The organism is Catalinimonas alkaloidigena (genome assembly GCF_900100765.1).
In the GTDB taxonomy this organism is placed as follows: Bacteria; Bacteroidota; Bacteroidia; order Cytophagales; family Flexibacteraceae; genus Mooreia; species Mooreia alkaloidigena.
In genome coordinates this window covers 575,488-633,158 of the sequence record NZ_FNFO01000004.1, presented here as the reverse complement: position 1 = coordinate 633,158, position 57,671 = coordinate 575,488, and the positions used below count along the sequence as shown (strand labels likewise).

The 57,671-nt window shown below is 59.4% G+C and carries 30 protein-coding genes (1 of these 30 running past the window's edge); 22 read left to right on the top strand and 8 right to left on the bottom strand.

Translation table 11 applies throughout. The features are described 5' to 3' along the window. Positions 1-380: 380 nt before the first annotated feature. Entirely contained in the window at positions 381-3,128 is a 2,748-nt protein-coding gene (locus tag BLR44_RS13360; protein WP_089682621.1) for a PAS domain S-box protein, read from the bottom strand. A 454-nt stretch (positions 3,129-3,582) separates the two neighbouring features. On the opposite strand from BLR44_RS13360, the gene BLR44_RS13355 reads away from it, so the two are divergent. From BLR44_RS13355 to BLR44_RS13340, 4 genes are all read left to right on the top strand, one after another. Then, the gene (locus BLR44_RS13355) at positions 3,583-4,002 is read left to right on the top strand and encodes an SPW repeat domain-containing protein (protein WP_218127067.1); all 420 of its coding nucleotides are present in this window, start codon (positions 3,583-3,585) and stop codon (positions 4,000-4,002) included. A gap of 284 nt (positions 4,003-4,286) precedes the next feature. Further along, on the top strand, positions 4,287-5,366 hold the full coding sequence (locus tag BLR44_RS13350; RefSeq protein WP_089682619.1) for a glycoside hydrolase family 43 protein: 1,080 nt from the start codon (positions 4,287-4,289) through the stop codon (positions 5,364-5,366). Between the two features lie 653 nt (positions 5,367-6,019). Continuing rightward, complete coding sequence (locus BLR44_RS13345) at positions 6,020-9,043, top strand: SusC/RagA family TonB-linked outer membrane protein (protein ID WP_089682617.1); 3,024 nt, start codon at positions 6,020-6,022, stop codon at positions 9,041-9,043. 12 nt (positions 9,044-9,055) lie between these two features. Then, positions 9,056-10,708 carry a RagB/SusD family nutrient uptake outer membrane protein gene (locus BLR44_RS13340; RefSeq protein WP_089682615.1) on the top strand — a complete coding sequence of 551 codons (1,653 nt, stop codon included), beginning with the start codon at positions 9,056-9,058 and terminating at the stop codon, positions 10,706-10,708. A gap of 333 nt (positions 10,709-11,041) precedes the next feature. On the opposite strand, the gene katG is transcribed toward BLR44_RS13340, so the two are convergent. The 5 genes from katG to BLR44_RS28885 all read right to left on the bottom strand — a co-directional run bounded on the left by katG (position 11,042) and on the right by BLR44_RS28885 (position 16,643). Then, entirely contained in the window at positions 11,042-13,294 is a 2,253-nt protein-coding gene (gene katG, locus BLR44_RS13335) for a catalase/peroxidase HPI (RefSeq protein ID WP_089682613.1), read from the bottom strand. A gap of 300 nt (positions 13,295-13,594) precedes the next feature. Then, complete coding sequence (locus tag BLR44_RS13330) at positions 13,595-14,596, bottom strand: aldo/keto reductase (protein ID WP_089682863.1); 1,002 nt, start codon at positions 14,594-14,596, stop codon at positions 13,595-13,597. A 71-nt stretch (positions 14,597-14,667) separates the two neighbouring features. Then, the gene (locus tag BLR44_RS13325) at positions 14,668-15,567 is read right to left on the bottom strand and encodes a helix-turn-helix domain-containing protein (protein WP_089682611.1); all 900 of its coding nucleotides are present in this window, start codon (positions 15,565-15,567) and stop codon (positions 14,668-14,670) included. Positions 15,568-15,606: 39 nt separating this feature from the next. Beyond that, positions 15,607-16,404, bottom strand: a complete 798-nt coding sequence (locus tag BLR44_RS13320) for a hypothetical protein (RefSeq protein ID WP_089682608.1) — start codon at positions 16,402-16,404, stop codon at positions 15,607-15,609. Positions 16,405-16,502: 98 nt separating this feature from the next. After that, entirely contained in the window at positions 16,503-16,643 is a 141-nt protein-coding gene (locus BLR44_RS28885; RefSeq protein ID WP_176956029.1) for a hypothetical protein, read from the bottom strand. A gap of 72 nt (positions 16,644-16,715) precedes the next feature. On the opposite strand from BLR44_RS28885, the gene BLR44_RS13315 reads away from it, so the two are divergent. From BLR44_RS13315 to BLR44_RS13255, 13 genes are all read left to right on the top strand, one after another. Further along, entirely contained in the window at positions 16,716-20,810 is a 4,095-nt protein-coding gene (locus BLR44_RS13315; RefSeq protein WP_218127066.1) for a hybrid sensor histidine kinase/response regulator transcription factor, read from the top strand. Between the two features lie 867 nt (positions 20,811-21,677). Continuing rightward, on the top strand, positions 21,678-23,402 hold the full coding sequence (locus tag BLR44_RS13310; protein ID WP_089682606.1) for a glycoside hydrolase family 43 protein: 1,725 nt from the start codon (positions 21,678-21,680) through the stop codon (positions 23,400-23,402). A gap of 292 nt (positions 23,403-23,694) precedes the next feature. After that, complete coding sequence (locus tag BLR44_RS13305) at positions 23,695-26,961, top strand: SusC/RagA family TonB-linked outer membrane protein (RefSeq protein ID WP_245706051.1); 3,267 nt, start codon at positions 23,695-23,697, stop codon at positions 26,959-26,961. An 11-nt stretch (positions 26,962-26,972) separates the two neighbouring features. Next, positions 26,973-28,880: a RagB/SusD family nutrient uptake outer membrane protein gene (locus BLR44_RS13300; protein WP_089682604.1), complete on the top strand. Its 1,908-nt coding sequence runs from the start codon at positions 26,973-26,975 to the stop codon at positions 28,878-28,880. A 35-nt stretch (positions 28,881-28,915) separates the two neighbouring features. Further along, positions 28,916-31,936, top strand: coding sequence for a SusC/RagA family TonB-linked outer membrane protein (locus BLR44_RS13295; RefSeq protein WP_089682602.1), 3,021 nt, complete (start codon positions 28,916-28,918; stop codon positions 31,934-31,936). A gap of 24 nt (positions 31,937-31,960) precedes the next feature. Then, positions 31,961-33,697, top strand: coding sequence for a RagB/SusD family nutrient uptake outer membrane protein (locus BLR44_RS13290; RefSeq protein ID WP_176956028.1), 1,737 nt, complete (start codon positions 31,961-31,963; stop codon positions 33,695-33,697). 48 nt (positions 33,698-33,745) lie between these two features. Then, positions 33,746-34,771 (top strand): DUF5627 domain-containing protein, encoded by a 1,026-nt coding sequence (locus BLR44_RS13285; protein WP_089682599.1) that lies wholly within the window; start codon positions 33,746-33,748, stop codon positions 34,769-34,771. A 26-nt stretch (positions 34,772-34,797) separates the two neighbouring features. Further along, a complete protein-coding gene (locus tag BLR44_RS13280) occupies positions 34,798-36,942 on the top strand; it encodes an endo-1,4-beta-xylanase (protein ID WP_089682597.1) in 2,145 nt (714 codons plus the stop codon). 218 nt (positions 36,943-37,160) lie between these two features. Continuing rightward, positions 37,161-38,456: a non-reducing end alpha-L-arabinofuranosidase family hydrolase gene (locus BLR44_RS13275; protein ID WP_176956027.1), complete on the top strand. Its 1,296-nt coding sequence runs from the start codon at positions 37,161-37,163 to the stop codon at positions 38,454-38,456. Positions 38,457-38,612: 156 nt separating this feature from the next. Then, entirely contained in the window at positions 38,613-39,749 is a 1,137-nt protein-coding gene (locus BLR44_RS13270; RefSeq protein WP_089682594.1) for an endo-1,4-beta-xylanase, read from the top strand. A gap of 485 nt (positions 39,750-40,234) precedes the next feature. Beyond that, a complete protein-coding gene (locus tag BLR44_RS13265) occupies positions 40,235-42,739 on the top strand; it encodes a glycoside hydrolase family 95 protein (protein WP_089682858.1) in 2,505 nt (834 codons plus the stop codon). 143 nt (positions 42,740-42,882) lie between these two features. Continuing rightward, positions 42,883-44,877 (top strand): sialate O-acetylesterase, encoded by a 1,995-nt coding sequence (locus tag BLR44_RS13260; RefSeq protein WP_245706050.1) that lies wholly within the window; start codon positions 42,883-42,885, stop codon positions 44,875-44,877. Positions 44,878-45,023: 146 nt separating this feature from the next. Continuing rightward, positions 45,024-46,559: a glycoside hydrolase family 43 protein gene (locus tag BLR44_RS13255; RefSeq protein WP_245706059.1), complete on the top strand. Its 1,536-nt coding sequence runs from the start codon at positions 45,024-45,026 to the stop codon at positions 46,557-46,559. Positions 46,560-46,574: 15 nt separating this feature from the next. On the opposite strand, the gene BLR44_RS13250 is transcribed toward BLR44_RS13255, so the two are convergent. Next, positions 46,575-47,912: an MATE family efflux transporter gene (locus BLR44_RS13250; RefSeq protein ID WP_218127065.1), complete on the bottom strand. Its 1,338-nt coding sequence runs from the start codon at positions 47,910-47,912 to the stop codon at positions 46,575-46,577. 248 nt (positions 47,913-48,160) lie between these two features. Here BLR44_RS13250 and BLR44_RS13245 point away from each other — a divergent pair, with 248 nt between their 5' ends. From BLR44_RS13245 to BLR44_RS13225, 5 genes are all read left to right on the top strand, one after another. Continuing rightward, positions 48,161-48,781, top strand: coding sequence for an RNA polymerase sigma factor (locus BLR44_RS13245; protein WP_089682590.1), 621 nt, complete (start codon positions 48,161-48,163; stop codon positions 48,779-48,781). 71 nt (positions 48,782-48,852) lie between these two features. Further along, positions 48,853-49,872 carry a FecR family protein gene (locus tag BLR44_RS13240; RefSeq protein WP_089682588.1) on the top strand — a complete coding sequence of 340 codons (1,020 nt, stop codon included), beginning with the start codon at positions 48,853-48,855 and terminating at the stop codon, positions 49,870-49,872. A 27-nt stretch (positions 49,873-49,899) separates the two neighbouring features. Next, positions 49,900-53,235 carry a SusC/RagA family TonB-linked outer membrane protein gene (locus BLR44_RS13235; protein ID WP_218127064.1) on the top strand — a complete coding sequence of 1,112 codons (3,336 nt, stop codon included), beginning with the start codon at positions 49,900-49,902 and terminating at the stop codon, positions 53,233-53,235. Between the two features lie 18 nt (positions 53,236-53,253). Beyond that, positions 53,254-54,876, top strand: a complete 1,623-nt coding sequence (locus tag BLR44_RS13230) for a RagB/SusD family nutrient uptake outer membrane protein (RefSeq protein ID WP_089682585.1) — start codon at positions 53,254-53,256, stop codon at positions 54,874-54,876. 164 nt (positions 54,877-55,040) lie between these two features. Next, positions 55,041-57,437, top strand: a complete 2,397-nt coding sequence (locus tag BLR44_RS13225; RefSeq protein WP_245706049.1) for a glycoside hydrolase family 127 protein — start codon at positions 55,041-55,043, stop codon at positions 57,435-57,437. An 84-nt stretch (positions 57,438-57,521) separates the two neighbouring features. Here the strand turns inward: BLR44_RS13225 and BLR44_RS13220 are convergent, their stop codons facing one another. Beyond that, positions 57,522-57,671 carry the final stretch of a calcineurin-like phosphoesterase C-terminal domain-containing protein gene (locus BLR44_RS13220; protein ID WP_089682581.1) on the bottom strand. Its footprint extends 1,374 nt past the window's final position, so 150 of the gene's 1,524 nt are visible here — the last part of the coding sequence; the start codon falls outside the window, past its right edge — the gene reads right to left on this strand; the stop codon is at positions 57,522-57,524.

The window sequence follows — 57,671 nt, the reverse complement described above, 5'->3', positions numbered from 1 at the left end:
CTGGCCGGCCGGAGATGCCATCGGCGCACCAATCACAGCGTTGGGCGCGGGCAGTCGGAACACAAGTTCGAAAGATGGAGTCGTGAAGGGTAAGGTGAAAAAGAACGCTTCTGCGTAGGCAACCCGGCGTCTGCTTCAGCGAAATGCAACCTGGTTGGAACGACCAGGACCGAGGCGCCGGTCTCCGGGGAGGGAGCCTGCGCGGTAGCGCTACGAGGACCAGGCCGGTACCCGTCAACGTGCGTAAGTGGTACCGGCAATTAACCTGTACCGAAGGTAAAATTTCGGCCGATCCGCTGCAAGAAGAATGAAAAATAAATTCTCTTAACATGCAGATAATTAGGGGATTAACGCACCTTTCACCACAATCGGACAGACGCTTACGCCGGAAGATAGACGCGGAACGTAGTGCCCTGATCCACCTGGCTTTCTACCGTAATTTTACCCCGGGCATTGTCGACCATCTTCTTCACCATGTACAGCCCCACGCCCTGGCCTTCTACGTGGTCGTGAAAACGCTTGAACATCCGGAAAAGCTGCCCCAGTTTCTCGGGCTTCATCCCCAAACCGTTGTCGGCTACCGTCAATACCTGATAACCGGCTTCCGTACGACATTGGATGGAAATGAGGGGCGTTCGGTGCGGGGAGCGGTACTTCAGGGCATTGGACAGGAGGTTGTAGAGGAGGGAGCGCAGGTTTTTCTCCGAGAAACGTATCCGCGGACAAGCCTCCACGTCCACCGTCACGTTGGCCTGCGAGGACTGAATCATCAATTCCAGATCCAGCAATACCTCACGGATCATGTCGGGCATGCTCACCAGGGCTTCTTCCTGATCGTATTCTTTCTGGAGCTTGACTACGTCGGTCAGGTGGGTAATGGTCTTTTTGAACCGTTCCACCGAATCCTGAATCAACCCCACAATCTGTTGCACCCGCGGGGGCGCCAGGCTGTCGGCAGGCAGGTGGCGCAACAGGGCCTGCATGAGGCCTTCAATGTTGCTGATGGGGGCTTTTAAGTCGTGCGACGCCGTGTAGATGAAATTGTCCAGATCCTGATTGATGCGGATGAGCTGCTCGTTCGAGAGACCTAACTCTTCGTTGGCGACCCGAAGTTCTTCATTGGCCGACGCCAGCTCTTCGGTCGTGGCGGCCAGCTCTTCGTTGAGGGCTTGCAGTCGCTGGCGGGACGCTTCTTGCTCGGAAATGTCGGTGTTGGAGCCAAACCACCGGACAATCCGTCCTTCTTCATCCCGAACGGGTGCGATCAAGGTCAGGAACGGCCGATAGACACCATCGGCGCCTTTGAGCGGAAACACCATCTGAAACGGTTGGCCCTTGGCCAGCGACGCGCTCCACTGGTGAATTACGTCCGGCAGCACGGCCGGGTCGTGTACCGATTGCCATCCCCAGCCCTCCATCTGCGCCGGGGTAGTCCCGGTGTAGTCGTACCAGCGTCGGTTGTACCAGAAGATCCACCCGTCGGCGCGGGCCATCCAGGCCAGGTTGGGAATGTTGTCGGCCATGACGCGAAAGCGTTCTTCACTCTCTTTCAGCGCGGCCTCGGCTTGTTTCTGCGGGGTAATGTCTTGCGTAATCCCCGTAAACCACAGCGGCCTGCCGTCCGGGTCAAAATGTACTTTTCCTTTGGAGCGTATCCACCGAAGCTGCCCATCCCCAAGGCCCACCGTGCGGTATTCGTGCTCGTACAAGCCACCGCTTTCCGGGCGCAGAGCTTGCTGCACCGCGGCGTCGGTGTCGGGCCGGTCTTCCGGATGCACGCCTTCCATAAAGCGCGCATAGTCTATTTCCGCTTCCGGCGGAAGGCCAAAAAGGGCTTTGGTGCGTTCCGACCAGCGCAACCGGCCGGTGGTGGGGTAGTAGGTGTAGGTGCCTAGCTGGCCTCCTTCCAGGGCACTTCGCAGCTGCTGCTCACGCTCGGCGAGCGCCTGTTGGGCCAGCCTTTCCTGGGTGATGTCCTGCAAGGTGCCGTTAAAACGGTAGGCCACATGGTCGGCATTGAACCACGCTTTGCCTTTGGCCCGCACGATTCGTTCGCGCCGGGTATGGGGGTGGACAATCGTATAGATCATCTCGTACAAGCCTCCCGAATCGTATTGTAACGCGCGGGCGATGGCTTCCGTGACGCGCGGCTGATCGGAAGGGCTGATGACGGCAATGGCCGTCGGAAGGGCAATGTCGTCGTGGGCCGATAAGCCAAACCACGCTTTGAGGCGGGTATTGCCCCGAAAGTGGTCGGTCAGGGGATTGTAGTCCCAGGTGGCCAGTTCGGTGGCTTCGATGGCGAATTTGAGCTGATCTTCGCTCTCCTTCAGGGCTTGTTCGGCTTGCTTGCGTCGGGTAATGTCGGTGAACAGAATGGCTACCTGGCGGTTTTCAGGAGCCCCCAGGCGAAACGCGTACACATCGAACCAGCGGCCCATGGCCTCCGAGCCGTTGGTGAAGTGGAGGGGATCGCCGGTAAGGGCAACGCGACCGTACAGGTCAAACCAGTGTTGTTCTAAATTCGGGACCAGCTGCCGGGCGGTTTTGCCCGTGGCCTGTTCCAGACCCGTCTGCTGTTCGAAAACGGGATTGACTTCGAGAAAACGGTAGTCGAGGGGGCGGTCCTCCTGATCGAAGATCATTTCCACCAGGCAAAATCCCTGGTCTATGGCTTCGAACAACCCCCGGTAGCGTGCTTCATTCTGGGCCAGTTGTTGCCGGGTGTGTACCTGTGCGGTCACTTCGAAGGCATGAATCAGAATGCCGTACACGTCGCCGCCGGCCTCCTGCAGGGGCTGCGCCACGAAGTTGAAGTAGCCCAACGCTGACATGCCGGTGCCGTGGCGAACAAACTGAGCCGGAAACTCGGCCGCCGTAAAGGGTTGCCCGGACTGGTAGACCTGATCGAAAAGCTCGTAGATGCCCTGTCCCTCCACTTCCGGAAAAACCTCCCGCAGAGTGTGGCCGATCAGTTGTTCCTCCGTCCGGTTGAACAGTTGCTGATACAGCGCATTGGCCATGGTGAAACGGTGGTGGGGACCTTCTACGACCGCAATGGCCGCCGGCATCTGGGCAAACAAGGGGTGGATACGGAGGGGGGAGTCTTCCTTCGGTTGTTGGCTCATAACAGGGACATCGTGAATAAACGAAGCATCGTGCTGGGCAATTAAAAAATAGCCCCTGCCTAACGCGATTGCTTACAAAGATAACGTGACCCTGGCGGAAAAGGATCTGAGATAGGAAATAGGCGTTGGGGTTGTGTAAGTCGCGTAGCGGCGCAACCGCACGAACGGATCGATTTCCCTTTCGGAATGCGTACACAGCCTTTCGTGAGGCAGCGGGCTGGCCTGTCTAATGACCTGCCGTTCGACAAGCGGTGATGGAACAGACGTTGCGGGGCAATTCCGCTACCGGGCGCCACTCCGTAAGGTAGTCCAGGGAAGTGTAACGTACCCTCGCAGAAGTGCCTGGACCCGTGTAACGAAAGCAGGCGGAACTCGTTAGTGCTAAACAAGAGAGTAATTATCTGATTTTCTGATAGTTGAGTTCTTAATTTTTTAAACTTAAACTTTTTGGACCATGCGATTTATTCCCACAACCTGGCACGGCGTGCTCGATTACATGACCGGTGCCTTCTTGATTGCCGCGCCCTGGATTTTTGATTTTGCCCGGGGCAGTTACGAAACCTGGATTCCCGTTGTGCTCGGCATCGGAGCGATTGGGTACAGCATTTTTACGCGTTATGAACTAGGACTCGTGCAGGCCCTCCCGATGCGTACGCATCTGTGGCTGGACGGCATCTCGGGTGGTTTCCTGGCCACCTCCCCCTGGTTCTTCGATTTTGCGGATTATGTGTACCTGCCCCATGTGCTTCTCGGTATTTTCGAAATCGGGGCCGCCTTGTTTACCTATACCGTATCGGATCGGCAGCGGGCCGGCGCCTTGTCGGATAGTCCGGTGGGGCGGCATCAGGCCGCGATGCGTACAGGCCACGCTTAGAACGTATTCTTTTCCATACATTGAGGAGGCTTTCTTAAGGAAAGTCTCCTTTTTTGATGTCAGTGCTAAGGCAAACCCCTGTTGCGCGTGCAGAGAAAATTCTTGCTCCCAAAGGCGTGAGTGTACGGTGGCCGCCGCTTCGAACGCCATGCGACGGCTGAAGTCGGGGGCAACGTAAACCGCAGGAAAAGGGTATATTCCCCGCAGGGTGCCGCGCCACGACCAACACCGTAGTGCGGTAGCGCGCCGCTTTCCACCTTGATCACTCCACTACACCCGATCCGATGCTGAAAATAACATCACGTACTGCCGGCAATTTTCTATGGCTGCTTTGCCTCCTTTCCTCGCTGGTATTGGCCGGGGGCGGAAGTGGCCACGCGCAAGCCCTGCGCTTGCCCGAGATGCCCCTGCACGATCCGTACATCGTGGCCCATGCCCCTACGAAGACGTACTACCTCTATACGTCTAACGTGACGCAGCTAACGGGCGATAAAAAGAAGGGGATCATGGTCTACACGAGTAAAGATCTGCTGCACTGGCAGAAGCCCACCGTGGTTTTTACCGTGCCTCAAGATTCCTGGGCCAATCCTGAGGAGGGACCCTGGGCTCCGGAAGTGCACGCCTACCGGGGGAAATTTTACCTCTTCACCACCCTGCACAATAAAAACAAGGTGATTGCCGCCCCGCCAGACGTGTGGCGAATCAACCAGATGCGCAGTACGGTCGTTGCCGTGAGTAACTCACCCGAGGGGCCCTTCACCTTACTCAAGAAAGACAGCCCCTTGCTGCCGGCCCATTTCATGACCCTCGACGGTACCCTGTACGTCGATCCGGAGGGACAGCCCTGGATGGTGTATGCCCACGAATGGCTGCAAAAAATTGACGGAACGTTCGAGGCGGTTCCCCTCACCGACGACCTGGCGAAGGCCGCTGGCGACCCGCAGCATCTGTTCAAGGCCTCGGATGCGCCGTGGTTGAACGCTGCGATTCAGCCCTCCGACTTCCAACTGCATTACGTCACCGACGGGTGCCAGCTTTTCCGGACCAAAGACCAGCATCTGCTCATGCTCTGGTCCAGCTACGAAAAGGGGGTGTACGTACAGACGGTGGCGCGTTCAACAACCGGGACGTTGCAAGGCCCCTGGGAACAACTCGATCCGCTGGTCAAGCACGATTCCGGCCACGGCATGCTTTTCAGAACGTTCGAGGGGCAGTTGATGCTGGTGTTGCACCGCCCGTTCCGGAATGCCCGGGGCAAGCTGTACGAAGTGGTGGATCGGGGCGACCATCTGGAAGTGGTGCGCGAACGCGTGGACCTGGATGGTGAACCTGAAGAACTTTACGAGAAAAGAGGGGAGAAATGAGTGACCCACCGGCGCGAGCGCGACGTGGTCTGACCAGATTTACGGGCACTACCTGAAATTTTTTTGTGTTGCTTTGCACGCCTGGGCTACAAGTCTACCCTTACCCTCGTACGATCCTCGCGACGCGTCGGTGAGGTGGCGTGTGCGTTGCCGGACCGGCGAGTAACTTTTTTCACCTGAAAAGTGCCTGCATTTAGTGTCAGGGCACGTGTTGGTTGATTATTCCCCCCAGAAAGACGAATGGTTCCCCGTACGAAACGCCACGAAAAGGATACCTTTTCGCAAACTATGGCGGGTGCTGCGGACCGTGTAGTGTAGTAAAAAAATCTTCGGATTTTCAGCTCTAGGGATGTGTCGGTTGCGCTGACCTTCAGGGGCTTCCGATGCTAAACCAGTGGCAGGACTAGGTATAAATTCCTGTCGCAGGCATCTCTACTCTACACAGAAGCGGCAACGCACAGTAAAACAACCTTAAACCATCACATTTCCTCTTATGAAGTACACGCGCGGCACATCCAATCGCCCTGTTTCTGTGGCCGCAACAACCCTCCCTTGCCTTTTCTGATGCGGTGCTAGCGTAGTTTTTGCGTTAGCGGCCCTCCTAAACTCTAGTTTCTTTTTTCGATTATCACAACCTACAAAAGCCTACCTGTATGCAACAACTGTACAGTTTATTGCGGGTGCCCCGCAGGAGATACGGTCTCCTGGTGGCGCTTTTCGGATTTACAATTTTCTCTGTTTTCGGACAGAACACCCCCGTGACCGGCACGGTGACCGACACGGAAGGGCAACCCATTCCGGGGGTAAGCATCACCGTAAAAGGCACGACCAAAGGGACCGTCACGGACCTGAATGGCGCGTTTGAACTCAGCGCCGCCGACAACGAAGTCCTCGTGTTTTCCTTCATCGGCTTCCTCTCCAAAGAAATTCCCGTTTCCGGGCAGGCGACGATCAACGTCCAACTGGAAGAAGACGTGGCCCAACTGGACGAAGTGGTGGTGGTCGGGTATGGCGAGCAGAAACGGAGCGACATCTCCGGGGCGGTTTCGCAGGTAGAGCAGAAAGAAATCGCCCGCAGCCCGGCCCCCAACCTGAGCAACAACCTAGTGGGACGCACCGCAGGCATCATCGCGACCCAGCGGTCGGGCTCGCCGGGCGACGATCAATCCAACATTTTCATCCGGGGAATTGGCACTACGGGCGATGCGTCGCCGCTCTACGTAATCGACGGGATCATCCGGACCGCACGCGATTTTGCGCAGTTGAATGCCAACGAAATCGAGTCGGTATCTGTGCTGAAAGACGCCGCCAGTGCCGCCGTTTTCGGCGTCCGCGGGGGCAACGGGGTGATTCTGGTGACGACCAAACGCGGGGTAGCCGGAAAGATGCAAATCGCTTTGAACGCCAGTTACGGCATTCAGGAACGCACCCGGACGCCCGAGTATGTCGGCTCGTACGAGTGGGCAATGCTCTACAACGAGGCCCTGGTCAATCAGGGGCAGGCGCCACAGTATACCGACGACGATCTGCAAAAGTACCGTGACCAAAGCAGCCCGGATACCCATCCCGATACAGACTGGCTTTCGGTGCTAAGTACTACGGCCCCCATGTACAACATGGGCATTACGGCAAACGGAGGATCGGACAAAGTACAGTACGCCACGTCGCTAAGCTATTTGAACCAGGAAGGCATTGTGCCCTCCAACGTTTTCAAACGCTACAATTTCCGGTCGAATATCGACGCCAACGTGACCAATACCACCAAGCTTTCGTTCGATGTTTCGGGGCGGAACGAGAGCACGAACAACGTGGCCGCGCCTGAACTGTTCCGCTGGCTGATGTCCGCGCGTCCCAACCTGGCGCCCATCAAATGGTCGAACGGCACCTATTCCAGCGGGCCGGCGTATCAGGCCCTGCCCGAAAACGGGTACCGCAACCGCCTGATCCAGGCGTTTAAGGGCCGCGTCCAGTTGCTGCAGCAACTGCCCGTCGAGGGCTTATCCCTCAAAGGAATCGCTTCTTTCGACAAGACGCTCACCGACCAGAAAAACTGGACGTTTGCCAAAACGCCCTACTATACCCTGGCCAGCGACGGCAGTTTTGTGGAAGCACCCCGCGGCGCGACCGAGCTCTACAGCGATCATAACGACTACCAATCCATTACGCTGGAAAGCCACTTGAATTACATGCATACCTTCGGGCGAAGTGAGGTTTCCGGGCTGGTGCTGTACACGCAAACCAAAGAGTACTGGAACTTTATCAGTGGGTTACGCACGGGCTATACCCTCGGCATCGACGAACTCGATTTCGGCAGCGCAGCTAACCGCAACAACCGAGGGTATTCGGGCTCCAGTGGCCGGCAAGGCGTGGTAGGCCGGTTGAACTGGACCTATGCTTCCAAATACATCCTCGAAGGGAGTTTCCGGGCCGACGGCTCCGAGCAGTTTGCCCCCGGCAACCGGTGGGGCTTTTTCCCCTCGGCCTCGGTGGCGTACGTCATCTCCCGGGAATCGTTCCTGGAAAACGTGCCGATGATCAACTTCCTGAAACTCCGAGGCTCGTACGGCGTGCTGGGGAACGACCGGTTGGGGGGAGCTCGGTTCCTCTATTTGCAGTCCTTTTACCAGAACGGAACCGCCGTTTTTGGCGATGGCAACGTACAGCCTGCCATTTTCGAAGGCCGTCTGTCCAGTCCCAACGTTACCTGGGAAACGGTGAAGAAACTAAACATCGGGTTCGATGCCACGCTCTGGAACAACCAGTTGTCGGTCACGGCTGACTTCTTCTACGACAAGCGGAGTGATATTCTTGGTCAGCGAAATCTTTCTGTTCCCAGTCTTCTGGGCATTGATTTACCTTTTGAAAACCTGGCCAAGGTCGATAACAAAGGCATTGAGCTGGTGCTGGGCCACCAGAACAGCTTGTCGGAGGACCTGCGCTACTCGATGAACGCGAACCTTACGTTCGCCAGAAACAAAGTTATTTACATCGACGAGCCTGCCTCCGAAAACCCGAACATCCGACGCACGGGCCGCCCGCTCAATGCTCAGTTTGGTTACCGGGCGCTGGGGCTGTTCCAAACCGTGGAAGAAGTACAAAACGCTCCCACGCAGATCGGGGACATCGCTCCCGGCGACATTCGGTACGAAGACGTGAACGGCGATGGCAAGATCGACGACCTGGATCGTGTCTACATCGGCAGTTCCAACACACCCGAAATCATTTTCGGCTACAACGGAAACCTGGCCTACAAAAACTTCGAGCTGTCGCTTCTCTTCCAGGGAGGCACGCGGGTGCAGCAATACTATTCGGGCGAAGCGGCCTGGCCCTTCTTCTTAGGGACCAGCGGCGTTTTGAAACAGAACCTGGACCGATGGACGCCTGAAAATACCGACGCCAGCGAGCCGCGCGTCCTGATCAATGCAGATAACAACCACGCCGGGTCTTCGTTCTGGCTGCGCGACGCTTCCTACGTGCGCCTCAAGAATGTGGAGATTGCCTACAACGTGCCGGTGGCCAACCTGAAATTTGTGCAGGGCATACGGGTGTATGTCAACGCCAACAACGCCCTTACCTGGACCGCGATCGAGAACTTCGATCCGGAAAATGACAGCGGCCGGGGGTGGGGGTATCCTCAATTCAGGATCTGGAACGCAGGGCTGAACATCAATTTCTAAGCAATTACCGAGATGACTATAAAAACCACCAACCCGATAAAAGCTGCCGTCCTGTTCTTTGCCGCGGCGCTGCTCCTGAGTTGTAATCAGGATATTCTCGATCAGATTCCGAAAGACTCCCTCACGGAAGAAACCGTATGGTCCGATCCGCAGGGGGCCATTCAGTTTGTGAACGGCATTTACGGCGACATGCCTTCCGGATTCGATCGCAACTACGACAACTGGGCGAAAGGACTGTACCTGCTTGACGGCGCGAGCGACGATGCCGACGTTTCGATGGGATGGACGCATTCTACCCAGTTGCAGACGGGCAATTTTCTGCCCTCGTACGTGCCCTGGGGAAACACCATGTGGCCTACGTACTACCGCCTGATTCGGAAGGCGAACGTGGCGCTGGAAAACCTGGATCGCCTCGACGACGAAGAGCTGAGCACGCGCCTGAAAGGAGAAGTCTACTTTTTGAGAGGCTTCATGTACCACGAGCTGTTGCGGCTGTTCGGGCTGAGGTCGGCCGGGGGCGAACCCACCGGCGTGCCCCTGATCAGCGAAAGCCTGACGCTGGACGACAACTTGCAGATTCCGCGCGCCACGTATGCCGACGTGGTCAGCTTCATCATCAGTGATCTGGACAAGGCCGCCAGCATACTGCCGGAGAAGGGTGGGATAGAAGAGGGACGGGCCACGTCGGGGGCCGCAAAGGCGCTGAAAAGCCGGGTCCTGTTGTACGATGAGCAGTGGGAAGCGGCCGCCAATGCCGCCCAGGAAGTAATGAACATGCCTTACACGTTGTTTCCCGATTACCGCACCTTGTTTCTCACGAAAAACAACGACGAAATCATTTTCGCGAAGAAATTCCGGTTCCCGGACAAACACCACCAAACCAATGCCGGAGGAACGGCCGGGGCCGGGTGGGACGTCTACAACACACCGCCTTCGTTCAAAGGACCGACGGATGCCGGCTGGGGCGGCAATCTCCCCACGCAGAATTTCGTGGATTCGTATGAGATGACCGACGGATTGCCCCAGACGGCCTCGCCGCTGTACGATCCCGAAAAGCCTTACGAGAACCTGGACCCGCGGTTCGAAGCCACGGTGGTGCACAACGGTGCTACTTTCCGGGGGCGCGAAGTGGAGCTGTTTGAGGGCGGACGCGATGCAGATTTTATGGTGACGGGCTATTTCACTCGCAAATTCCACAACGAAGACTTGGTGATCTACTCGCAATCCAGCGATCAGGACTGGATTTTTGTCCGCTACGCCGAAGTGCTGCTGAATTACGCCGAAGCAAAAAACGAAGCCTCCGGCCCGGACGGCACCGTCTACGAGGCCATCAATGCGATCCGTGCCCGTCCCGGTGTCGACATGCCCCCGCTGCCGCAGGGTTTGTCGCAAGACCAGATGCGCGAGAGAATCCGGCATGAGCGAAGGGTGGAACTGGCGTTTGAAGAGCACCGCTTTTTCGACATTCGGCGGTGGCGCATTGCGGAGTCGCTTTTGAACGGCCCGCTGCAAGGGATGAAAATCGAGAAAAACGCCGACGGTTCCGTGACCTACAACCGGTACGATTTTGAGACGCGCGCCTTTCCTTCGAAGTTGTACGTGTTGCCCATTCCGCAGGAAGAGATCGACAAAAACCCGGCCGCCGAGCAAATCAACGGCTGGTAAAGGCCATACATAATGAATCGCAGTGGACCCAAACGTCCACTGCGATCTTTTAGGTCAGTCCAAAAGCAAACTTCAAAAGATCTTTCTCCCGTTGAGGCGTTGAGCACGTTCGCCCTCAAAAAACGGCAGACCGAATGAGAGAGTTTGATTTGTTTTTGAGTAGACAAGCGCGAATGCGATAAGTCCTTCATCAGGCACGGTTATCCGGCCGGTGGGCGGAGAAGTGGGCTTCTGAAACGCGCCATTACTCCTCAAAGAACATAAAAAAAGGTGGCCTACTAATAGGCCACCTTTTTAGGTTTTAACGGTTTTAGGCGTTAGCCCAAACGGGCATTATGCCAGATCGAAGCGGTCGAGGTTCATCACCTTGTTCCACACCGCTACGAAATCGTTCAAGAATTTCTCTTGCGAGTCGGAGCAGGCGTATACTTCGGCGAGTGCGCGCAGTTCGGAGTTTGAACCGAAGACGAGGTCGACGCGTGTGGCTGTCCACTTCACTTCACCGCTCGAACGATCGCGACCCTCAAACAGCGTTTCGGTGTCTGAGGTAGACTTCCACGTGGTGTTCAGGTCGAGCAGATTCACGAAGAAGTCGTTGGTCAGGGTTTCCGGACGATCCGTGAAGACCCCGTGCTTCGACTGGTCGTAGTTGGTGTTCAACACCCGCATGCCACCCAGCAACACCGTCATTTCCGGCGGCGTGAGGCTCAGCAGTTGCGACCGGTCCACCATCATCTCCTCGGCCGATACGGAAAGATCTTCCCGACCGCGTACGTAGTTGCGGAAAGCATCGGCGTTCGGCTCCAGAATGGCAAAGGCTTGCGTATCGGTCTGCTCCTGTGAAGCATCGGCGCGACCCGGTGCGAACGGGACGCTGATGTCGTGACCAGCGTTTTTCGCAGCTTGCTCAACGCCGACGCATCCTCCCAGCACGATCAGGTCGGCCAGCGAAACCTGCTTACCCCCCTGCGCGTTGTTGAACTCTTCCTGAATGCCTTCCAGCGTCTGAATGACCTGCCCGAGTTGCGCTGGGTTGTTAACTTCCCATCCTTTTTGCGGCTCCAGACGGATGCGGGCACCATTGGCACCGCCGCGCTTGTCGGAGTTGCGGAAGGTAGAGGCCGAGGCCCAGGCAGTCGACACCAGTTGCGACACGCTCAGTCCCGAGCTTTTGATTTTCTCCTTGAGCGTAGCTACGTCTTCGTCGTTGATGGGCTCGTACGTAACGGTAGGAATCGGGTCTTGCCAAATCAGCTCTTCAGAAGGCACTTCAGGGCCGAGGTAGCGCGTCAGCGGTCCCATGTCGCGGTGGGTCAGTTTGAACCACGCCCGGGCAAACGCGTCGGCGAACTCTTCTGGATTTTCGTAGAAACGACGGGAAATTTTCTCGTACGCCGGGTCTACTTTCAGGGCCAGGTCGGTCGTCAGCATGAATGGCGCGTGGCGCTTGGACGGATCGTGCGCATCGGGTACCAGATCGGCCCCGGCTCCGTCTTTCGGAATCCACTGGTAGGCACCGGCCGGGCTCTTGGTCAGTTCCCACTCGTAGCCGAACAGGTTTTCGAAATAGTTGTTGCTCCACTGCGTAGGCGTGGTGGTCCAGGCACCTTCCAAGCCGCTGGTGATGGTGTCGGCGGCGTTCCCGCTGCCGTAGTTGTTTCGCCAGCCAAACCCTTGCTCCACGATGCTGGCGCCTTCAGGTTCCGCTTCTACATATTTGGCAGGATCGGCGGCACCGTGGGTTTTCCCGAACGTGTGCCCTCCGGCAATCAGGGCGACGGTTTCGTAGTCGTCCATGGCCATCCGTCCGAACGTTTCCCGGATGTGCTGCGCTGCGCCCATCGGGTCAGGGTTGCCTTCCGGTCCTTCCGGGTTTACGTAAATCAGGCCCATGGTCGAAGCGCCCAGGGGGCTTTCCAGTTGGCCCTTGGCGTAACGCTCTTTTGTGCCGAGCCATTCGCCTTCCGAACCCCAGTAGATGTCCTCCTCAGGTTCCCAGACGTCTGCCCGGCCACCGCCGAACCCGAACGTTTTGAAGCCCATCGATTCCAAGGCGCAGTTTCCGGCGAGAATCATCAGGTCGGCCCACGAAATTTTATTGCCGTATTTCTGTTTGATCGGCCAGAGCAACCGGCGCGCTTTGTCGAGGTTGGCGTTATCGGGCCAGCTGTTGAGCGGCGCGAAACGTTGCGTGCCGCTGCTGGCACCCCCGCGGCCGTCGGCGATGCGGTACGTACCGGCACTGTGCCAGGCCATCCGGATGAACAGCGGTCCGTAGTGACCGTAGTCGGCCGGCCACCAGTCCTGCGAATCGGTCATCAGTTGGTAAAGGTCTTCCTTCACCGCCTGCAGATCGAGCGACTTGAAGGCTTCGGCGTAGTCGAACTTCTGACCCATTGGGTCGGACAACGACGAGTGCTGCCGCAAAATTTTCAGGTTCAACTGATTGGGCCACCAGTCACGGTTCGACGTACCGCTGCCCGCGGTGAAGTCTACGGCACCGCCCATGAAGGGGCACTTGCTCGATTCGTTTACGTCCCAAACCTTATGGTTTGAGTCTTTACTGGTTTTTTTAGGATGTTCCATTGATGAATAGGTTGATAATCAATATCATTTACTGCTAAGCGAAGTCCTAAACTATGCGTTTTTGGGGCAGTCATCAACCATTTGCCAATTCTAAAAATCTATCCTCTGATAGATAAAATCTATGTTGCCGTTTATCGTATAGAGGAACGCCTATAACCTCCTTTCGAGATTCCGGCTCGCTGAAATTATTTTTTCCGATCTCAGGGCGGGCCGGCGCCTACTGCAAAGAAAAAGCCGGTCGTCCGAGGTGTTCCCTCCGATGACCGGCTTGCCTGTCGTTCGTTACGTTTGTGCGGCGGATTACAGGCCCGTTGCCTTTTCCATCGCTTCTGTGTACCGGTTGCCTACAACTTCGATGTGGGCTGAGGCGTCTTCGATCTGTTGTAATTCTTCCGGCGTCAGCGTGATCTGGGCTGCTCCGATGTTTTCGGTCAGCCGATGCGCCTTGGTCGTACCCGGAATGGGCACGATCCAGGGTTTCTGGGCCAGCACCCAGGCCAGGGCGATCTGTGCCGGAGTGGCCGGTGCACCGTTGACGCGCTTCTGGGCGGCGAATTGCTGCAACAGGTCCAGCAGTGCCTTGTTGGCCACGCGCGCCTCTTCCGTATAGCGCGGCAGGGTGTTGCGGATGTCGCCTTCGGCAAACCGCGTGTTCTCGTCAATCTTTCCGGCCAGGAAACCTTTGCCGAGTGGGCTGTAGGCCACCAGGCCGATGCCCAGTTCTTCGATGGTAGGGAGAATCTCGCGCTCGTGTTGGCGTGTCCAGAGCGAATATTCGCTTTGCAGGGCCGTCACCGGCTGCACGGCGTGTGCCCGGCGAATGGTCTGCGCTCCGGCCTCCGACAGGCCGAAATGCTTCACCTTGCCTTCCCGAATCAGGTCCTGCACGGTACCGGCCACGTCCTCGATCGGCACGTTGGGGTCCACACGGTGTTGGTAAAACAGGTCCAGCACGTCGACGCGCAGGCGCTTCATCGAGGCTTCGGCCACGCGGCGGATGTTGTCGGGGCGGCTGTTGACGCCGTTCATCTTCCCGTTTTCGATGTTGAATCCGAATTTGGTAGCGATTACCACCTTCCCTTTAAACGGCTCCAGGGCCTGGCCGACCAGCTCCTCGTTGGTAAAGGGGCCGTACACTTCGGCGGTGTCGAAAAAGGTGACGCCCTGTTCGACGGCTGCGCGAATCAGCGCAATCATTTCCGAAGCATCTTTGGCCGGGCCGTAGCCAAAACTCATGCCCATGCATCCCAGCCCAAGGGCCGAGACTTCCAGTTGTGTGTTTCCTAATGTGCGTGTCTGCATCATGATCGTTACGGGTTGAATGATACGTGTGTGTGCGGTGGTGCCGAGGCCCGGCGGGCCGCTCTTGCAACTCAGGCCTTCCGGTACTGCAAGGGGCTGCGTTGCATGTGTTTTTTGAAAAAATTGTTGAAGTGGGTCGTTTCCGTAAACCCCAGCGCGTAAGCAATTTCAGAGACGTTCCAACTGCTGTCTTTCAGTAGCACCTTGGATTCCTGCACAATCCGTTCGGCAATCAGTTGCGAGGTGGTCTTCTGTGTAATTTCTTTGACGGCCCGGTTCAGGTGATTAACGTGGATGTTGAGCTGCCCGGCAAAGTCAGAGGCGGTGCGCAGGTTGACCCGCTGGTGCGTATCGTCCAGCGGAAACTGCCGCTCCAACAGCTCCAGAAACAGGGTGGAAATGCGCTGCGAAGCGTTGATCGGCTGTTTGTCGAACGTCGAGGAGGGTTGCATTTTCAGCGCGAAGTGCAACAGCTCGAACACCAGCGTCCGCAATACGTCGTATTTATACAGGTAATCGGAGTCGATTTCGGCAAACATGCGCTCGTACACCGCCGTCACCTGTGCGACCTGTTCGTCGGTCAGTTCGAAAAGGTGCGTGCCGTTCGGCTGAAACACCTCGTACTGGTTCAGGTCACCGAAGTTGTGAAAAAAGTGCTGGTCGAAGATGCAGAAAAAGCCGCGGCGGATGCGGTTGTGCTCCCATTTGTAGGGAATCTGCGGGTGCGAGAACGACAGGGCCTGTTTTTTCACGTCCACCACCTTGTCGGCATAGTGCACCTGGCTGCTGCCGATCGCCAGCATGATTTTGTAATAATCGCGCTTGATGTAGGGCACGGGCTGTGCGCGCTCCCCCACGAACGGGTCGAGCGGAAACACATTGAAATGTCCCATTTCTTTCCGCAGCGAATCCGGCACCCAGTTGAACTTCCGTTTGTAGAGCTCTTCCAGCGTTTCTGGTTTATCGGACATGCAGTAGTTCGTTTATCGGGACGGCAAGGCCCCGGGGTTTTAAAATTGAGGGCGATACGGTACAAACTGCTGGTTGAACGAGTACACCAGCGAAACATTCCAGACGAAATCCCGCTCGGGTAAAATCTCCGACCGAATGATTTTGTTCAGGACCGACTCGAGCGAAAGCGGGAAATCCCGCTTGGCCAGCCGCAGCGTGGAGGAGACGTAGAAGCCATCCAGCGCGTCCATCTTCAGGTAATACACGTTCGGGAATATACTGATGGATACATCTTTCGAGAGCGGGAGGTTCGTAAAAGCGGTGTTCAATACCAGAAAGTGTGTGTGTGTCTGGCTGCGGTCCAGCCCGCGCGAGTACAGGTAATACGGCCCCACGCTGATGTGTTTCGTGAGGGCGTACGTGGGCGAAAGCTCGCCGGCCAGGAACCGCCGCGCCTCCATGATCTGCGTGGCCCCGCCGTTGACATCCAGCGGAATGGTCCGGAAATTTAGTGCCGGGTGCATCCCCACCCGCAGGGAAAACTTCTCGTGCTGAATCGCTTTGTAGCGCCACCAGAACAGAAACGACCAGGGTTTGCCTTCCAGCGCGAACCGGATGTCGGGCTCGAACGTCAGGCGCGGACCGCCGATCGACAGGTTGAACAGCACGGCCGGTTTGTCGAGCGAAAACGAAGGCACCAGCGAAATGCCGTTGTGGGTCGTGATGACTTTACCGGCAAAGTGGCTGATGCGGGCGACATCTTCTGCAGGTTGCGCAAAAGCAAACGGGGCCAGGGCGACAAACCAAACGAACAGGGTACTGATTTTTACGATGTGGTAGGTTGTTGTTGACGGCATTCTCCTCTACATAAGGGTGATTGAACGTATACAAAGGACACGCTTTTGTGCAGGATTCCGTAACGATTTTCAAAGGATAAATTACGATTTTCAAACAATCATTCCTTCGGGCAGGTGGGGGCGGTGAGCCGCTTTTGGGCATAGGCGCGGGGAAGGACGTGCTGCACAAACTTGTCGCCCGTTGCAGCGTGTACCGTTGACGAGGCCGTAAGGCCGTCGCGCGGCAGTTTTTCTTGCAAAGATTTCGCGCAACCTTGTTCAAATTAGTTACTTTATAGAATTATTTTGTTTCTCAGCCTCCACCACCGCCTGTGATACACCGCTACGTACTGACGATTTTTCTGCTGGGATGGTCCTTGACCGGGTTTGCACAACCGGGCAAACTCTTCTCGGCCGATCAGGAGCTTTCCAACAGCCTGGTCCGGGACATTCACCAGGACCACAACCGCATCATCTGGATTGCCACGGAAGACGGTCTGAACCGCTACGACGGCGCCAAGTTCACCCTCTACAAGCACCGCATCGGCGATACCACCTCGCTGTCGCACAACCAAGTGCACATGCTGTTTGAAGACAGCCGGGGAAACTTCTTCATTGGGTTCTATAACGGCTTGCAACAGTACGACTGCGCAACCGACACGTTCCGCCGCGTTCCGCTGCTGCTGGAAGGTGGGGCGGATTACAAGGCGCACGTCACCGCCATGCTGGAACGACGCAACGGCGAAGTCCTGATCGCTACGTCCGGACACGGCATTTTTTCCCTTAAACAGGAACAGGACCGGTGGGTGGGGCGGCAGCTTCGGTTGCCGGTCGGGAGCATGCTGATTCGTGACCTGTTCGAAGACCAGGCGCAAAACCTGTGGGTCGCCACGCAAGACAACGGCCTGACCTGCCTCCGCCCGAACGGCCACGTCGACACGTACTTCCGCCAGCAGGAGCACCTCCGCCATACCCTCTCCAGCATTTGCCAGGACCGGGCCGGAACCGTCTATGCCGGCACCCTGAACGGACTCTACGCGTATGCGCCGGACGCCGATCAGTTCCGCCCCGTTGCGGCCCCGACGAATACCCGCCTGCCGATCAACACCCTGTACCTGGGCCGCGAAGGCCACCTGTACCTGGGCACCGAGGGCGAAGGCCTGAAGGTGTACGACGTTGGGCAGCAAAAAATCAGCGACGAGGCGTTTCACGTTTCAACGTTCGATTTCACCAAGACGAAGGTCAGCACCGTGCTGGAAGACCAGGCCGGCAACCTCTGGATCGGCATTTACCAGAAAGGCGTGATGCTGCTTCCGGCCATGACGAACAACTTCCGCTACATCGGCTACAAATCGGTCAGCCGCAACCTCATCGGGTCGAGCAACGTCATGTCGGTCTACAAAGATCACGCGGGCACGTTGTGGGTCGGCACCGACGGCGACGGGCTGTACGGCATCGCTCCGGACGGGAAAGTGAAGGCGCATTTTGCCCCCTCGTCACAGGCCCATGCCGTGCCTGCCACCATCATGTGCATCTTCGAAGATTCTGACCGGACGCTCTGGCTGGGATCGTACCAGAATGGGCTGGCGAAACTGAACCGCGAAACGGGCGTGTGCACGTACGTCAACGACCGGCTCAGCCACGCGCTGCAGCCGCCCCGCATTTTTCACCTGGTGGAAGATGCCCGGAAAAACCTCTGGATCGGCACGATGGGCGCGGGGCTTTTCTGCATGAACCTGACGACGGAAAAGGTCACACAGTACGAGGCCGTAAGCGGCGAACAGTACCGCCCCGAAACGAACGTGCTGCACAACAGCTGGATCAACACGCTGCTGCTGACGCCCGACGAAAAACTATACATCGGGACGTTCGACGGCTTCGGGTGTCTGGACCTGGCTACCCAGAGCTTTACGTCCACCTACGGGACCAACCGCCTGCTGTCCGGCCACATTGTTTACGCGTTTCACGAAGATGCCCAGGGCACGATCTGGATGGGCACCGAAGAGGGCCTGGCGTACATCGATCGGGATACGCATCAACTGTCAGTCTATACCCAGGACGACGGACTGCCCAGCGACGTGATCAAATCGCTCGTCGGCGATCCGGCCGGTAACCTGTGGATGGGCACCAACCACGGCATCTCCAAATTCTCGCTCCGCGAACGCCAGTTCATCAACTATTACGCGCAGGATGGCGTGCAGGGCAACGAATTCAGCCTGGGGGCGGCCTTCATGGGGCCGGAAGGGCAGCTCGTATTCGGCGGACTCAACGGCATCACCTACTTCTATCCGGACGAGATCATCGACCAGGCCAAAGAACTGCATGTGCGCATCGCGGGCTTCTACCTGCACGACCAGCCCATTCACAAAGGCAGCCGCTCGGGCAACCGGGAAATCATCAACACGTCGGTGATGAACGCGGAAACGTTTCACCTGTCGCACAAAGACAACGCCTTTACCCTCGAATTTTCCGCGCTGGAATTTTACAACCCCGAGCGCATTACCTACCTCTACGCCATGGACGACGGCGACTGGGTGGCGCTGCGGCCCGGCACCGACAACGTGACGTTTACCAACCTGGCCCCCGGCACGTATCGCTTCCGGGTGAAGGCCAAAGACTACACCACCTACTCGGCGCCGAAAGAAATCCAGATTGTCATCGCCCCGCCGTGGTATTTTTCCACCTGGGCCAACGTGGGCTACGGCGCACTGCTGTTCCTGATTGCCCTGCTGGTGGTGCAACAGGTACGGCAGCGGCAACGCACCCGGCAAAAAATGCGCGAACACCTGCACGCCAAGCAGATCAACGAAGCGAAGCTGCAGTTTTTCATCAACATCGCCCACGAGATCCGCACGCCCATGTCGCTGATCATCAGTCCGCTCAAAAAGCTGATGACGGCCGACGACGACCGCGAGCGGCGGCAGGATTACGACACCATGCACCGCAATTCCGAGCGCATTCTGCGGCTGATCAACCAACTGATGGACGTCCGGAAAATCGACAAGGGGCAGATGCAACTCCGCTTTCAGGAGAGAGAGATGGTGCAGTACCTGCGCGACATCTGTGCGCTGTTCGAAGAGCAGGCGCAGTCGCATCACCTGCGTTTCACCTTTCTGCCTGCCGTCGAGGAAGTGCCGGTGTGGGTAGACCCCGATCATTTCGACAAGGTGATGATCAACGTACTGGCCAACGCCTTCAAGTTTACGCCGGAGCGTGGCACGGTCGCGGTGGCGCTTTCGACCGGCGAAGACACCCAACCCGGCACGGGCTTCCGGCGCTACGTGGAAATTGTGGTGTCCGACAGCGGTCCGGGCATTCCCGAGCACGCGCTGGAAACCGTTTTCGAATGTTTCTACCAGGGCCCGGCGTCTTCGGCCCAACCCGGAACCGGCATCGGGCTGCACCTGACGCGCTCGCTCGTGCAACTGCACCACGGCACCATTCAGGCCGAAAACAACGCCGACGGGCAGGGGTGTCGCTTTCGGATCAAGCTGCCGCTGGGCAGCGAGCACCTGTCGAGCGCAGAACGGGAAAATCGCCCCTCCGCCCGACCGAAACCGCAACCCCTCGTGCCGGTCGTGGCTCCGTTCGGCCCGTCGGCTGGGTCGACCAAGGGTAAGGCAACCACAAAGCGACGCGTACTGGTCGTCGACGACGATGCCGAAATACGCCGCTACCTCTGCCGCGAACTCGCCACCGACTATACCGTGCTGGAAAGTGCCAACGGCCGCGAAGCCCTGACGCTGGCGCTGAGCAAACGCCCCGACCTGATCATCAGCGACGTGATGATGCCGGAGATGGATGGCATTACGCTCTGCCGCAAAATCAAACAGAACGTCAACATCAACCACGCACCGGTCGTGCTGCTGACGGCCCGCTCCGAAGAAGAAGACAACCTCGAAGGGCTGGGCATCGGTGCGGACGCTTACCTGGTGAAGCCTTTCAACCTGGACATGCTGAAAGTGACGGTGCAGAACCTGATTCAGAACCGGGCGCTGTTGCGCAACAGTTTCAGCGGCAACCAACAGCAGAAGGACAAAGTGCACAAGGTGGAACTGAAGTCGGCCGACGAAAAGCTGCTGAAGAAGTTCATGGACATCATGAACGAGCAACTGGCCAATCCTGCGCTGAGCGTGGAGATGATCGCGAGCCAGATCGGCATCAGCCGGGTCCACCTGCACCGCAAATTGAAGGAACTGACCAACCAGTCGACCAGTGATTTGATGCGCAACATCCGGCTGCAACAGGCCGCCACGCTGCTCGCTTCCAAGCCGCTGAACGTATCGGAGGTGGCCTTTGCCGTAGGCTTCACCAATCCCGCTTATTTTTCCAACGCCTTCAAAGACTTGTACGGCATGTCGCCCACCCACTACCGGGAGACGCACCTGGACTCGGAAGCCAGCGCTCCCAACGTCACGCGTTTGTAGCGGTGCGGTTGCTGTGCGCCGCCAACGTCCGGAAGCTTTCTTTTCTGAATCGCGCAGCACCATCCGAATCAAGTATTTTTTAAGGGCTCTTCGGGCGTACTGGATTCAACTCCGGTGCTGCCAAGGAGCCTCTCGTTTTTGGGGTAGCACAGCGACAGCCGACTCAAATGGCGTCAACGTGCAGACGCTTCCTCATCCAGTAGGGTTACAGCAAAAAGTGCGTTTCTGCGCGCCAAACGGGGGTATGTAACCTCAGTGTAACGATATGTAACGTCGCAGCGTCCGCATGTTACCTGTGTGTAAGAGCGTGTAACCTGCCGATGCGGACCTTCTGATCAAGCGCACTAGATTTGTTTCCACGGTGCGCGGAGGAACCCTTAGTTCGACAACGCTTCGAACAACAACAGCCTTCCGTACCGTACGACAACGACCTTACACGACACCCACGTTACCACCATGCTCACGCTACACACCGTCGCTTCTTACTCTGTCGAAGCGACCTCCCGCCGGAAGAAATTGCTGCCATGCCAGACCTCGCTTCATCCGGCAGTACACATTCCGTTTCCATACGATACCTGACGTGCTCGGCGTCCCCGCACCGCGGGGTAGGCCGGTCATGCACAGGCTACGAAGCGGCACTGGACGCCAGCCATAACACCAGACATAGCATTACTCTAACTGCGATTATAGGATAGGTTGTTTGTGAAGACCGGGGTGCAGTATCCGCTGCACCCCGGACCTTCCGCTCAGGGCGAAGCCTGCCTTCCGGTGTCGCTCAGGGCGCACTGCCTCGCTGCCTTAGGCCTACGATCACTTTGTGCCCAACGGGCGGCACGCTTACGTTTTCAACCAATTGCGAAACTCTCGATGGAGAAATTTTTACGCCACGCTGGTTCCGGTCTTCTCGTTTTACTCCTGGCTTGTGGGGGGATGGGGGCGTGCCGGTCGGATATTGCCAGCCGCAAAAGCAACGTTCCCACCGAAAAGTCGGTGGCGCATTTCGACCGCTTTACCTACGCCGGGAAAGACGAGTTCTATGCGCAACACCCGTTGCCCGGTCCCGACTACTTTTACAACCCCATTCTGCCGGGCTGGAACTCGGACCCCAGCATTTGCACCAACGGCGAAGACTACTTTCTGGTCACCTCCAGCTTTTCGTACTACCCCGGCGTGCCGATTTTCCACAGCCGCGACCTGGTCAACTGGACGCAGATCGGCCACGTGCTGGACCGACCCGAGCAACTGCCGCTGGATGGGCAGCGGGTCAGCGAAGGCATTTTCGCGCCGGCCATCAGCTACAATCCGCACAACCAGACCTACTACATGATTACGACCAACATCCGGCGGGGCAACTTCTTCGTGAAGACGAAAGACCCCTTTGGCACCTGGTCGGACCCGATCTGGCTACCCGACGTGCACGGCATCGACCCCTCGTTCTTTTTCGATGACGACGGCAAGGCCTACATCGTGAACAACGATGCACCCGACGGCCCCGCCCTCTATGAAGGCCACCGCGCCATCCGCGTGCAGCAATTTGATCCCGAAACCGACCGGACCTTCGGGCCGCGCAAGATGCTGGTGAACGGGGGAATCCATCCGGAAGAAAAGCCCATCTGGATTGAAGGGCCGCACCTCTATAAAATCAACGGACAGTATCTGCTGATGGCGGCCGAAGGAGGCACCGGGCCGGACCATTCGGAAGTGATCCTCTCGGGAGATGCCCCGATGGGCACCTTTGTTCCCTGGAACCAGAACCCGATCCTGACGCAGCGCCACCTGAGTCCCGACCGTCCGAATCCGGTGACGTGCGCGGGCCATGCCGACCTGGTCCAGACCCCGGAAGGCGACTGGTGGGCGGTGTTTCTGGCCTGTCGGCCCCTCGACGGCAACTTCGAAAACCTCGGGCGGGAAACGTTCCTGATGCCGGTCCGGTGGAGCGAAGATGGCGCGCCGTACCTGACGCAGGGCGAAGAACGGGTGCCGCTGGTTGTGCGTCGGCCGGGCGTGCAGCGGAAAGAGGCCACGACGTTCGGCAACTTCGAAGCGACCGACGAGTTCGATGAGGCAACGCTCGGGCAGGAGTGGTTCACCCTGCGGGGACCGGCCACCGAGCTGTATTCGCTGACGGAAAATCCCGGCTACCTCTCTCTGCGCTGCGCGGACGTGAGTGCCTCGGAACGGAACACCCCGGCGTTTGTGGCGCGGCGCATGCAGCACCATCAGTTTGAGTGCGAGACGACGCTGTTTTTCGAACCGGCCGACGCACACGACGCCGCCGGGTTGCTGCTGTTCAAAGACGAAACCCACCAGTATTTCCTGTCGGTGCGGCAACAGAACGGCCAGAAGCAACTTGCGCTGGAAAAAATCGGTGAGGCCGCCCCTGAACTGCTGGCCAGCGATACCCTCGCCGACGAAGCGCTCCTCCGCCTGAAAGTGGTGTCGCGCGGCACCGACTACGACTTCTACTACGCCCTCGGCAAGGGGGGCGCGTGGACGCTCCTGTGCAAGGACGTGCCCGCGCACTACCTGTCGACCGCCAACTCGTTCGGCTTTACCGGCACCACCATTGCCATGTACGCTACCCGCAAATGACGGGTGTGAGAAAATACGAATTACAAACTGACCTATGCACGCACCTCTCTTCCGTTCGATCGACTGCCGCTGGCGGGAAAAACCTCCGTCGGGGTAAGCGGCGGTTACTCTGCTGCGCTGTTGCTGCCTTTCTCCAATTCTGAATCCACGCGACGACGCCCCCGTTGTCTCTGACCGAGCGCGCCGAACGTGTATCCGGAATTTCTACGCCTTTTCAACCGCCCGTGCCTACCGGCGGGACCGAAAAGGAGCCGATCCACTGCAAGTAAACAACCTAGTTACATCGATACGCATGAAAAAAGCACTACTGCGATTTTTACGATGGAGCCCGTACGCCTGCCTCAGCATGAGCCTCTCGTGCCTGGGGCTGTCGGCCGCGCGGGCTGCCGGGCAGGAGGACCCGCCTTCCGCCTCTCTCCACTCCGCAACGTTCCGCTACGAAAGCCTGCGCCCCGCTACTCCATCGGCCGACGTTTCCGCCCCGCAGGCCTTTGTGGTCACCGGGCGGGTCGTCTCTGCCGACGAAGACGAGGGCATTCCGGGCGTCAACGTCATCATCAAAGGCACCAGTACGGGGACCGTCACCGACATCGACGGTAACTACCGCCTGGAGGTTCCCTCCGAAGAATCAGTGCTGGTGTTCAGCGCCGTGGGCTACATGGCCCGCGAAGTGGTGGTGGGCACGCAAACCACGCTGGACCTCACCCTGGAAACCGACGTCAAGTCGCTGGAAGAAGTGGTGGTGGTCGGCTACGGCGAACAAAAACGCGAAACGGTGGTCGCCGCCATTGCGCAAACCGACGGGAAAGTCCTGGAACGGTCGGGCAACGTGCAGAGCATCGGCGCGGCCCTGACCGGCAACGTGCCGGGCGTCATCACCAACGCGAGTACGGGGATGCCGGGCGAAGAAGATCCGCAGATCTTCATCCGGGGCCGTAGTACCTGGAACAACGCCTCGCCGCTTATTCTGGTGGATGGGGTGGAGCGGCCCATGTCCAGCGTCGAGATCAGCGCTGTGGAATCGGTTTCCGTCCTGAAAGATGCCTCCGCAACGGCCGTTTACGGCGTCCGCGGGGCCAACGGGGTGATCCTGATCACGACCAAAAAAGGGAAAACGGGGAAAGCCACCATCCGCGCGCGGGTCAACACCACCATGAAAGTCCCCTCGAAACTGCCGGGCAAGTACGACGCCTACGACGCGCTCCGCATCCGCAACCAGGTGATCGAGAACGAACTGGCCCTGCGCCCCGAAAGCTGGAACGACTACCTGCCGCAGGCGATCATCGACAAGTACCGCTATCCGGCCAGCGTGGAGGAAATGGAGCGCTACCCGAACGTCGACTGGACCAATACGCTGTTCAAAGATTACGCGATGTCGTACAACGCCAGCCTCAACATCAACGGCGGAACCAAGTTTGTCAAGTATTTCGCGAACGCCGACTTCCTGCGCGAGGGTGACCTGTTCCGGCAGTACGACAACAACCGGGGCTACCAGCCCGGCTACGGATTCAACCGCCTGAACGTGCGCAGCAACCTCGACTTCCAACTCACGTCGTCCACCACGCTGAGCGCCGGGCTGGCCGGCTCGTACGGCGTCCGGAAGAGTCCGTGGGGCGCTACCGGCAACGAGTATAACATGTGGATCGCCGCCTACAGCAACGCCCCCGATGTGTTCCTGCCGCAATATTCGGACGGAAGCTGGGGCTATTATGCGCCCAACCAGGGCAAGGCCGAAAATTCGGTGCGTAGCCTGGCCATCAGCGGGATTCAGTTCCTGACCACCACGCGCCTCAACACCAACTTCACGCTGGACCAGAACCTGGACATGATCACCAAGGGGCTGAACTTCAAAGGGACGCTGGCGCTGGACAACGAATTTCTGGAAGGCGACCGCGGCGTAAGCGACCTCTACAACGACACGCAACAAAAGTGGATCGACCCGGTCACCGGGCTGGAGACCTACAAAATCAGCTACGACGCCAACAACCGCTTCGATTTTCAGGAGGGCGTCAAGTGGACCGCCACGCCGGGCACCGTCCGGGACTACGCCTCGTACCGGCGACTCTTCTACCAGTTGCAGATGAACTACGCGGTCACCCTGGGCGACAAGCACGACCTCACGGCGATGGGGCTTTTCAACCGCAACGAGTACGCCACCGGCAGCGAGATTCCCAACTACCGGGAAGACTGGGTGTTCCGCACCACCTACGCATTCGCCAACAAGTACATGTTCGAGTACAACGGCGCGTACAACGGATCGGAAAAATTCAGCAAAGAAAACCGCTTTGCGTTCTTCTCGTCCGGCGGGGCGGGGTGGATTCTGACCAACGAGCCGTTTCTGCAAGCGGTGCCGCGGCTGGACTTCCTCAAACTGCGGGCGTCGTACGGCGAAATCGGGGATGACAACATCAACGGCCGGTGGCTGTACCTGACGCAGTGGGCCTACGGAGGACCCAACGGCTACGTGGGGCAGGCGCGCCTGGGCCTCAACGGCGAACAGGCCCCGCTCAGTCCGTACACGTGGTACCGCGAAGCTTCGGTGGGGAACGAGAGTGTCCATTGGGAAAAGGTCAAGAAAACCAACTTCGGGTTGGACTACGGCCTCTTCAACGGGTTGATCAAGGGGAACGTGGACTTTTTCCGCGACGTCCGCACCGACGTGCTGATTGCCGGAAACAACCGCGCCATTCCGTCGTACTACGGCACCCAGGCACCCGTCGCGAACCTGGGCCGCGTGCAGAACCAGGGCTTCGAGCTGGAGGTCAACCTGAACTACCAGTGGGGGAGTGGCCTGCGCCTGTGGTCTACGCTGAACATGACGCACGCCAAAGACAAGGTGCTGAGCGCCGACGACGCCGGCCTGTTGCCCGACTATCAGAAAGCCGAAGGCAAGCAGATCGGGCAGGCTTATTCGTACGTCGGCGATGGCTTCTATAATACCTGGGACGAGGTGTACGCCAGCACGATGCACAACACCAACGACAACCAGAAGCTGCCGGGCAACTACTTCATCATTGACTACAACGCCGACGGCATCATCGACTCGTACGACAACGTTCCGTTCGGCTTTTCGGGTGCGCCTCAAAATACCTACAACGCCACGTTCGGGTTTGAGTGGAAAAACTTCAGTGGCTTCGTGCAGTTCTACGGCACCAACAACGTAACGCGCCAGGTCGTGCTCACGAGCCTGAGTTCGCAAAACCACGTGGTGTACGACGAAGGCAGCTACTGGTCCAAAGACAACCCCAACGCCGACTCGCCGATGCCGCGCTGGCTGTCCACGCCGAGCGGCTACACGAGCGGCAACCGCTACATGTACGACGGCTCGTACCTCCGCCTCAAAAACGCAGAAATCGCCTACACCTTCGGGACCGACGCGCCGTGGGTCAACCGCGCCGGCTTTGAGAGCCTGCGGATTTTCATGAACGGGAACAACCTGTTTTTGTGGACCCGAATGCCCGACGACCGCGAATCGAATTTCGCCGGAACGGGGTGGGCGTCGCAGGGGGCCTACCCGACCGTGAAGCGCTACAACCTGGGGCTTAATCTCACTTTCTAAACTCGCTTGCCATGAAAAACGATAGAAGAACCATGCTGAAGCCCCGCGTGCTCCTGACGTGGAGTTTGGTGATGGGCGTACTGCTCAGCCTGGCTTCGTGCGAAGACTACCTGGACAAAACGGACGAGTCCATCATTTCGCCGGACGAGGCGTTCAAGAACTTTACCAACTTCCAGGGCTATACCGAGGAACTGTACCACTGCATTCCGGACTTCACCAACGCCTACTGGACCAATTCGTGGAACTGGGGCGACGACGAGATCCAGTCGACCGCCCGCGATTTTCACCTGATCGTCAAAATCGACAACGGCAACTTCTGGGGCTGGCAGTCGCAGTTCGACGGCTGGGGCGCGGGCTGGATGGACAACCCGAACGCCACGGCGAACGACGACCGCTTTACCAAAGACCTGTGGAACATGGGCTGGTACGGCATCCGGAAAGCGAACATCGGGCTGGAAAACTTCGACAAACTGACCGACGCCACGCCCGAACAGAAAAACCTGATCAAAGGGCAACTGCTCTTTTTCAGAGGGTGGTTTCACTTTCAGTTCATGCAGTACTTCGGGGGGCTGCCTTACATCGACTACGTGCTGCCGAGCGACGAGAAGCTCACCCTGCCGCGCCTCAGCTACCGGGAGTGTGCCGAACGCGCAGCGCAGGATTTCCGGGAGGCGGCCGACCTGCTGCCCGTCCACTGGGACAACACGGCGGTGGGCCGAAACACGCTGGGGAAAAACGACCTGCGCATCAACAAGATTATGGCGCTGGGCTACCTGGGGAAAAACTACCTCTGGGCCGGTAGCCCGCTGATGAACCAGGAATCGACCGGCAACCGGAGCTACGATCCGGAACTGTGCCGGAAAGCGGCCGAGGCGTTTGCCGAACTGCTGGCGCTCTGCGAAAGTGGCGACGCCCCGTACCGGCTGCTGCCGTTCGACGATTACCACGAGAACTTTTACACCACCGGCCAGAACTGGCAGATTCCGGGGGGCTCGGAGGCGATTTTCCGCGGACCGTACTACGGAGCCAACGGTTCCAACTGGGGCACCAGCAAGCAGTACCAGCCTGCGCCCGTCATTGCCGACGGCGACGTGAAATTCCTGCCGACGGCCAACTACGTCGATTTTTACGGAATGGCTAACGGGCTGCCCATCGCGGACATCACCCAGGCCGATGCCGAATCGGGCTACGATCCGGAGTACCCGTGGCGCGGGCGCGATCCCCGTTTCTACCACGACATCGTGTTCGACGGCGTCAAGTGCGTGCAGGGTTCCATGCCCGCCGACGTGGCGCAGGACCGCTACGCGAATCTCTACACGGGCGGCAGCTACCGCAACATCGGGACGGGCAGCCGCACCGGCTATCTGCTCTACAAGTTTATCCCCATCACGGCCAACAAGTACGACGACGGCTACGGCTGGGGCAACAACCTGAACATCCACATTCCCTGGATGCGTCTGTCCGACGTCTACCTCATGTACGCCGAAGCGGCGGCGCAGGCCTTCAACGCACCGACCGGGCAGGTGTCCGGCTACGGCAAAACGGCCGTTGACGCGCTCAACTTCGTGCGCGACCGGGCCGGTGTCGGGCATGTGGCCGACCTGTTTCTGGGATCGCTCGAGGCCTTTATGGGCGAAGTGCGGCGGGAGCGGGCGGTAGAGCTGGCGTTCGAGGGGCACCGCTTCAACGACCTGCGGCGCTGGATGCTGCTGATCGACCAGCCCTATACCCTCAAAAAGTCCGTCGAGTTTGATCGGGTCGGCGAGTTCAACGCGGAAGACCCCACCCAAAACCGGGTCGTCAACTTACGCGAGGTCGTCATCCTGGAGCGCAACTTCAGCAGCAAGCACTACTGGCTGCCCCTCAAGAACGACGACGTCAACATCTACGCAGAATTTAAGCAAAATCCGGGTTGGTAGCCTCCGCGGAACCCGATCCACTGACGAGAGCAATCATGAAAAACTATGTATCGATAAGCTTGGTGGTCGCTGCACTGTTCGCCCTGTTACCGCAGGCACTGTGGGCGCAAACGACCCCAAAAACGACGATCAGCGGGCTGGTACGCAGCCCGGACGGAGCGCCGGTCGAAGGAGCCGTCGTGCGCAGTGACCAGGACGCCGCCGAAGCCGTCACCGACGCGACCGGCGCTTTTTCGCTGGAAACTTCGCCGAGTGCCCGGCTGACCATCAGCGCGCCGGGCTTTCAGCCCCGGGAGGTAGACGCAACGGCAGAGGACCTGACCGTGGACCTGACCGCCGCCGACGCCCTGGTGCAGGTGGCCTACCGGCAGGTCGACAGCGACCACCTGCCCGGCGCGGTCTCGGTCGTGAATCTGCCCGACATCCTCGACGAAAACTACATCACCTATCCGCTCGACGGACTGGAAGCGTACGCAGGTGGCTTCAACGGCAACCTGTGGGGCATGACCGACAACCTGGTGCTGATCGACGGCGTGCCGCGCGAAATCGGCAGCATCATGCCGACCGAAATCGAGCAGATCACGTTCCTGAAGGGCGTAGCGGCGGTGGCCCTCTACGGCAGCCGGGGTGCCAAAGGGGTGATCGCCATCACGACCAAAAAAGGCAGAATCCACGACCGGCAGCAGATCCGGGTGCGGGCCAACACCGGCCAGTACGTGCCGAAGCAGTACCCGAAGTACCTGGGATCGGCCGAGTACATGACGCTTTACAACGAGGCGCGCCGCAACGACGGGCTGGAGCCGCTCTACAGTGACGAAACCATCTACAACTATGCCGCTGGCCTCAATCCGTACCGGTATCCTAACGTCAACTATTACTCGCCCGAGTACCTGAAGAAGACCTACAACCGGAGCGACGCCACGATGGAAATTTCGGGAGGCAACGCCATGGCCCGCTATTACACCAACGTGGGGTTCTGGACGGAAGGCTCGCTGATGAATTTCGGTGAAGCGCGCAACAACTACGCCCAGCGTTTCAACATCCGGGGGAACGTCGACATCGACCTGAACGACTACATCTCGTGCGAGATCGGGGCGGCCGCCATCTACTACAACGGGCGCGGCGTCAACACCGACTACTGGAACAGCGCCGCCACCCTGCGTCCGTACCGGTTTGCGCCCCTGATTCCCATCAGTATGGTGGAAGAGAGCGACGAGGCGTCGCAACAACTGATCAGCAACAGCAACCACCTGATCGACGGGCAGTACCTGCTGGGCGGTACGCAACTGGACCAGACCAACCCGTTTGCGGCGACCTACGCCGGAGGGTACAACAAGTTCACCAGCCGTCAGTTTCAGTTCAACACGGGCATCAGCGCCAACCTCCGCAACCTCCTCAAAGGGCTGACGTTCCAGTCGCGTTTCGGCGTCGACTACCAGACGTCCTACAATCAATCGTACAATAACAACTACGCGGTCTACCAGCCCACCTGGAATACCTACGCCGGGTTCGACCAGATCAGTAGTTTGACCAAGTACGGGCAGGATTCCAAGTCGGGCGTGCAGAACATCAGCGGCAGCTGGTACGGGCAAACGGTGGCTTTTTCGGGGCAGTTCAACTACCAGACGACCGTGCGCGATGACCACCACCTGTCGGCCATGCTCATTGCCGCGGGCTTCCAGCAGGCCCGGTCGGCGATGTACCACAAAACCAGCAACGCCAACCTGGGGCTCCACCTGGGCTACGATTTCCGCAACAAGTACTTCGTCGATTTCAACGGGGCGCTGGTGCATTCGGCCAAACTGCCGAAAGGGAACCGGATGGCGCCTTCGCCCTCGGTTTCGCTGGGCTGGCTCGTGAGCGAAGAAGGTTTCCTGAAGTCGGTGGCGGCACTCGACCACCTGAAGTTGTACGCGTCGGCCGGGGTGCTGCATACCGACCTCGACATCGACGACTACTACCTCTACCAGAGCATCTACACACAGACCGACGGCTCCTGGTACAGCTGGCGCGACGGGGCGCTGAACCGCTCGACCGACTCGCGGCGGGGCGAAAACCCGGACCTGACGTTTGCGCGGCGCGAAGAACTTAACCTGGGGCTGGAAGCGTCCTTGTTCAACCGCGCGCTGACCCTGAACGGATCGGTGTTTGCCAACAAGCTGAAAGGCAATGTGGTGCAGGCCTCGGTGCTGTATCCCAGCTACTTCGCGACGGGCTGGCCCAATTCTTCGTTCATCCCGTACGTCAACTACGACGACGACCAGCGGATCGGGTTCGACTTCAACGTGAACCTGAACCGGCGCCTCGGGCAGGTGGACTGGACGTTGGGGCTCTCGGGCATGTACTTTGAGACCAAGGCCACCAAGCGCGCCGAAATGTACGAAAATGCCTACCAGAATCGTGCGGGTAAGCCGCTGGATGCCATCTGGGGGCTGGAAAGCGAAGGCTTTTTCCGGGATGAAGAAGACATCCTGAATGCCACGCCCCAGGCGTTCGGCGAAGTCAAACCGGGCGACCTCAAATACAAAGACCAGAACGGCGACGGCGTGATCGACACCCAAGACGAAGTGTACCTGGGTCGGGGTGGCTGGTTCGGCGCACCGCTGACCACCGGCGTGCACCTGACCGCCAAGTGGAAAAACTTCACCCTGTTTGCGCTGGGCGTGGGCCGGTTCGGTGCGCAGGCCATGAAAGACAACGCCTACTTCTGGGTAGACGGCGAAGACAAATACTCGGTGGTGGTGCGCGACCGCTGGACGGAAGCCACCGCGGCCACCGCGACCTACCCGCGGCTGACCACGCTGAACAGCAACAACAACTTCCGTGCGTCCGACTTCTGGCTCTACAGCACCAACCGGTTCGACCTGGCCAAGGTGCAGCTTTCCTACCAGCTTCCGGCGGGAGTGCTCGGCAACAAATTTCTCCGCGAACTGGGCGTGTACGTGAGCGGCGCCAACCTGCTGACCCTGGCGCCGGAACGCGAGATGCTGGAGCTGAACGTGGGCAGCGCCCCGCAGACCCGCTTCTACAACCTGGGCGTGAAAGCCCTCTTCTAACCTGACTTCAAACCACCCATCGAGATGAATAAAACGTTATTACTCGCGCTGGCGGCCTTTTTCGTCCTTAGCAGTTGCGACGATCTCTTTACGCCGGCCATCGAAAACAACCGCGGTCTGGAGGATATGTACGGAGAGGCCGAATACGCGCAGGGCATTCTTCTGAACGGCTACACCCGGATTCCTACCAACGGCTGGTCGTTCAACGACGTGGCGACCGACGACGCGGTCAGCAACGACAACAGCAACGACTACCGGGAAATTGCGACCGGGCAGTGGACTGCCAACAACAACCCGCTGAGCCAGTGGACCAACGCCAAAGCGGCCATTCAGTACATGAACATTTTCCTGGCCGAAGCCGACAAGGTGACCTGGGCCACCGACGAAGCGGTGAGCGCCATGTTCCGGGATCGGCTGAAGGGGGAAGCGTACGGGCTCCGCGCGCTGTACATGTACTACCTGTTGCAGGCACACGGCGGCTGGGGGCCGAACGGCGAACTGCTGGGGGTGCCAATCCTGCTGGAGCCGGAACAAACCGACTCCGATTTCAACAAGGAACGCGCCACGTTCGAGGCCTGTATGCAGCAGCTCTACAGCGACGTGGCCCAGGCGGAGCAGCTCCTACCACTCGACTTTGAAGACGCTGCCGAACTGCCCGACGGATACACCAACCTGGACGACTACAACCGGGTGTTCGGGCACTACGCCCGCCTGCGCATGACCGGCCGCATCGCCAAAGCCATCCGGGCCCAGGCAGCCCTGCTGGCGGCCAGCCCGGCGTACAGCAACGGGACCTCGACGACCTGGGAAGATGCCGCCCACCATGCCGGAGAGGTATTGAACCTGATCGGAGGCGTTGGGGGAATGGACCCCAACGGGGCGACCTGGTACGCCAACGCCGGGGAAATCAACGACCTGGCGTCCGGCACAAATCCGCCCGAAATTCTCTGGCGCAGCGACGTGGGCGAGAGCAACGACCTGGAGCAGCAGCACTTTCCGCCTACGCTGTACGGCAGCGGTCGCCTGAATCCCACCCAAAACTTGGTGGACGCGTTTCCGATGGCCAACGGATACCCGATTGCTGACCCGGCCAGCGGGTACGATCCGACCCAGCCGTACGCCAACCGCGACCCGCGCCTGCAACGCTACATTCTGGTGAACGGCAGCACGGCCGGGCCGAGCAACACGACCATCGTCACCGCGGCCGACGGCACTACCAACGACGCCCTCAACCGGGTGGAAACCTCGACCCGCACCGGCTACTACCTGCGGAAACTGCTGCGGCAGGACGTGAACCTGAACCCCGTGACAACCAACACGCAGCGGCACTACAAGGCGCGCATCCGCTACACAGAGCTGTTCCTCGCCTACGCCGAAGCCGCCAACGAAGCCTGGGGACCGATGGGCATGGGAGCGTACGGATTTTCTGCCTACGACGTGGTGGCCGCCCTGCGGCAGCGGGCCGGCATCGCCCAGCCGGATACCTACCTCGAATCGATCAAAGCCGACCCGACGGCCATGCGCACCCTGATCCGCAACGAGCGGCGGCTGGAGTTGTGCTTCGAAGGCTTCCGGTTCTGGGACCTGCGCCGGTGGAACGCCGACCTGACCGAACCGGCCCAGGGCGTACGGATCGAAGGTGGAAACCATGCGACCATCGCGGTCGAGAACCGGTTCTTCCAGGACTACATGCAGTACGGTCCCATTCCGTACAGCGAGATCCTGAAGTTCGACGCCCTGGTGCAGAACCAGGGCTGGTAGTCGGCACCGCCACACTCTCTTATCCCTTACTCAAAACTTGTAGGAATAATGCCTAAAAAAATAACCCTTTTCGCTTCGTTGAGCCTGTTGGCGGCCCTGGCGGCCTGCCAGAATCAGGAGTGGGTTTTCCCCGATTACGCCTACCAGGCGACCTACTTCGCCTACCAGTCGCCCGTGCGGACCATCACACTGGGGGAAGACATTTTCGATACGTCGCTGGACAACGAGCACAAGTGCAAAATTATGGCCACGACCGGTGGCGTCTACGACAACAAAAACGACGTGGTCATCGACATCGACCTGGACAATTCGCTGGTGGCGGGCTTGCAGTTCAAGGAAGACGGCAGCGCCATCCGGGCCATGCCCGCCACCCACTTCGAACTGCTTTCCGACCAGATCGTCATTCCCAAAGGCGAAATGACCGGCGGGGTGGAAGTGCAGTTGACGGATGCGTTCTTTGCCGACCCGCTTGCACTCAAAAACACGTACGTCATTCCGCTGCGGATGTCGGACGTGACCAACGCCGATAGCATTCTGTCCGGTACGCCGCTGGTGGCGGAACCCCGCCGGGGCGTGACGGCCGACTGGAGTGTGCAGCCCAAAGACTACATTCTGTATGCCGTGAAGTACGTCAACCCCTGGCACGGCTTTTACCTGCGTCGCGGTCAGGACCTGATCGAGCGTGAGGGCGGCGAGACCAACACCGTGGTCCGGCACGCAGCCTACGTGGAGTACGACGAAGTCAACGCCTTGGTCACGCAGGGGCTAAACGAAGTCTCGTTTCCGCTGGTGTTCAAAGACGCGGAAGGCTACAACGTCGATTGCACCCTGACGCTGACCTTCGAAGGCGACGGCAACTGCACCGTTTCGTCGGCAGTAGAGAACGTCACCGCGACGGGCCGCGGCACCTTCGTGAAGCGAGGGGAAAAGAACAGCTGGGGCGAAAAAGACCGCGATGCCCTCTACCTCAGCTACGAGATCGAGGCCGGGGCGCTCTACGTTACTGCGACAGATACACTCGTGCTGCGTGACCGGGGCGTCGCGTTCGAAACGTTCACGCCCATCGCCGAGTAAATTTTCTCAACATCCGAAACGCTGATATGAACTATCTACCGAAAATAGGGCTATCGTTATTGATTGTACTGGGCACCGCCTCCTGCGCGGAAGACGAACTGCTGGAGTTCAAGGTCGAGAAACCCCTCCGTGTGGCCATGCAAGAGGAAATCGACGCCTACGACGCGCTGAAGTCGTACGTAGACGCCAATGCGCACTTCAAACTGGGGGCGGGTGTTTCGCTCGGCGATTACCGAAGCCAGGGCGTATTGCACCGGCTGGTGAACAGCAACTTCGAAGAGATTACGCTCGGCTACGCCATGAAACACGGCGCGGTGGTGCAGGCAGACGGAAGCCTGGCGCTGGATGCCGTAAACGACCTGTTCGCCATGACCGAAAACGCGGGCCTTTCGGTCTACGGACACACCCTCTGCTGGCACGCCAACCAAAACGCCGCTTACCTCAACAAGCTCATCAGTCCGCTGATCATCACCCCGCCGTCCGTCGCGAATGCACTGGATCAGTCCGGCCTGCACGATGCCTCGTTCGAGGGATGGCAAACCAGCGCAACGGGCGTCACCATCGTCGAAAACGAAGGGGCCGGCAGCGGCACCCCGGCCATTCGGCTGACGGCCGAAGCGGGTGCTTCGCAGCCCGATGCCCTGTACCTCGTCACGCCCGAAATTGCCGCCGAACCCGGCCGCACCTACGAGGTGATCGTCTACATCAAATCAGACCGCCCCGGCGAAGGCAGGGTGGTATTCGAGGGACTTACCGAAAACATGCCGGTGGTCGACTGGATGAACACCGGCGAGGCCACCGAAACGTTCCAGACCATGACCTCGTGGCAACGGGTGAAGTTGCAGATCAGCGACGTGGAAGGCACCTCCTTCCGGGCGAAACTGGTGCTGGGCTATCAGCCCGACGTGACCTACTACGTGGACGTGAACAACTTCTACATCTACGACATCAACGGAGAACAGGCCGTCGAAAACCTGATTCCGAACGGTGACTTCGAGGCGGGCAACATCGACGGCTGGGGCGGCTGGGGCAACGAGTCGACCCGCGAGCTTTCGGCGGAGGGCGAAGGCTACGGCAACACCGGCTACGCGCTCAAAGTGACCAACCCGTCGGCCGTAAATTTCTGGGAAGTGCAGTCGGCCTTTAACCTCGGGCAAACCCTCGATCCCAACGAAGAATACGTGCTGAGTTTCTACGCGAAACACGACGACCCAAACGGCGACATCCGGCCTGAGATGCAAAGCGCCTCGTGGCAGGACGGCAACGATCCGTTCGGGACGGTTTACCTCGCCAACGAATGGACGAAGGTGGAACTGACCACCACCACGACGCGCGACGACCGCCTGGTGCTGATCATCAGCTACGGCAGCATGGCCGGCACCGTCTACCTCGACAACTTTGTGCTGCGCAAAGCCTCCGGTGGCTCCAGTGCCGGCGAAACCGTCGTCGAAAAAACACCGGAAGAAAAAGAGCAGATTCTGGCAGGAGCGCTGGAAAACTGGATTTCCGGGATGGTCAGTAACAGCAAAACGCACGTGAAAGCCTGGGACGTGGTGAACGAACCAATGGACGATGGCCAGCCCAGCAAGCTAAAAACCGGCGCAGGCAAAACCCTGGCCTCGGATGAGTTTTACTGGCAAGATTACCTGGGGAAAGACTACGCCGTGACCGCTTTCCAACTGGCCCGGCAGTATGGCAACCAGGGCGACCTTCTCTTCATCAACGACTACAACCTGGAATACAACCTGGACAAGTGCAAGGGCCTGATCGACTACGTCGCTTACCTGGAAAGCCAGGGGGCTACCGTGGACGGCATCGGCACGCAGATGCACATCAGCATCGATTCCGATAAAGAAAAGATTGCCGCCATGTTCGAGTTGCTGGCCGCCACCGGCAAGCTGATCAAGGTGTCGGAGCTGGACGTACGTGTAAATACGGCCGAGCCCACCGAAGACATTCTGCAACGTCAGGCGGAGATGTACCGCTACGTGGTGGACATGTACCACCAGTACATCCCCGAGGCGCAGCGCTACGGCATCACGGTCTGGGGCGTCACCGATAGCCCCGCGAACGCTTCGTGGCTGCCGGGCGAAAAACAGGGACTCTGGAACCTGCAGTTTACGCGCAAACCGGCTTACGCGGGGTTTGCCGAAGGACTCAAAGGACGTTGATACACGTTGATTTAGTTTAGTAAGGATGAGCGAAAGAGCGGTGCCGGACCGGGTGCCGCTCTTCTTTCCTCACTGCCCGCGTCAAGCATTTTTTGAGGAAATTGTGGATGATCCCGACACCTGGCTGGCGCTCGTCACGAAGTGCATTGCGTGGTCGCCTCAATTTTTAACTAAAACCGCTCTCTGCACGGCACCGCATGACACACGTTTTAGACAGCATGATACACACACTTTTTTTGACGGGGTCGCTGGCTACCCTCTTGTTAAGCGCCTGCACGCACGAGGAACCCGCCCGCCTTCCGTCACTCCGGATGCAGCTGGCGAGCGAGTCGCTGCCCGCCGAAGGCGGAACGCTGCGCGTTACCGTCACGTCGTCGTACACCCAATGGCACCTGCGCGCCCAGGCGGCTTCCGAAGGGCAGCCCTTTATGGAAGCGATTGTGCCTGCGGCAGGCGGCTCGGCGGAACGCGAACAGGTGACCATCGAAGTGGACATCCAGTACAGCGCCAACCCGGATACGGTGCCCAACCAACAGACGCTTTTCCTGCAAGCGCTGGACGGTGGGCAAAATCGCCTGCGCGATACGTCCGTCGTGCTCACTCAGGCGGCCGGAACGGAGAGGGTGCGTCCGCCTCAGGTGAACCTGGCACCCTCCTGGAAGGTAGAGGCCCGGAATTTTCTGAACGGACCGGCCGGTGCGTTCGATGAGGTGTCGGTCAAAGACCCCAGCATTGTTTATTACGAGGGGAAATATCACCTCTTTTTTACGGGGCGCGATTCGACGCGCTGGCGAACAGGATACGCCGCCGCACCAACCCTGACCGCCCTCAAAGACGCCGAGCACCATTTTTTAGGGTCGCTGCAGGCGGGCGGCTACTTTTGCGCTCCGCAGGTCTTCTGGTTTAAGGAAAAATCACGATGGTACTTGATCTTCCAGAGTGGGGTGGGGGCGTCGTTTTCGACCAACCCCGACCTGACCGATCCCGACGGCTGGACGCCCGTGCAGCCCATGGGTTTCAACGATGGAATCGACTTCTGGTGTATCGCCGACGGCAATCGGGTCTACTGTTTTTATTCCGCCCAGGATGGCTCGTTCACCATCAAACGCCGCAGCACGTCCGTCGCCGATTTTCCGCACGGCTGGTCGGAGCCGGAAGTGGTCGCCACGCAAACGTTTGAGGCCGTTCATGTGTACAAGAACAAAGCCGACGGGCATTTTTACATGATTGTGGAAGACATCGCCCGCCATCAGGAACTCTGGGAGGCCTCGGACCTGGGCGGCACCTGGACCAAGCTGGCAGAAAACTGGGCGCACAAGGAAGATCTGGTGGACCTGGCCGACCACTGGACCGATCAGGTCTCGCACGTGGAGGTGATCCGCGCCGGAGTGGACGAGCGGCTGGAAGTAGAGGACCTGAACCGATGCCAGTTGTTGATTCAGGGCGTGGTCAACGGCAACTACGGCAGCTACGGCAACATTCCCTACGACCTGGGCGTGATCCGCAATTATTAGACCGACTGGGGAAGTCCCTCACGGCCGATTTACGTACGTAACGGTGGCGCCATACGGCAGCGCCAACCGTGTGCTACAACGCTCTTTTTTTTAGCGCCCGCCGTCTCGTTGAGCTGGCATGGGTGGCGCAGCAACCAACCAAACCTAACGTTGACTATGAACCTGAAACTGATTCCGCTGGGCATTTTTTTGTGCCTGGCCTGCGCCGTGGCGCAGCCGCCTCCGCCCCCGGCCGAACCTGCCCTGAAAGATGCACTGGCCGGAAAATTTTACTTGGGTACGGCGCTGAACACCGCCCAGATTACCGGCCGCGACGCGGAGGCGCTCCCCGTGATTACCCGCCACTTTAACGCCATTGTGGCCGAAAACTGCATGAAAAGTGGCCAGATCCAGCCGCGCGAGGGCGAGTTCAACTTTACCCTGGCCGACCGGTTTGTCGACCTCGGCGAGCGGAACAACCTGTGGGTAACGGGGCACACGCTCATCTGGCACTCGCAGGCCCCCCGTTGGTTTTTTGTCGACGACCAAGGCAAGGACGTGTCGCGGGAAGTGCTGATCGAGCGCATGCGCAACCACATTTCGACCGTGGTGGGGCGATACAAAGGCCGTGTGAAGGGCTGGGATGTGGTGAACGAGGCCATTCTCGACGACGGCTCCTGGCGCGACAGCAAGTTCTACCAGATCATCGGTGAGGACTTCGTGCGGTTGGCCTTCGAATTTGCCCACGCGGCCGACCCCGAAGCCGAATTGTACTACAACGACTACTCGATGGCCAACGCCGGCAAGCGGGCGGGCGTGGTGCGGATGGTGCAAAAACTCCAGCAGCAGGGCGTACGGATCGACGGCATCGGCATGCAGGGGCACGTGGGGCTGGACTACCCGGCACTGAGCGATTTCGAGCAGAGCCTGGAGGCGTTTGCGGCCCTGGGGGTGAAGGTGATGATCACCGAATTCGACCTGACCGTGCTGCCTTCGCCGTGGCAAAATGCGGGTGCCGAAGTGTCGGCCAACGCCGCCTACAGCGAAAAGATGAACCCTTATCCGAATGGCCTGCCCGATTCGGTGAGCCAGGCGTTCGACCAGCGCTGTCTGGATTTCTTCAAACTGTTTCTCAAACACCAGGATAAAATTTCGCGGGTCACGCTCTGGGGCGTGAACGACGGAGACTCGTGGCGCAACAACTGGCCCATCCGGGGGCGCACCGACTATCCGCTGTTGCTGGACCGGCAAAACCGCCCCAAAGCGGTGGTCAGGGCCATTGCGAAAGAAGCCGCCGCCACGTCGGGCCGGTAAGTATTCGGCTCGCATGAACGTCAGGAATCTAAGGATCGATCAGGGCACTTCGATGTGCAAGGGTAGACAAGCGGTTGAGCAAAGTCTTTATTTACAGGAGAAAACAACTGTCCCGGACTTCTCTCGGCTTCGTTTCTATTTCTCAGAGCATTTCAGGAAGAGGGCGAAGGGAGCTTTCTACCGAAGCTCGATGCATAGAAGGACAAGAAGCGAATGATACTCTCGGAGTAGTGACAGCCCAAGAAGAGCGATGATTTTTCGGATGATCGCAGCCAGCGAAATGAGCTATGAGTGGGCACTGACGCAATCGCCCGGATGGTGAAGGTACCAGGGGGAGCAAAGTTTTCGGCTGGTCGGTGAGTTGTTTTTGACAAGCGAGGGTCTCTATGTAATGCGCGGGGCTGACTTCATCACTGCCTTAACACATCTTTTGATCACACATGAACTTGCCGGAGGGCGTACCGATCATTTATAACCGTTTTTCCATGCGATGTTTAGTTGCCACACTAGTGGCTGGCTTATTTCTGCTGTGCTCCGGGTGCAGCACCGTTCAGGACACAAAAACACCGACCGAGGCGGCATCTGCTCCGCTCAAACTCTGGTACAATACCCCCGCCGCCGACTGGAACGAGGCGCTGCCCCTCGGCAACGGGCGGCTGGGCGTAATGCTGTTCGGCGGGGCCGGGCAGGAACGCCTCCAACTGAACGAAGAGACGGTGTGGGCCGGAGAGCCCGGCAACAACCTGATTCCGGCGCTGAAGGGGGCGCTGCCCGACATCCGCCGGTTGCTCTTTGAGGGGAAGTACCAGGAGGCGCAGGATCTGGGCAACCGAGTGCTGCCCCGCCACCCAACGGAAGACAACAACTACGGCATGCCGTACCAGACGGTAGGCAACGTATTCCTGGAGTTTCCCGGCCACGAAAACCCAACCGACTATTACCGGGATCTGGACATTGGCACGGCCGTGGCGTCCGTCAGTTACCGGGTGGGCGATGTGCAGTACCGGCGGGAGGTGTTTGCCTCCTTTCCCGACGACGTGATCGTGGTGCGGCTGGAAGCCGACCGGCCCGGTAGCCTGACCTTCAACGTGCGGGTGGAAACGCCGCAGAAGACCCACCAGGTGCAAACGGCGGGGCAGCAGTTGGTGCTGTCCGGCACGTCGGGCCGTGCCGACAACAAAACCGGGCAAGTGGCGTTTCAGGCGCTGGTACAGCCGCAGGTGGAAGGAGGACAGGTGGTTACGACCGATAGCGCGTTGCAGATCCAGGGGGCCGATGCCGCCACACTTTACCTGTCGGTCGGGACCAACTTCAACAACTACCACGATCTGACGGGCAACGCTGCGCAACGCGCCGCCGACCGGTTGCAGGCCGCGCAGCAAACGCCTTATCCGGCAGCGAAAGCGGCCCACAGCGCGTACTACCGGAAGTTTTTCGACCGGGTTTCGCTTGACCTGGGCACGACCGACTCGCTGCAGAAGCCGACCGACGAGCGCCTGCGGGAGTTCGCGACGGGGCACGATCCTGGTCTGGTGTCGCTGTACTTTCAATACGGGCGTTATCTGCTCATCTCCAGCTCGCAGCCGGGCGGCCAGCCCGCCAATTTGCAGGGCATCTGGAACGATCAGCTCTTTCCGCCGTGGGACAGCAAGTACACCATCAACATCAACACCGAGATGAACTACTGGCCGGCTGAGGTGACCCACCTCCCCGAGATGCACGAGCCGCTGTTCGCCATGCTCAAGGAACTGTCGGTCACCGGGCAGGAAAGTGCCACGCAGATGTACGGCGCCCGGGGCTGGGCGGTCCACCACAACACCGACGTGTGGCGCATCACCGGCCCGGTCGACGGCGCTTATTACGGGCTTTGGCCGATGGGTGGCGCGTGGCTGTCGCAGCACCTGTGGCAGCGTTACCTTTTTTCCGGCGACGAAGCTTTTCTACGGGACGTCTATCCGTTGCTGAAAGGCGCAGCGACTTTTTACGTCGACGTGTTGCAGGAAGAGCCGAGTCACCACTGGCTGGTGGTAGCGCCCTCCATGTCGCCGGAGAACTCACACCCGCACGGCGGCTCGATGGCTGCCGGAACCACGATGGACAACCAACTGGTGTTCGACGTGTTTTCCAACCTGATTCAGGCGGCCGGCATACTAAACCGCGATGCGACCTTTGTCGACACCGTGCAGGCCAGACTGGATCGCCTGCCGCCCATGCAGATTGGTCGGTGGGGGCAGTTGCAGGAATGGATGCAGGACTGGGACCGGGAAGACGACAAGCACCGCCACATTTCACACTTGTACGGGCTGTACCCCAGCAACCAGATTTCCCCCCTCCGGCACCCGGACCTGTTTGCGGCCGCCCACACCTCGCTGGTGGCGCGCGGCGATAAATCGACGGGCTGGTCGATGGGCTGGAAGGTCAACTTCTGGGCGCGCCTGTTGGACGGCAACCGGGCCTACCGGCTGATTCAGGATCAGCTCTCACCGGCGGGTCAGGGCGAGGGCGAACACGGCGGCGGCACGTATCCCAACCTGTTGGACGCTCATCCGCCGTTCCAGATCGACGGCAACTTTGGTTGTACCGCCGGGATCGCCGAGATGCTGGTGCAGAGCCACGACGGGGCCGTGCAGCTACTGCCGGCCCTGCCCGACGCCTGGCCGCAAGGCACGGTAACGGGGCTGCGGGCCCGGGGTGGATTTACCCTCGACGAGCTGACCTGGTCCGATGGCAACGTGGAGCGCCTCGTGGTGACCTCGAATTTGGGGGGCGTGTTGCGTCTCCGTACGACGCAGACCCTTCAGGCTGAGGAGGGCACGACGCTGAACGAAGCCACCGGCGAAAATCCCAATCCTTTTTACCGGACGGCGGCTATCAAAACGCCCCTCGTCGCCGATGGCGCGACAACGGGACCCGCGCCGACCTCCGACACCCGCCTGTACGAGGTGGAAACTGAAAAAGGGAAACGCTATGTTTTCACACGGACGCGCTAGAAAAGCGCGCGGGAGACGGCTGCGAGTCGCAGCTGCGAATTACCTTGCCCGTCTTGTTTGTTTACCGTATTTCCGTACACACGATAAAACCGTGTTATGCTGCCGAAAGGCGATCTGTTGATCTTCTACCAAAACCACCTCTTGTGAACACCTCTCTGCCGTACCTGTCTGCCTTTTCGCCCTTCCCCAAACTCCTGAAAAAACTCGTCTTTGTCGGCCTGTGTAGCTTGCTGGGGTCCACCACGCTCTACGGGCAGGTGAGACTACCGCGGCTGATCAGCGACAGCATGGTGGTGCAGCGCGACAAACCCGTGCAACTCTGGGGCTGGGCTGCGCCCGGCGAGCAAGTGAGCATCCGCTTTCAGGGAAAGCGCTACAAGGCCAAAACCGGAACGGACGGCAAGTGGCAGGTGCGTACCCGACCGCTGAAGGCCGGAGGCCCCTACACGATGGACATTTCGGCGACGAATCAGATCACCCTGCGCAACGTGCTGGTGGGCGATGTGTGGTTGTGCGCGGGCCAGTCGAACATGGTGCACTACATGGAACTGCACCAGGAGCGGTATGCCGAGGCGGTGGCGCAGGCCAACGATCTGGAGATTCGTCAGTTTCTGGTGCCGACCGCGACCGACCTGACCGGACCGGCCGAAGAGTTGCCCGGAGGGAGCTGGAAAGCCGCCACCCGCGAAAACATCGGTCGTTTTTCGGTGGTCGCGTATTTCTTTGCCAAGAAGTTATACGAAGCCGAGGGCGTGCCCATCGGGCTGATCAACACCAGCGTCGGTGGTACGCCCATCGAAGCGTGGACCAGCGAAGAAGGGTTGCAGGCCTTTCCGGACCTGGTTGAAACCATCGAGCGCAACAAAGACACGGCGGCGGTGAACCGCATCAACCGCGAAGCACAGGCAGTCCGTGCCGAGCAAGCCAAGCGTACTCCCGAAGACCAGGGCTTGGCGGCCACACCGCCTTGGTACGCGGCCGACTACGAACCCCGGAACTGGTACCCCATCGACGTGCCGGGTTTCTGGCAGAACGTCGGCCTGAAAAACCTCTCGGGCGTGGTCTGGTACCGCCGCGAAATCACGGTGCCCGCTTCGATGGTGGGGAAACCCGCCCGGCTGGCCCTGGGGCGCATTGTCGACGCCGACGTCGCCTACGTGAACGGCGTAGAGGTCGGCAGCACGTCGTACCAGTACCCGCAACGCCGCTATACGGTGCCGGCGGGCGTACTGAAGCCGGGTAAAAACGAACTGGTCGTGCGTGTGGTCAGCTACGGATGGAGCGGCGGCTTTGTGCCCGACAAACCGTACGAATTGTCGGTCGGCGATCAGGTGATCGAGTTGCAGGGCCACTGGCAGTACAAGATCGGGGCGGTCTACCCCCGCAACAACGCGGCCCCTCCCGGGGGCATTTCGGCACAGAACCAGCCGACGGCCCTGTTCAACGGCATGGTTGCGCCGTTGTTGCCGGTCACGCTCAAGGGAGGCATTTGGTACCAGGGCGAAAGCAACGCCGGGCGGCCGGAAGAATACGAACAGTTGCAACCCGCCCAGATTGCCGACTGGCGGAACCAGACCGGCCAGCCCGACCTGCCCTTTTTGTTCGTGCAACTCCCCAACTTTATGGACGTGGACTACCAACCCTCCGAAAGCAGTTGGGCCCGGTTGCGAGAGGCGCAGCTGAAAAGCCTGCACGTGCCTCATACGGGCATGGCCGTGGCCATCGACCTCGGGGAGTGGAACGACATCCATCCCGACAACAAAAAGCCCGTTGGCGACCGGTTGGCCCTGGCGGCCCTGAACGTGGCGTATGGTCGCCAGGACGTGGTGTATTCCGGCCCGCTGTACCGTTCGTCCGAGATCAAAGGCGACCGGATGGTGCTTCAGTTCGATCAGGTGGGAAGCGGCTTGGTGTCGCACGACGGAGAGGACCTGAAGTGGTTTGCCATCGCCGGAGAGGACAAGAAGTTTGTCTGGGCACATGCCAAAATCGAGGGCAACACGGTGGTGGTGTGGAGCGACCAGGTGCCGAACCCCCGGTACGTGCGCTACGCCTGGGCGGACAATCCGCGCGGCGCCAATCTGTACAACCAGGAAGGGCTTCCGGCCTCACCGTTCCGCACCGACGAAGGAAAATAATCCTACACGGGGGTGTAGGCGTCGTGCCACAAAAGCACCACAACGCTTCCGGCTGGACCGGGAGGGGCTACGTACTTGCGTGAACCCATCGAACTTCTTAGCGAAAATAGAAACGAATGATTTTTCAGCGAATCGCCTTCCTGTGGATGTTGGTAGCGTTTTGGGGGGCAGGTACCCTCCGCGCACAGAATCCCATCCTCCACGCCGACGTCCCCGACCTGTCGATGATACGCGTCGGCGACACTTACTACATGAGCAGCACCACCATGCACATGAGCCCGGGTGTGCCCATCATGAAATCGACCGATCTGGTCAACTGGGAACTGATCGGTTATGCCTACGACACCCTCGCCGATCAGGACGACCTGAACCTGATGAACGGGAAGAGCACCTACGGACGCGGCTCGTGGGCCAGTTGCCTCCGCCACCACAACGGCACGTTCTATGTCTCCACGTTCGCGCAAACTACCGGCAAGACCTACATCTTCTCGACGAAAGATCCGGAGCAAGGTCCCTGGCAGGTCGCTTCGTTTGCGCCCTCTTACCATGACCACACGATTTTTTTCGATGATGACGGGAAGGTGTACATGATCTGGGGTGGCGGCACGCTGCGCATGGTGGAACTAAAAAGCGACCTCTCGGGCGTGAAAGAAGGCACCGAACGTGTACTGATCGAAAACGCCAACGCTCCCGCCGGGCCGAACATCGGCCTGAATGCGGAGGGCTCTCAGCTGTTTAAGGTGAAGGGGAAATACTACCTGTTCAACATCGTCTGGCCCAAAGGGGGCATGCGCACCGTTCTGATCCACCGGGCCGACCAAATTACCGGTCCTTACGAAGGCCGCGTCGCCCTGCAGGACAAAGGCGTAGCGCAGGGCGGGTTGATCGACACACCCGCCGGCGACTGGTACGCGTACCTGTTTCGCGATTACGGGGCGGTGGGCCGCATCCCGTATCTGGTGCCGGTGACCTGGCAAGACGGCTGGCCGGTGCTGGGGATCGACGGCAAAGTACCCGACACGCTGGAAGGCTTGCCCGCCACGAAGGGACTGATTCCCGGACTGGTGCATTCCGACGAATTTACCCGGAAAAAAGGCGAGCCTGCCCTGCCGCTGGTCTGGCAGTGGAACCACAATCCCGACAACGAGCACTGGTCGCTTACCGGGCGCAAGGGTTTCTTACGCCTGACCACCGGGCGGGTCGATACCACGTTGATGTTAGTCCGCAACATGCTGACGCAGCGCACCATCGGGCCGGAATGCGCCGGGACGACTGCCCTTGACGTTTCTCACTTGAAAGAAGGCGACCGGGCGGGCCTGGCGCTGTTGCAACAGAAATACGGTTGGGTGGGGGTGAAGTACGAAAACGGACGCAAATCGCTCGTGATGGTCAATGCCGAATCGGGTCGGGCGGAAGAGGCACAACAAGTGCCGTTCGATCAGAAAACCGTCTACCTGCGGGCCGTCTGCGATTTCCGCGACCGTCGCGATGTGGCGACATTTTTCTATAGCCTCGACGGAAAAACCTGGACCCGGATCGGGAACGAGTTGCACATGGAATACACCTTGCCGCACTTTATGGGCTACCGCTTCGGGTTGTTTACCTACGCGACCCAGACGCCTGGTGGCTACGCAGACTTCGACTACTTCCGCATCACCGACGAGGTGACCAAGCACCCGTAACGCCGCGCAGACGCATCAACGGAGCCAGGCCTGTCGACGTGTAAGTCGCCAGAAGAACCCACCCAGGGTGATGCCCCGCGCCAGCAGAAAGGCCAGCATGGCGTACCACAACGCAACGTTGCCATGCTGCCGGGTGAACCACCAGACGGGGAAGAAGACCAGCAATGCACTGACCACCATCGTGTCGCGCATGGGGGCGGAGCGCGTCAGCCCGACAAAGACGCCGTCGAACAGAAAGCACCAGTGGGCAAGCAGAGGCAGCGCCACCATGAGCGGCAGGTACGGAAGCGCCGCCCGGTACAGATCGTCCAGGTCGGTCAGGAGGCGCAGGAGGGAGGGGCCGCCGCTGAAAAAGCCAACTGCATAGACCAACGCAAATACCGTTGACCAGAGCAATCCCTGTTGGGTCTGGACGACGACCTGCTTTGCCTGTCCCGCCCCGACCGCTTCCCCGACCAGGGCTTCCACGGCGTAGGCAATGCCGTCGAGGCCCAGGGCAATCAACACAAAAAACTGCATCAACAGCGCATTGACGGCGGCGGCCGTTTCGCCCAGTCGGGCACCTTGCAGGGTAACGAAGGCCAGACAGGCTTGCAGCGCCAGGTTGCGGATCAGCATGTTGCCGTTGAGCTTAAGAAGCATGCGCCGGGCCGCCGCATTGAACCAGTCGCGGTGAGGCGCTACGCCCGCGCACATGCGCAGTGCAAAGGCCCCGGCCATGCCCATCATGGCGTACTCGGCCAGGACGCTCGCCAGCGCTACGCCCGGCACCGACATCTGCAACCCCAGCACCAGCACCAGATCCGATACGGCATTCAACAAGTTGCCGACCACCTGAATGACCAGCACCGTGCGCGTTTTTTGTTGCCCCACCAGCCAGCCGATCAGCACCAGATTTAGCAGCGCCGCCGGAGCTCCCCACACCCGCACCGAAAAATAGGCTTGCGCGTGGGTGGCGACCTCGGCGGGCGGAGCGGCTAGCCCCATGCCCACCTGCCAGAGCGGCCACTGGAGCGCCACGATCACCAGCCCCAGCAGAGCCGCGACGCCGGCCGTCTGCCACAGCACCTTGGCCGACTGCAGCACCGGCTCCCGGGGATTGCCCTTGGCCTGGGCACTCAAGCCGGTGGTCGACATGCGCAGAAAGCCACAGACCCAGTAAAGTTGTGTCAGGATGAGCGCCCCGATGGAAGCACCCGCCAACATGGCCGCCGAATCCATATGGCCCATCACGGCGGTGTCCACCAACCCGAGCAACGGCGTGGTGCTGTTCGCCAGGATCATGGGAAAGGCGAGGGTCAGCAAATGCTTGTGGGCCTGCCAGCCCTGCAAAGAAGGTGTTGTGGACTTCAACCGTGCGCGAAGAGGTTACAAAAGCGACTGCAAGGTATCATTTCTGTGCGATGCACTCCAACCCGCGTACGCTTGCCGCGGAAGTTGTCGGAATCGTTCACAACGCATGGGCTTCGTTGAGGCCGGACGTGCATCTTCGCAAATTCTTTCTATATTGAACAATCCATCTGTCCCGGGTTGCGGAATACGGGGCAGGTCCATTACCTTGTCCTTACGTGGCTGGCAGTGCCTGCCCAACCTACCACCACATGTCCACCGTTACTGCAGACGCTTCGGATTTTTTTGCCACGCAGTGGAACCGCCTTCGTCAGGGAGACGAAACGGCGCTCAAGGAACTTTTTACGGCGTTTCATGCGGACCTGTGCCAATACGGCGCGCGCCTGTCGGGCAACGAAGAACTGGCGCGCGACTGCGTGCAAGTGGTTTTCCTGAACCTGTGGCAACGCCGCGCGCGGCTGGTGGAAGTCAGAAAAGTGAAGGCTTACCTGTTTCAGGCGTTGCGGCACGAACTGTTGAAGAAGATGGAACGCCAGCAGCGGCATTCCCTCCTGCACCAGGAAATCGGGCACGAGTTCTACGGACCTCTGTTTTCGCCGGAAGAGTTGGTGGTGGATGCCGAGCGGGCCGAAGAACAGCGGCGCGTACTGGCCCAGGCGTTGAACCACCTGTCTGCGCGGGAGCGGGAGGTGATCTACCTCCGCTACTTCGAGGGGCTGAACTGTACGCAGATCAGCGAGATTATGGGCATCGGGTACCAGCCCGTGCTCAATTGCCTGTACCGGGCCTGCCAGCGTCTGCGGAAAGACGATCGCCTGCGGCAGATCGCCGACCTGACCCTGGTGGCGTTCCTGAGCGTACTGCTCGCCTAAAATTTTTTTTCAAGATTGGTTATGAAACGACCGGGCCGGGATCATGGGGGTATATCGTCCCTCTGAACCCCGTGAAGTACACGCCCGAAGACCTTCTCCGCGACCCCTCTTTCCAACAATGGATTTTGGACGACGACCCTCAGGCTGCGTTGCAGTGGGAGCGTTGGCTGACGGCCCACCCGGAGCAGCGTGCCGTGGTGGAGGCGGCCGCCCTGCTGCTGCGGGGACCACAGTTTAAAAAGCCGGCGTTCGATGCCCGGAAAACCGACGCCGACTGGCGGCGCTTGCAGGCACAGCTCCAGGCGAACGCGCCTCAGATGCGCCCTCTGCGCCGAACGTCCCACCGGTGGGCCTACCGAGTTGCCGCGGCTATGGTCGTGTTGCTGACGGCCGTCGGAGCCGTTTGGTGGATCGACTACACCTCCTACGAACGTCTGGCCACCGCCTTCGGCGAACGGCAGGAGGTGGTGTTGCCCGATGGGTCGCGCGTCGTGCTGAATGCCAACTCGCGCCTGCGGTACACCAAAGACTGGCAGCAGGCCACTGCCCGTGAAGTGTGGCTGGACGGTGAAGCGTTTTTCAAGGTAGCCAAACAACCGACCCCGGCCGGCGGCATCAAGTTCGTGGTTCACACCGACGACCTGGACGTGGAAGTGCTGGGTACGGAATTCAACGTCCAGAAACGAGCCCGGCTGACGGAGGTAACGCTGGAGGAAGGGCGCATTCGTCTCGAGTTGCACGCCCCCGAGGCCGAACAGGAAGTCGTGCTGCAACCGGGCGATCAGGTGGCCTACCATCCCGACACCCGTCAGTTGGAGCGCCGTCAGTTGAAGGCGCCCGAACACATCTCCGCCTGGCAGCAGGGCCAGCTGGTGCTGGATCAGAAAACCCTGGGCGAAGTTGCCATGACGCTGGAAGACCACTTCGGCAAGCAGGTGGTGTTTGCCGACCAATCGCTCTCGCAGGTTCGGCTCAGCGGCCGCTATCCGCTCGACGACCTGGACCGGTTGCTGGAAGCGCTGAGCGTTTCGGCGCAGATGGACATCGCACACGACAACCAACGCATCGTCTTTCGACCTATGCATCCTTAGATACAAACAACTGCCTAATCTACATTTATGAAAAAAGTAATCTACCACGCTATTTGCCTGGCGTTGGCCGCTACGCCTGTGTGCGCAGGAAAGGCGCAGAGCCTGGCGCTGGCGACGGCCCGCCAGCAGGGTGAGGCCGCACGTGCCGCCAAGCGCGAGCTGACGCAGGTGCTTCAGGAAATCGAAGACTTCTACCAGGTGGAGTTCCTCTACCGTATGGATGCGGTCGAGCAAAAGAAAGTGGTGCTGCCGGAGCTGAAAAGCCGGTCGTTGCCCCAGGTGATGAGCGAAGTAATGCAAGAGGCCGGTCTGAGCTACCGTAAACTGGACGACACGCACTATGCGCTGTACGCGACCCTCCCGCCCCAGGGCCACTTGCCCCACCGCGCCGGGCAAATCGTTCCGTCCATGCGCCAGCTCCAGGTCCAGACCCTGGCCCCTCGCCGGCTTGCGCCGACCGCCCTTGCGGTGTCGGGCCGCATTACGGATGTCGACGGTGAGGGCATTCCCGGCGTCAATGTTCTGGAAAAGGGCACGACCAACGGGACCATCACCGATGTAGAAGGACGTTACGTGCTGAACGTAGCGGAAACCGCCACGCTGGTGTTCAGTGCTGTAGGGTACCTGACGCAGGAAGTAGCCGTGGCCAGCCGCAGCACGCTCGACCTCACCATGGAAGAGGACGTGAAAGCCCTGGAAGAAGTGGTGGTAGTCGGCTACGGCACGCAGGAAAAAGCGGAAGTGACCAGCTCCATCGCGTCGGTCAAGTCGCGGGAGTTCATCAAAGCGCCGGTGAAAAACGCCGGGCAACTGTTGCAGGGAAAAGTGGCCGGCCTGACGGTCGCTTCGTCGAGTGGTGACCCGACCAGTGGCGTCGCAGTGCTGTTGCGGGGCAATACTACCATTCTGGGGGCGAATACCTCGCCGCTGGTGCTGATCGACGGCATTCCGGGCGACCTGAACACCGTCGCGCCCGAAGACATCGAGTCGATCGACGTGCTGAAAGACGGTTCGGCCGCTGCGATTTATGGCGTCCGGGGAAACAACGGCGTAATTCTGATCACGACCAAGCGGTTCCAGGAAGGTGGCGGGGAGATCAACACCGTCGAATACAGCACTCAACTGAGCACGCAACGCATCGCCCGCCGGCTGAACATGCTCACGGCCGATGACTACCGGCAGCAGATTGCGTCGGGCATCCGCGACGCTTCGTGGGACAACGGGCATTCGACCGACTGGTTCGAAGAGACAACGCAGAAGCCCTTTTCGCAGGTCCACAACCTGACTTTCCGGGGGGGCACCAGCAAGACCAACTACCTGCTCAACTTCAACTACCGCGGGTTTAACGGCATCATCAAAAAGTCGGACAACGAAACGTTCAACGGCCGCATCGACGTGGTGCACCAGATGTTCAAAGACAAACTCACGCTGAACCTGGGCATCATCGGCCGGCAGAATACCTACACCACCACCGGCGACGGCTTCAGCTTCAACGGCTGGACCTACCGGCAGATGATGATCCAGAACCCCACCTCGCCGACCCGCAACGAAGACGGAAACTGGTTTCAGGAGGGGATTTTCGACTACGACAACCCGCTGGCGCGGCTCTACGAAAGCGACGGACGCAACAAAACGCAGTACACCCGCTACAACGCCCGCATCAACTTTACTCCGTTCAACGGCCTACGCCTGAACGCCAACATGGCCTACGACAAATACAACCAGTCGCGGGGCTATGCCGAAACCAAGCGCCACGTTTCCACCACCCGCGACGGGCGCAACGGTTACGCGTCGGTCGGAGCCGACGAAAACATCTACCGGTTTCTGGAGCTGATTGCCGAATACCGCAAAAATTTCGGCGATCACAAGTTTACGGCACTGGCCGGCTACGGCTACCAGGAGAGCGAGTGGCTGAACATGTGGATGCAGAACTACGACTTCGCGACCGATGCATTCGGCTACGCCAACATCGGGGCCGGAAAAGCCCTCACCGAAGGCAAAGCCGCGCAGGGCAGCAGCCGGGGTACCAACAACCTGATCAGTTTCTTTGGTCGCAGCACCTACAGTTTCCGGGAAAAATACCTGCTGATGGCCAGCGTGCGGCACGAAGCCGCCAGCCAGCTGTACGGCACCAAGAAGCCCTGGGGCACCTTCCCGGCCGTATCGGTCGGGTGGCGCGTCAACGAAGAAGCGTTTCTGAGAGGCCTCTCTTCGCTGAACAACCTGAAGCTGCGGGCGGGCTATGGCGTGACCGGCAACCCGCCGAGCGACGCTTTTCTGGGCGTTGCTACGCTGAGTTATGCCGACTATTTTCTGGTGAACGGCAACTGGATTCGTTCGCTGGTGCCGTCGCAGAACCCCAACCCGAACCTGCGCTGGGAAGAGAAAAAAGAGTTTAACGTCGGATTGGATTATGGGCTGTTGAACGACCGCATCTACGGCAGCATCGACTATTACGTGCGGCGCATCGACGGCCTGCTGTACGACTACCAGGTGCCCAGTCCTCCCAACATCTACACCTCGACGCGGGTCAACGTCGGCATCATGGAAAACAAAGGGTTGGAGGTCAACCTGTCGACGGTACCCTTCAAAACCGACCATTTTACCTGGACGTCGCAGTTCCTGTTTTCTACCAACGCCAACAAACTCGTCAGCCTGTCGAACGACCTGTACAAGCTGGAGTCGAATTACTTCACCGCCGGCGGCACGGGCGTTCCCATCCAGACCCATACGCACATCGTCGAAATCGGGGAGCGGATCGGCAACTTCCACGGCTACAAGGTGGTGGATGTGACCGACGACGGCTACTGGATCTACGAAACCAAATCGGGCGAGCGCGTGCCCTACAACGACTTCAACCGCGGCTTCGACGACAAGCAGATCATCGGCAACGGCATTCCGAAGTACCACGCCGGGTGGAACAACACCTTCCGCTACAAGAGCTTCGACCTGAGCGTGACCATGCGCGGCTCGTTTGCCTACCAGATCATCAACTTCCAGCGCATGTACTACGAAAATACCGGCGACGACCGGTACAACCGCCTGAAATCGGCCTACGATCCGATTTTCGGCAAAGCCGTGCTCAACAAAAACGTGCCGCTCGAATTCAACAGCTACTACGTGGAAGACGGCGACTTCTGGAAGATCGACAACATTACGCTGGGGTACAATTTCGACCACCTCAAGCTGAAGGCCATTCGGTCGGCACGGGTGTACGTATCGACGCTCAACACGTTCATCATCACGCGCTACAAGGGCATCGATCCGGAAGTGAGCTGGACGGGGCTGGACCCCGGCATCGACAACCGCGATAAGTACCCGACCACCCGCACCTTCACGCTGGGCGTTAACCTCAACTTTTAACCTTCTACCGCCACATCCATGAAAGCCATATCCCTCTTTACGCTGTGTCTGTTCCTGTGCATGGTCGGGTGTACCGACCTGAAAGACGAAAGCTACGACACCATCATTGCTGAGCAGTTTACGCCGGCAGAAGACGACATCGGGTCGCTGATCGCCTCGGCGTATGTGCCCTGGCGGAACCTGTTCAACAAGTGGCAAAGCTACTTCTGGGCGCAGGAGATCTGTACCGACGAACTGATCATTCCCAAACGGCCGTGGGGGTGGGTGGACGACGGCGGCTACCGACGGTTCCACTACCACAGCTGGACGTCGGAAGACGCCATTGTGTCGACCTGCTGGCAACGGGCCTATAACGGCATCACGACCTGCAACCGGGTGATCTACCAGATCGAGAACGACCTGATTCCGACCGGTACGTTCAAGGAAAGTGCGCTGGCCGAGCTGAAAGTGCTGCGGGCGTCGTACTACTGGGTGCTGTGCGACATGTACGGCAACGTGCCCATCGTGACGTCGTTCGACGTGCCGGCCGATTTCCTGCCGACGCAAAATACCCGCCAGGAGGTATTCGATTTTATCGTGACCGAAGTGACCGAAAACCTGGCGCAACTGAGCCCGAAAAACGACCAGTCTACCTACGGCCGCATGAACCAGTGGGTCGCACATACGCTGCTGGCCAAGCTCTACCTCAACGCCGAGGTCTACACCGGCACGTCCCGCTGGGAAGAGTGCATCGCGCAGTGCGATGCGGTGATCAACGCCAACGTGTACAGCCTGGAAGCCAACCAAAAAAACATCTTCGTTACGAACAACGAAGGCTCGAAAGAGATCATCTGGGCGTTTGTGTACGACGACAAGTACCTGGTGCAGTACTGGGACGACTGGAACGCCTTCGACCACCACATGCAGTCCCTGCCGCAGGAAATGCAGGCCACTTACAACCTGCAAAATTCGCCGTGGGGCGGCATTTGTGCCATTCCGCAGTTCATCAGCACGTTCGATACGCTGGACGATCGGTTCAAGGAAAACTGGATTCGCGGGCCGCAGTTTTCCGCGAACGGCGATCAGTTGATCGTGCAGAACGGTGCGCAGAAAGGGCAACCGCTTAACCTGGTCAACGTGCTGCCGGCCGTCGATACGTCGGAGGCCAACCACGGCTTGCGCCTGGGCAAATTTGAAATTGCAGACGGCAGTGGGGCCATTCTCAAAAACGACTTCCCGTTTTTCCGCTACGCTGACATCCTGATGATGAAAGCGGAGTGTCTGTTGCGGACCGGCCGTGCCGACGAAGCGGCGGCGCTGGTCACCACGGTGCTGGAACGGAGCTTCCGTACCCATCCGGAAAAAGCGGCGGTCACCGGTGCGGAACTGATGGGCGGCAGCACCTACGACTACGGTCGTCGCGATGTGCACGGCACCAGCCAGGAGGGCGGTGCGTCCGTTCCGTACGGGCGGCTGTTAGACGAACTGGGCTACGAGTTTTTTGAAGAGGCGCATCGCCGTCAGGACCTGATCCGCTTCGGGGTCTTCACCGAGAAATCGTGGTTATCGCACGAGCCCAACGGCGATTACCGGACCCTGTACCCGCTTCCGCAGATCGAGATCAATAAAAACTCCAACCTGAAACAGAACCCCGGCTACTGAGCAAGTCGGCAGGTCAACGTCGGTAGTGCTTGGACGGGAGGCTTCCGCCAGGCACTACCGACGTCGTTAGGGCGGAGCCGATGCGTTGACAGACCCGAAAAAAGGGCTTAACCTTGTTATGCCAGCGTAGCCGGCGCGGCTACCGAACTATGACGAAATCCACCATGAATTTTAGTAACACTTTTTTGCGTCCGCTCGGTATGCTGGGCGTGGCCTGGACCTTGAGCGCAGGTAGCCTGTCGGTGTGCGCGCAAGCCCCGGCGGTAGACCTGTTTCCCCTGGCTTCGGTCCGGTTGCTGGACGGCCCGTTCCGGCAGGCCGAACAGGTAGACCTGGACTACATCCTGACGCTGGAGCCGGACCGCCTGCTGGCCCCGTACCTGCGCGAAGCGGGCCTGACGCCCAAGGCAGACACCTACGGCAACTGGGAAGGCTCCGGGCTGGACGGTCACATCGGGGGGCATTACCTCACGGCGCTGGCGCAAATGGCCGCCGACGGACACCAGGAGGCCCGCGACCGGCTGAACTACATGATTGGCGAATTGAAGCGCTGTCAGGACGCCAACGGTAACGGGTACATCGGTGGCACGCCTGGGGGAAAGGCCATGTGGCAGGAAGTGGCCCAAGGCCATATTGATGCGGGCAGTTTCTCGCTGAACGGAAAGTGGGTGCCGTGGTACAACCTTCACAAGCTGTACGCCGGGCTGCGCGACGCGTACCTGATTGCCGGCAACGAAGAGGCGAAAGCGATGCTGATCCGGCTGACGGACTGGAGCCTGAATTTGGTGGCGGGGCTATCTGACGCGCAGGTGCAAGACATGCTGAGATCGGAACACGGCGGCATGAACGAAGTCTTTGCCGACGTGGCTGCCCTGACGGGCGACGAGAAGTACTTGGCGCTGGCCCGCCGGTTTTCGCACCGGGTGGTGCTGGAGCCTCTGCTGGCGCACAAAGACCAGCTGACGGGGATGCACGCCAATACGCAGATTCCGAAAGTGATCGGCTTCAAGCGCATCGCCGAAGTGGGCGGCGACACCTCCTGGGCCGACGCCGCGGCGTTTTTCTGGGAAACGGTGGTCGACCACCGTACCGTGACGATTGGCGGCAACAGCGTGCGCGAACATTTTCATCCCGCCGACGATTTTACACCCATGATCACCGACCGCGAAGGGCCCGAGTCGTGCAATACGTACAACATGCTGCGCCTCTCGAAAATGCTCTACCAGACCAGCCGGTCACTGTCGTACCTCGACTATTACGAGCGTGCCCTCTACAACCACATTCTGTCCACGCAGCATCCGACGCGGGGTGGGTTTGTCTACTTCACGCCGATGCGGCCGCAGCATTACCGCGTCTATTCCCAACCCGCCGAAGGCATGTGGTGCTGCGTCGGGTCCGGGCTGGAAAATCACGGCAAGTACGGCGAACTGATCTACGCCCACACCGACCAGGACTTGTTTGTGAATTTGTTCATTCCTTCGGAACTGACTTGGGCTGAAAAAGGCGTGACGCTGACGCAACAGACGAACTTCCCCGACGAAGAAACGACCCGGCTGACGATCCAACCCAAAAAGGCCACCCGCTTTACGCTGCGCTTGCGCTATCCGGCCTGGGTCGCGAAGGGGGCCATGCAGGTAAACGTGAACGGTAAAGCTGTGCCCGTGGTGGCCGCGCCGGATACCTACGTGGCCGTTGACCGGAAATGGAAGAAGGGCGATGTGGTAGAAGTGACGCTGCCGATGGAAAACCACGTCGAGCAACTGCCCGACGGCTCCGATTACTTCGCGGTGCTGCACGGCCCCATTGTGCTGGCCGCGAAAACCAGCACCCAGGAACTGGACGGCTTGCAGGCCGACGACAGCCGCATGGGACACATCGCCGCCGGGCCGCTCTATCCGATGGAAGAAGCCCCGATGCTGGTGAGCGCTGATGCGCAATTTGTGGACAAAATTCGGCCGGTACCGGGCAAGCCCCTCACGTTTACGGCTCCGGACCTGATCTACCCGCAGCGGTTTGCCAACCTGGAACTGATTCCGTTTTTCCGGCTGCACGACGCCCGCTACATGCTCTACTGGCAACACACCACGCCGGAAGGACTGAAAGCCATCCAGGCGCGTCTCAAGCGGGAAGAAGAAGCCCGCCTAGCCCTGGAGGCCATTACCATCGATCAGGTGGCGCCCGGCGAACAGCAACCCGAATCCGACCACTTCTTCAAAGGCGAACGCACCGAGAGCGGCATCTACCGCAATCGCCACTGGCGGCATGCCAAAGGGTGGTTCAGCTACGCTCTGAAAGACAAACAGCAGGAGGCCGCGGCGCTACGCGTGACCTACTCCGGACAGGACCGGGACCGTCAGTTCGACATTCTGGTGAATGAAACACGGGTGGCCACCGTGGCGCTGGACGGCAGCCAGGGGGATACGTTTTTTACCGTCGATTATCCATTACCGCCGGAGCTGATCCAGGCGGCTTCGGACAAAACCCTGGTGGTAAAATTCGCGGCCCATCCCGGTTCGATGGCCGGGGGGATCTACCACGTGCGCCTGCTCCGGGCCCACTAGCCTGTTATGAACGGGCGGCAGGTAACAGCAAAAAGGGAGGGTGGTCCGAGACCGCCCTCCCTTTTTGTGCGTAAGCATGGACGTTTAGCCCATCGGTAACGCTATGTGCTCGGAGAAGACGTTCCCGAACCGATCCGTAGCACGAACGGTGATGTGTTTGGCATTCGGAGAGGGCTGGGCGAAAAACAGGTGATCGGTCAGTTGTGGGTCGACCCACGCGTGTTTTTTCGGCAA

Excerpts from the sequence above, each read along its gene's own strand:
- BLR44_RS13230 (WP_089682585.1), top strand. The coding sequence starts at position 53,254 with ATGAAAGCCATATCCCTCTTTACGCTGTGTCTGTTCCTGTGCATGGTC.
- BLR44_RS13355 (WP_218127067.1), top strand. The coding sequence starts at position 3,583 with ATGCGATTTATTCCCACAACCTGGCACGGCGTGCTCGATTACATGACC.
- BLR44_RS13290 (WP_176956028.1), top strand. The coding sequence starts at position 31,961 with ATGAATAAAACGTTATTACTCGCGCTGGCGGCCTTTTTCGTCCTTAGC.
- BLR44_RS13295 (WP_089682602.1), top strand. The coding sequence starts at position 28,916 with ATGAAAAACTATGTATCGATAAGCTTGGTGGTCGCTGCACTGTTCGCC.
- BLR44_RS13265 (WP_089682858.1), top strand. The coding sequence starts at position 40,235 with ATGCGATGTTTAGTTGCCACACTAGTGGCTGGCTTATTTCTGCTGTGC.
- BLR44_RS13340 (WP_089682615.1), top strand. The coding sequence starts at position 9,056 with ATGACTATAAAAACCACCAACCCGATAAAAGCTGCCGTCCTGTTCTTT.
- BLR44_RS13305 (WP_245706051.1), top strand. The coding sequence starts at position 23,695 with ATGAAAAAAGCACTACTGCGATTTTTACGATGGAGCCCGTACGCCTGC.
- BLR44_RS13360 (WP_089682621.1), bottom strand. The coding sequence starts at position 3,128 with ATGAGCCAACAACCGAAGGAAGACTCCCCCCTCCGTATCCACCCCTTG.
- katG (WP_089682613.1), bottom strand. The coding sequence starts at position 13,294 with ATGGAACATCCTAAAAAAACCAGTAAAGACTCAAACCATAAGGTTTGG.
- BLR44_RS13285 (WP_089682599.1), top strand. The coding sequence starts at position 33,746 with ATGCCTAAAAAAATAACCCTTTTCGCTTCGTTGAGCCTGTTGGCGGCC.
- BLR44_RS13245 (WP_089682590.1), top strand. The coding sequence starts at position 48,161 with ATGTCCACCGTTACTGCAGACGCTTCGGATTTTTTTGCCACGCAGTGG.
- BLR44_RS13345 (WP_089682617.1), top strand. The coding sequence starts at position 6,020 with ATGCAACAACTGTACAGTTTATTGCGGGTGCCCCGCAGGAGATACGGT.
- BLR44_RS13350 (WP_089682619.1), top strand. The coding sequence starts at position 4,287 with ATGCTGAAAATAACATCACGTACTGCCGGCAATTTTCTATGGCTGCTT.
- BLR44_RS13255 (WP_245706059.1), top strand. The coding sequence starts at position 45,024 with ATGTTGGTAGCGTTTTGGGGGGCAGGTACCCTCCGCGCACAGAATCCC.
- BLR44_RS13310 (WP_089682606.1), top strand. The coding sequence starts at position 21,678 with ATGGAGAAATTTTTACGCCACGCTGGTTCCGGTCTTCTCGTTTTACTC.
- BLR44_RS13280 (WP_089682597.1), top strand. The coding sequence starts at position 34,798 with ATGAACTATCTACCGAAAATAGGGCTATCGTTATTGATTGTACTGGGC.
- BLR44_RS13320 (WP_089682608.1), bottom strand. The coding sequence starts at position 16,404 with ATGCCGTCAACAACAACCTACCACATCGTAAAAATCAGTACCCTGTTC.
- BLR44_RS13300 (WP_089682604.1), top strand. The coding sequence starts at position 26,973 with ATGAAAAACGATAGAAGAACCATGCTGAAGCCCCGCGTGCTCCTGACG.
- BLR44_RS13275 (WP_176956027.1), top strand. The coding sequence starts at position 37,161 with ATGATACACACACTTTTTTTGACGGGGTCGCTGGCTACCCTCTTGTTA.
- BLR44_RS13325 (WP_089682611.1), bottom strand. The coding sequence starts at position 15,567 with ATGTCCGATAAACCAGAAACGCTGGAAGAGCTCTACAAACGGAAGTTC.
- BLR44_RS13225 (WP_245706049.1), top strand. The coding sequence starts at position 55,041 with ATGAATTTTAGTAACACTTTTTTGCGTCCGCTCGGTATGCTGGGCGTG.
- BLR44_RS13235 (WP_218127064.1), top strand. The coding sequence starts at position 49,900 with ATGAAAAAAGTAATCTACCACGCTATTTGCCTGGCGTTGGCCGCTACG.
- BLR44_RS13270 (WP_089682594.1), top strand. The coding sequence starts at position 38,613 with ATGAACCTGAAACTGATTCCGCTGGGCATTTTTTTGTGCCTGGCCTGC.
- BLR44_RS13330 (WP_089682863.1), bottom strand. The coding sequence starts at position 14,596 with ATGCAGACACGCACATTAGGAAACACACAACTGGAAGTCTCGGCCCTT.